This is a genomic window from Acetivibrio sp. MSJd-27 (genome assembly GCF_018918095.1).
Classification (GTDB): Bacteria; Bacillota; Clostridia; order UMGS1840; family HGM11507; genus HGM11507.
The window spans coordinates 1-57,671 of the sequence record NZ_JAHLPV010000008.1; the positions used below are offsets into that span (position 1 = coordinate 1).

At 45.5% G+C, this 57,671-nt stretch carries 47 protein-coding genes, 1 tRNA gene, 1 other RNA gene and 1 other annotated feature (1 of these 50 running past the window's edge); of the genes, 31 read left to right on the plus strand and 18 right to left on the minus strand.

Annotated elements, in window-relative coordinates:
- Both KQI32_RS04420 and KQI32_RS04425 read right to left on the minus strand, forming a co-directional pair.
- Window positions 1-269: transposase (locus KQI32_RS04420; protein WP_216423449.1), on the minus strand; the 269-nt coding region annotated here is incomplete at its 3' end.
- A 128-nt stretch (window positions 270-397) separates the two neighbouring features.
- A complete protein-coding gene (locus tag KQI32_RS04425; RefSeq protein ID WP_177691487.1) occupies window positions 398-2,464 on the minus strand; it encodes a YcdB/YcdC domain-containing protein in 2,067 nt (688 codons plus the stop codon).
- Between the two features lie 204 nt (window positions 2,465-2,668).
- On the opposite strand from KQI32_RS04425, the gene KQI32_RS04430 reads away from it, so the two are divergent.
- Window positions 2,669-3,439, plus strand: coding sequence for a S9 family peptidase (locus KQI32_RS04430; RefSeq protein WP_177691486.1), 771 nt, complete (start codon window positions 2,669-2,671; stop codon window positions 3,437-3,439).
- A 5-nt stretch (window positions 3,440-3,444) separates the two neighbouring features.
- Here KQI32_RS04430 and KQI32_RS04435 read toward each other — a convergent pair whose 3' ends face one another.
- Window positions 3,445-4,296: a helix-turn-helix domain-containing protein gene (locus KQI32_RS04435; protein ID WP_216424135.1), complete on the minus strand. Its 852-nt coding sequence runs from the start codon at window positions 4,294-4,296 to the stop codon at window positions 3,445-3,447.
- A gap of 113 nt (window positions 4,297-4,409) precedes the next feature.
- Between KQI32_RS04435 and KQI32_RS04440 the strand changes: the two genes are divergently transcribed.
- From KQI32_RS04440 to KQI32_RS04460, 5 genes are all read left to right on the plus strand, one after another.
- A complete protein-coding gene (locus KQI32_RS04440) occupies window positions 4,410-5,156 on the plus strand; it encodes an amidohydrolase family protein (protein ID WP_216424136.1) in 747 nt (248 codons plus the stop codon).
- Complete coding sequence (locus KQI32_RS04445; RefSeq protein WP_216424137.1) at window positions 5,153-5,914, plus strand: amidohydrolase family protein; 762 nt, start codon at window positions 5,153-5,155, stop codon at window positions 5,912-5,914. Before KQI32_RS04440 ends, KQI32_RS04445 begins: the two co-directional genes overlap by 4 nt.
- 50 nt (window positions 5,915-5,964) lie before the next feature.
- Window positions 5,965-6,510, plus strand: a complete 546-nt coding sequence (locus tag KQI32_RS04450) for a D-lyxose/D-mannose family sugar isomerase (protein WP_177691482.1) — start codon at window positions 5,965-5,967, stop codon at window positions 6,508-6,510.
- An 82-nt stretch (window positions 6,511-6,592) separates the two neighbouring features.
- Window positions 6,593-9,616, plus strand: coding sequence for a glycoside hydrolase family 38 C-terminal domain-containing protein (locus KQI32_RS04455; RefSeq protein WP_216424138.1), 3,024 nt, complete (start codon window positions 6,593-6,595; stop codon window positions 9,614-9,616).
- Between the two features lie 43 nt (window positions 9,617-9,659).
- Entirely contained in the window at window positions 9,660-10,628 is a 969-nt protein-coding gene (locus tag KQI32_RS04460) for a carbohydrate kinase (RefSeq protein WP_253291060.1), read from the plus strand.
- On the opposite strand, the gene KQI32_RS04465 is transcribed toward KQI32_RS04460, so the two are convergent.
- Window positions 10,619-11,944: a HAMP domain-containing sensor histidine kinase gene (locus KQI32_RS04465; protein ID WP_216424140.1), complete on the minus strand. Its 1,326-nt coding sequence runs from the start codon at window positions 11,942-11,944 to the stop codon at window positions 10,619-10,621. The genes KQI32_RS04460 and KQI32_RS04465 overlap by 10 nt on opposite strands.
- A complete protein-coding gene (locus KQI32_RS04470) occupies window positions 11,937-12,632 on the minus strand; it encodes a response regulator transcription factor (RefSeq protein WP_216424141.1) in 696 nt (231 codons plus the stop codon). The genes KQI32_RS04465 and KQI32_RS04470 overlap by 8 nt, the downstream gene beginning before the upstream one ends.
- Before the next feature lie 184 nt (window positions 12,633-12,816).
- Here KQI32_RS04470 and KQI32_RS04475 point away from each other — a divergent pair, with 184 nt between their 5' ends.
- The 4 genes from KQI32_RS04475 (at window position 12,817) to KQI32_RS04490 (ending at window position 16,321) form a co-directional block, all read left to right on the plus strand.
- Window positions 12,817-13,905 carry a glycosyltransferase gene (locus tag KQI32_RS04475; protein WP_216424142.1) on the plus strand — a complete coding sequence of 363 codons (1,089 nt, stop codon included), beginning with the start codon at window positions 12,817-12,819 and terminating at the stop codon, window positions 13,903-13,905.
- Entirely contained in the window at window positions 13,902-14,615 is a 714-nt protein-coding gene (locus KQI32_RS04480; RefSeq protein ID WP_216424143.1) for a polysaccharide deacetylase family protein, read from the plus strand. The genes KQI32_RS04475 and KQI32_RS04480 overlap by 4 nt, the downstream gene beginning before the upstream one ends.
- Window positions 14,602-15,672, plus strand: a complete 1,071-nt coding sequence (locus tag KQI32_RS04485; protein WP_216424144.1) for a lysylphosphatidylglycerol synthase transmembrane domain-containing protein — start codon at window positions 14,602-14,604, stop codon at window positions 15,670-15,672. The genes KQI32_RS04480 and KQI32_RS04485 overlap by 14 nt, the downstream gene beginning before the upstream one ends.
- 286 nt (window positions 15,673-15,958) lie before the next feature.
- The gene (locus KQI32_RS04490; protein ID WP_216424145.1) at window positions 15,959-16,321 is read left to right on the plus strand and encodes a DUF805 domain-containing protein; all 363 of its coding nucleotides are present in this window, start codon (window positions 15,959-15,961) and stop codon (window positions 16,319-16,321) included.
- A gap of 107 nt (window positions 16,322-16,428) precedes the next feature.
- Here the strand turns inward: KQI32_RS04490 and KQI32_RS04495 are convergent, their stop codons facing one another.
- The 9 genes from KQI32_RS04495 to KQI32_RS04535 form a co-directional block, all read right to left on the minus strand.
- On the minus strand, window positions 16,429-16,788 hold the full coding sequence (locus KQI32_RS04495) for a zinc ribbon domain-containing protein (RefSeq protein ID WP_177691473.1): 360 nt from the start codon (window positions 16,786-16,788) through the stop codon (window positions 16,429-16,431).
- Window positions 16,789-17,199: 411 nt separating this feature from the next.
- Window positions 17,200-18,102, minus strand: a complete 903-nt coding sequence (locus KQI32_RS04500) for a uridine kinase (RefSeq protein ID WP_216424146.1) — start codon at window positions 18,100-18,102, stop codon at window positions 17,200-17,202.
- 19 nt (window positions 18,103-18,121) lie between these two features.
- Window positions 18,122-19,552 carry a coproporphyrinogen dehydrogenase HemZ gene (gene hemZ / locus KQI32_RS04505; protein ID WP_216424147.1) on the minus strand — a complete coding sequence of 477 codons (1,431 nt, stop codon included), beginning with the start codon at window positions 19,550-19,552 and terminating at the stop codon, window positions 18,122-18,124.
- Window positions 19,553-20,197 (minus strand): MBL fold metallo-hydrolase, encoded by a 645-nt coding sequence (locus KQI32_RS04510; RefSeq protein ID WP_216424148.1) that lies wholly within the window; start codon window positions 20,195-20,197, stop codon window positions 19,553-19,555.
- Window positions 20,198-20,278: 81 nt separating this feature from the next.
- Window positions 20,279-20,815, minus strand: coding sequence for a DUF4364 family protein (locus KQI32_RS04515; RefSeq protein WP_216424149.1), 537 nt, complete (start codon window positions 20,813-20,815; stop codon window positions 20,279-20,281).
- Between the two features lie 163 nt (window positions 20,816-20,978).
- Window positions 20,979-21,515, minus strand: a complete 537-nt coding sequence (locus tag KQI32_RS04520) for a spore maturation protein (protein WP_253291062.1) — start codon at window positions 21,513-21,515, stop codon at window positions 20,979-20,981.
- A complete protein-coding gene (locus tag KQI32_RS04525; RefSeq protein WP_216424150.1) occupies window positions 21,503-22,102 on the minus strand; it encodes a nucleoside recognition domain-containing protein in 600 nt (199 codons plus the stop codon). Before KQI32_RS04525 ends, KQI32_RS04520 begins: the two co-directional genes overlap by 13 nt.
- 61 nt (window positions 22,103-22,163) lie before the next feature.
- On the minus strand, window positions 22,164-23,105 hold the full coding sequence (locus KQI32_RS04530; protein WP_216424151.1) for a site-2 protease family protein: 942 nt from the start codon (window positions 23,103-23,105) through the stop codon (window positions 22,164-22,166).
- The gene (locus KQI32_RS04535) at window positions 23,102-23,740 is read right to left on the minus strand and encodes a M23 family metallopeptidase (RefSeq protein WP_177691087.1); all 639 of its coding nucleotides are present in this window, start codon (window positions 23,738-23,740) and stop codon (window positions 23,102-23,104) included. Before KQI32_RS04535 ends, KQI32_RS04530 begins: the two co-directional genes overlap by 4 nt.
- A gap of 419 nt (window positions 23,741-24,159) precedes the next feature.
- Between KQI32_RS04535 and smc the strand changes: the two genes are divergently transcribed.
- The 8 genes from smc to KQI32_RS04570 all read left to right on the plus strand — a co-directional run bounded on the left by smc (window position 24,160) and on the right by KQI32_RS04570 (window position 36,252).
- Window positions 24,160-27,729, plus strand: a complete 3,570-nt coding sequence (gene smc, locus KQI32_RS04540) for a chromosome segregation protein SMC (RefSeq protein ID WP_216424152.1) — start codon at window positions 24,160-24,162, stop codon at window positions 27,727-27,729.
- A gap of 225 nt (window positions 27,730-27,954) precedes the next feature.
- Window positions 27,955-28,863 (plus strand): signal recognition particle-docking protein FtsY, encoded by a 909-nt coding sequence (gene ftsY, locus KQI32_RS04545; RefSeq protein WP_216424153.1) that lies wholly within the window; start codon window positions 27,955-27,957, stop codon window positions 28,861-28,863.
- Between the two features lie 45 nt (window positions 28,864-28,908).
- Window positions 28,909-31,632, plus strand: a complete 2,724-nt coding sequence (locus tag KQI32_RS04550) for a UPF0182 family protein (RefSeq protein ID WP_216424154.1) — start codon at window positions 28,909-28,911, stop codon at window positions 31,630-31,632.
- A gap of 222 nt (window positions 31,633-31,854) precedes the next feature.
- Window positions 31,855-32,505 carry a pentapeptide repeat-containing protein gene (locus KQI32_RS04555; RefSeq protein ID WP_216424155.1) on the plus strand — a complete coding sequence of 217 codons (651 nt, stop codon included), beginning with the start codon at window positions 31,855-31,857 and terminating at the stop codon, window positions 32,503-32,505.
- 14 nt (window positions 32,506-32,519) lie between these two features.
- Window positions 32,520-32,741 carry a hypothetical protein gene (locus KQI32_RS13350; RefSeq protein ID WP_253291063.1) on the plus strand — a complete coding sequence of 74 codons (222 nt, stop codon included), beginning with the start codon at window positions 32,520-32,522 and terminating at the stop codon, window positions 32,739-32,741.
- On the plus strand, window positions 32,695-33,933 hold the full coding sequence (locus KQI32_RS04560) for an MBOAT family O-acyltransferase (RefSeq protein ID WP_308167037.1): 1,239 nt from the start codon (window positions 32,695-32,697) through the stop codon (window positions 33,931-33,933). Before KQI32_RS13350 ends, KQI32_RS04560 begins: the two co-directional genes overlap by 47 nt.
- Before the next feature lie 11 nt (window positions 33,934-33,944).
- Window positions 33,945-35,015, plus strand: a complete 1,071-nt coding sequence (locus KQI32_RS04565) for a hypothetical protein (protein ID WP_177691075.1) — start codon at window positions 33,945-33,947, stop codon at window positions 35,013-35,015.
- A 13-nt stretch (window positions 35,016-35,028) separates the two neighbouring features.
- Window positions 35,029-36,252: a polysaccharide deacetylase family protein gene (locus KQI32_RS04570; protein WP_177691073.1), complete on the plus strand. Its 1,224-nt coding sequence runs from the start codon at window positions 35,029-35,031 to the stop codon at window positions 36,250-36,252.
- Window positions 36,253-36,358: 106 nt separating this feature from the next.
- Here the strand turns inward: KQI32_RS04570 and KQI32_RS04575 are convergent.
- The 3 genes from KQI32_RS04575 to KQI32_RS04585 form a co-directional block, all read right to left on the minus strand.
- Window positions 36,359-36,434, minus strand: a tRNA-Thr gene (locus tag KQI32_RS04575).
- A gap of 461 nt (window positions 36,435-36,895) precedes the next feature.
- Window positions 36,896-37,165, minus strand: coding sequence for a hypothetical protein (locus KQI32_RS04580; RefSeq protein WP_216424157.1), 270 nt, complete (start codon window positions 37,163-37,165; stop codon window positions 36,896-36,898).
- 220 nt (window positions 37,166-37,385) lie between these two features.
- The gene (locus KQI32_RS04585; RefSeq protein WP_216424158.1) at window positions 37,386-39,719 is read right to left on the minus strand and encodes a SpoIIE family protein phosphatase; all 2,334 of its coding nucleotides are present in this window, start codon (window positions 39,717-39,719) and stop codon (window positions 37,386-37,388) included.
- A gap of 396 nt (window positions 39,720-40,115) precedes the next feature.
- Window positions 40,116-40,350, plus strand: a binding site (T-box leader).
- Window positions 40,351-40,412: 62 nt separating this feature from the next.
- Between KQI32_RS04585 and KQI32_RS04590 the strand changes: the two genes are divergently transcribed.
- The 6 genes from KQI32_RS04590 (at window position 40,413) to KQI32_RS04615 (ending at window position 48,116) form a co-directional block, all read left to right on the plus strand.
- On the plus strand, window positions 40,413-41,795 hold the full coding sequence (locus KQI32_RS04590) for an alpha-isopropylmalate synthase regulatory domain-containing protein (RefSeq protein ID WP_216424159.1): 1,383 nt from the start codon (window positions 40,413-40,415) through the stop codon (window positions 41,793-41,795).
- A gap of 1 nt (window position 41,796) precedes the next feature.
- On the plus strand, window positions 41,797-44,247 hold the full coding sequence (locus tag KQI32_RS04595; protein ID WP_216424160.1) for an AMP-binding protein: 2,451 nt from the start codon (window positions 41,797-41,799) through the stop codon (window positions 44,245-44,247).
- Between the two features lie 145 nt (window positions 44,248-44,392).
- A complete protein-coding gene (locus KQI32_RS04600; RefSeq protein WP_216424161.1) occupies window positions 44,393-45,208 on the plus strand; it encodes a Cof-type HAD-IIB family hydrolase in 816 nt (271 codons plus the stop codon).
- Window positions 45,205-46,470 (plus strand): GTPase HflX, encoded by a 1,266-nt coding sequence (gene hflX / locus KQI32_RS04605; protein WP_216424162.1) that lies wholly within the window; start codon window positions 45,205-45,207, stop codon window positions 46,468-46,470. The genes KQI32_RS04600 and hflX overlap by 4 nt, the downstream gene beginning before the upstream one ends.
- Window positions 46,467-47,090 carry a YigZ family protein gene (locus KQI32_RS04610; protein ID WP_216424163.1) on the plus strand — a complete coding sequence of 208 codons (624 nt, stop codon included), beginning with the start codon at window positions 46,467-46,469 and terminating at the stop codon, window positions 47,088-47,090. Before hflX ends, KQI32_RS04610 begins: the two co-directional genes overlap by 4 nt.
- 759 nt (window positions 47,091-47,849) lie before the next feature.
- Window positions 47,850-48,116 (plus strand): hypothetical protein, encoded by a 267-nt coding sequence (locus tag KQI32_RS04615; protein ID WP_177690333.1) that lies wholly within the window; start codon window positions 47,850-47,852, stop codon window positions 48,114-48,116.
- A 104-nt stretch (window positions 48,117-48,220) separates the two neighbouring features.
- On the opposite strand, the gene KQI32_RS04620 is transcribed toward KQI32_RS04615, so the two are convergent.
- Entirely contained in the window at window positions 48,221-49,594 is a 1,374-nt protein-coding gene (locus KQI32_RS04620) for a polysaccharide deacetylase family protein (RefSeq protein ID WP_216424164.1), read from the minus strand.
- Between the two features lie 256 nt (window positions 49,595-49,850).
- On the opposite strand from KQI32_RS04620, the gene ffs reads away from it, so the two are divergent.
- From ffs to KQI32_RS04655, 7 genes are all read left to right on the plus strand, one after another.
- An RNA gene (ffs, locus tag KQI32_RS04625) (signal recognition particle sRNA large type) lies at window positions 49,851-50,115 on the plus strand.
- Window positions 50,116-50,378: 263 nt separating this feature from the next.
- Window positions 50,379-52,442 carry a DNA polymerase III subunit gamma/tau gene (dnaX, locus tag KQI32_RS04630; protein WP_216424165.1) on the plus strand — a complete coding sequence of 688 codons (2,064 nt, stop codon included), beginning with the start codon at window positions 50,379-50,381 and terminating at the stop codon, window positions 52,440-52,442.
- Window positions 52,443-52,458: 16 nt separating this feature from the next.
- Window positions 52,459-52,809 (plus strand): YbaB/EbfC family nucleoid-associated protein, encoded by a 351-nt coding sequence (locus tag KQI32_RS04635; RefSeq protein WP_216424166.1) that lies wholly within the window; start codon window positions 52,459-52,461, stop codon window positions 52,807-52,809.
- 12 nt (window positions 52,810-52,821) lie between these two features.
- Window positions 52,822-53,421, plus strand: coding sequence for a recombination mediator RecR (recR, locus tag KQI32_RS04640; protein WP_216424167.1), 600 nt, complete (start codon window positions 52,822-52,824; stop codon window positions 53,419-53,421).
- Between the two features lie 11 nt (window positions 53,422-53,432).
- Window positions 53,433-54,416 carry a DnaD domain protein gene (locus tag KQI32_RS04645; RefSeq protein WP_216424168.1) on the plus strand — a complete coding sequence of 328 codons (984 nt, stop codon included), beginning with the start codon at window positions 53,433-53,435 and terminating at the stop codon, window positions 54,414-54,416.
- 11 nt (window positions 54,417-54,427) lie between these two features.
- On the plus strand, window positions 54,428-55,417 hold the full coding sequence (locus KQI32_RS04650; RefSeq protein WP_177690346.1) for an ATP-binding protein: 990 nt from the start codon (window positions 54,428-54,430) through the stop codon (window positions 55,415-55,417).
- A 100-nt stretch (window positions 55,418-55,517) separates the two neighbouring features.
- Window positions 55,518-57,671, plus strand: the 5' portion of a protein-coding gene (locus KQI32_RS04655) for an S-layer homology domain-containing protein (protein ID WP_177690348.1). Its footprint extends 741 nt past the window's final position; the window shows 2,154 of its 2,895 coding nt (coding positions 1-2,154); the start codon lies at window positions 55,518-55,520; its stop codon lies off the right edge, out of view.

Consider the following 57,671-nt stretch of genomic DNA (forward strand, 5'->3'; position numbering starts at 1 on the left):
TATGCGATGTTCATGCCAATCTCCTGCATGGTACGGCGCAGCGAGGGGATGCCGTACAGGTGCTGGATGAACACAATTTTGAACAATACCACCGGGTCAATGCTGGGACGGCCGTTGTCACGGCTGTAAAGCGCATCCACCAAGTCGTACAGATGCGTAAAATCCACCGCGCTGTCAATCTGCCGCAGCAGATGCTCCGATGGAACCAGCTCCTCCAAACATAGGATTTCTACTACATTTCTGCGCAATTCCTGCTCTTTTGCTAGCACACGCCGTCCCTCCCCAGTCTTTTCTTATCTTTATTTTACCACACATACGCAAAAAAGCCCAGTGTATACTGGACTTTTTCGACAGGCTGAAGGGGCGGAAAATTTTATTTTCCGCCCCTTGTGACTGATTAAAAACGAAATTTGTTGTTTTTCAGTGTGTTGTACAGGATCACGGCTGTTTCCGCACGGGTGAGCTGCCCCTCCGCGTTGAAGCTGCCAGATGCGTCCCCCTTCATAATGTCCAGAATATAGCAGATCATGATGTAGGGTTTGTTTGCCTCGTCGGCCTGGTCGGTGAAAAGGTATTGGAAAGCTTCCGGTTTGACTGCCAACTCATCATATCCGAGAAGCTTGACAATGTATTTTGCCGCTGTCTGGCGGTCTATGGGATTATCCCTGTTTCCGCCGGCCAGAATGTCCTCTTTCTTCCCGTTTTCCAACAGGTTGCGGATCGGATATGGGATGCCTGCCGTGCTGCCGGCCAGAAAATCGATAAATTCGCTCTCCGTCACTTTTTCATCCGGCTGAAACAGATCTTCTTTTATCATATAGATGCCATTGTAAGCCAGCGTATCCACGATATCCTTTACCCAATGCCCTTCCAGATCGGTATAGCTTGGGATACTGTCCTGCTGGATTGGTTCGCCTCTGTAATCGACAGGAACAAGCGTTTTTCCATCCAGTACCGGCATAGCGTTTGCCAAAAAATCGTATGCCAGCACAATGTTGGTTTTTCCTTCCCTCGTCACCGGAATATAGCAGACTCCAAAACCGGCATTTTTTTCAAAGGCATCAAAAACCGGAGCGGTGTTTGCATCAATCGGTCCATAGGCGTCCGTGTTCTCAAACAGTTCTGTAAATTTGGTATCCTTATAGTATACCAGATGGTAAGATTCCACTTTGCCGTCCTTTCCCACCGTCACACTCAGGCTTTGATCCTCGACCGGAATATTGTCATGGTACCGGTTTAACAGGATCACATAGCCGTTTTCCGTCTCGCGGGTGCGCTCGGAATTGAGCTGGTATTGACCGGAAATCTCCCCGGCATTGCTCTGAAAGATTGCGGCGGCTTTTTGCTGAGCCTGCTCCATAGAAATGGATGGGTTTTTCTTCTCCGCGTCATTGTAATTGGAGAAGGAGGAAACCAAGCCGTTTTTCGCGTCAATGGAGGCATAGGCATAGCCATTTTCGGAATCCTTCAGGTTCAGATGCCACACATAATCGGTTTCGCTGAGGTAGCTGCGGTTCAAATAAGCGGAATTCAGGGTGAACTGCTTGCCAAATAATTGCTGAACCGTATTGAAAGCCTGCTGCTGCGTCATCAGATCCTGCGTCTTTGCGATCTCGGCCAGCTCTGCTTCGCTCAGGGAAGCGGATTCCTGACTGCTGCCGCCGCCTTTGATGGCGTCATTCATGGAATGATGGGTATTCTCTGAAGTGATGTCAATGACTTTCCCCGTAACTGCGTTCAACGCATAAGCGCTCTGTTTCGGCGCGGTATAAACCGGATAGCCTTTGACGGTTTTCTTTTCATAGTCCACATAGGTGCGGTAGGTCAACCGGAAACCGATCTCCTTGCGGTAAGCCTCCTGCGCGGCTTCTTTGGAGATGACGTTTTCCGTGCTCTGGAAATGGTCTTCCCGATAGCTTCTGCTGACATCCATCTGAGAAATTTGCCGGTCGGATTTGTTCACGATAACCGTGGCGTTGGAACCCTTCACCGGGATTTCATTCACCTTTTCTTCAAAAGTTACCAGAAAGGCATCCATCTGGGAGAGGACAGAAACGGAAAAGAAGCGCTCTCTTGTGGTGGTGTTTGCACGGTAGAGAAATTCCGCTGCAAGGGTTTCCGCCTCTTCCCGGGTAAAGTCCGCCGGAAGAAGCTGGGCGGAGCCTGCGGAGGTCTTTTGATAGCTGGTGATTTCACCCTTTTCGTCCGCCACAGCCGATATCGTCCTATCCGGCTGGTCTTTTTGGCTCCATCTGAGGCGCCAGCTGCGGCCTCCCAGTTCATCGGAATTGACCGAATAGACAAATTCTGTGTAGGTATCCGGAATGTCAATTTTTGATTTTACGGCCAGAATAACCGCTTTGAGCTCTTCCCCCGTTCCATCGTCCGCCAGGACGGGAATAACCGTTAAGCTCAACGCCGTGATCACGGCAAGAAGCATTGCCAAAGTTTTTTTACCACACATAAAATAAGCTCCTTCCATTAAAATTTATATATTAGACGTTTTCAGATAGGAAAAAGTTTCCTCCATTTAAAAAATTTTTCTTTTCTGTCTGCCAGATTGAAAGATGTCGATTTTGTCCTGTTATCTCCCGTTTTGTTCTATTTACAAAATGCCGCCGGAGTGCTACAATATTTTGTAATATACAGCAAAAAAGGAGAGGATATTATGAAGGAATTGAACATTTTATCATCGGTTGACCGGACGCAACAGCCTTCCCTGTTCTTTCAGGCGGACGGGCAGGAAGAACGTCCTTTACTGGTAGGTCTTCACACCTGGAGCTATGACCGGTTCAATCAAGTGGAAAATATGCTTCCCTATGCGCAGAAGCTCAACTGGAATCTGCTTTTGCCCGAATTCCGGGGCGCCAACATAGAAAACAATCCAAACTGCAGGGAAGCCTGCGGTTCCCGTGCCGCCCGGCAGGATATCCTGGATGCAATTGCCTATGTGACCGAGCATTATCCGATTGACACGGACAATATTTTTCTGCTGGGTTTGAGCGGAGGTGGCCATATGGCTCTGTTGACAGCCGCTCTTGCGCCAAAACTGTTCAAAGCGGCTGCTTCCTTTGTCCCCATCACCGATCTGGAGGCATGGTTTTATGAGAAGAAGGATACTGTCTATGCGCCGGCTATTGCGGCTTGCTGTGGAGGTCTGCCGGAAGGGCCGCATCTGGAGGAATACAGAGACCGCTCTCCCATCCATTATGTGGATGAGCTTTCCAAGGCAAATTTAAAGCTGTTCCACGGAAAGTTTGATGATGTCGTTCCGGTTGCCCACAGCATCCGGCTATATCTTGAAATCATCAACCAGTATCCGGATTCCCGTACTTTTCTGGATATTTTCGACGGTGGCCATCAGATTCATATGGAAAGTGCTGTCAACTGGTTTCTGTCCCAGATGGGCGAAAATCATCTGAACCGGATAACGGGATAAAAAGCTTAATTCTTTCCGTTTCCCTTTTGGAATCTTGCCCGGAATCCAGCGGGAGAGATACCGTATTCCCTTTTGAACACGGTATAGAACCATCCCACGTTTTGAAAACCGCTGTCATAGCACAGATCCAAAATGGGAATGTCACTGTTCATCAGCATGTTTGCGATATAGTTGATCCGCAGTCCGTTGATAAATTGGGATAATGTAACATGATAGTACTTCTTGACACTTCTGGCTACGTGCTCTCTGGAGCGTCCGCTTAAGGCAATCATTTTGTCAATCCCCGCCGAAAACATTTTCGGGTGGTTCATCTCGGCACAGAGACTTTCCAGCCATGCCGGAATCGCGGACGGCTGCTGGGTCTGGCCGGAAAAATATTTTGCAAAGATATCCACCAGGAGGATCCGCATCCGCAGTTTTTGCTGTTCTTTGTTCTGCCATTGAAGGGTGTTGAGACTGTCAAGCTTTGACAGCAAAACATCCTTTTCTTTTTCCTGCAGCAGAACCGCCGGCGGCATAGGATTGTTTAATAGAACGCCGGAGGGAAAGCCCTCCGATAAATAGGTAAAAAGAAGTTCGATTGTCTCCCGGGTAAAGGTCAGGTTGATGAAGGAGAAGTTTTTCTCCGAAAGGTAAGTGTGTGTATCCTCCGGCCGGACAAAGATCAGAGAATTTTTTTGCAGGCTTTGCCGTTTGCCATTCACCAAGTGCACCGCACTTCCGGAGATCATCAGAAAAATTTCGTAATAATCATGATAGTGTAATTGAAAGTCTTCGGTGCTGCTGTAATTGTAACGGCAGGTGTAACCGGAATCTTGATTTACATAAAGCGAGGCAGGATAGAAGTAGGTTTTCATGGCGTTCCCCTCTTCATTGTCACAATAATGTAAATATTATATCATAGGAACGGAAGAAAATCCAGTCTGCTCTTTGATAAGATAAAAAGCAGAAAAGATATGGAGATGATACAATGATAATAGACGTTCATGCGCATATAACTTCTTTAAGCGATAAAAAAGAAATGCTGAAAACCGTGCATCAATATAAGATAGACCGGGTGTATCTCTCGGATGTCAGCGACGGCGGATATTACCCAACGGAAGGACAGATTGCTTTCTGTAATAAAGTCACTTCAGACTTTTGCAAAGAGCACAGTGATATCTTTCGGTATATGTGTTATGTGAATCCCTGCCATCAAAACGCCGCAGAGGTAATACGGAGAGCTGTGGAGGACGATCATGCAAAAGGGATCAAGCTATGGGTGGCGACCAAATGCAATTCTCCTTTCGTGGACGCGGTCATGGAGGAAGCAATCCGTTACCGGATTCCGGTTTTGATTCATACATTCCACAAACACGACGGGACACAGCTTGCCGACGAATCCACGGGATACGATGTGGCGGCTTTGGCCGGACGGTACCCCGAGGTTTCCCTGATTATGGCGCATCTGGGAGGAGACGCTTACCACGGAGTCAAACCGATTCGGGATCTGAAAAATGTATGGACTGATATTTCTGGCACCATCTACCGTAACGGGGAGCTGGAGTATACGGTACAAATGCTGGGGGAGGACAGAGTGCTTTTCGGAACGGATGCACAGGGAGCACCCTATCCGCTTAATATTGGTATCGTGCAGGAGGCTGACATCACAGAGGAAACAAGGAAAAAAATATTTTATAAAAATGCGCTTGCGGTATTCGGAGGGGAAGAGAAATGATTGTAGACGTCAATTGTTACTGCGGACATTGGCCTTTCCGCAGAATAAAGAATGAAACGCTGGAGGGACTGCTGAAATCTTCAGAGAAAACCGGCATTGATAAGATGATTGTCTCTTCGCTGAACTCCATTTTTTATGAGGATTGTTATGAGGGGGATGCGCAGATATATGAAGCAGCCTCAGGAAAGGTTTTTCAAGCACTGACAGTCAATCCGGAATTTCCAACGTTTGCGGATGATATCAGGCGAGGAATAGAAGCGTTTTCAATCAAAGCGGTGAGAATTTTTCCCGGATATCACAACTATGAGCTCGACGATCCATGCGTCAAAGAATTGTTTGAGATTTTGGCAAAATATAAGCTTCCTCTGCTTTTAACCTATCAGATGGAGGATAGAAGGACAATACATATGTACATGCCGAAACAGTTGGAAAATGATAAGCTGCTCCATATGCTTCAGTTTAATGAAAAAATACCGGTTGTGATAACAAATATGCATGTCGGACAGTGGATTCCCTTTTCAAAATACTGTGAACAGTACGGCAATGTGTATTTTGATACTTCCGGTATCCGATACGGGCAGACGGATATCATCACAAAAGCGCTGGAGATTATTCCGGATAACAACATCCTATATGGATCCAATTTCCCGTTAAATTACCGTACCAGTACTCTAAACTATTTCAGAATGGATCCGATAGAATCTACAGCAAGGGAAAATATTTTGTATAAAAACGCCCAGCGGCTATTTGGAATATAGTACTTCGACGGGTATCATTTCATAGGATAGAGAAAAAGGAGATGTTGATTATGCTGACAAAAAAAGATTATGAAATTTACAGCAAAAAAGCAGTGGAATTTTTAGAGAAAGCACATATCGCCGTCACAGAGAAGGAAAAGGCAAGGATTGAGGTGGCGGAGTACGATCTGGGATGCATAGACAAGATAGGCCTGGAGCTGGTGGTCTATGTGAACACTGAGCGCTGCTGTGCCAAGGAACTGGTGCTGCTGCCTTTCCAGACCTGTCCGGAGCACAGGCATCCGGAGGTGAACGGAGAGACCGGTAAGGAGGAAACCTTCCGCTGCCGTTACGGGACCGTTTATCTGTATGTGGAAGGAGAGAACAGCGGCAAACCGGCGGCACAAATCCCGGCCGGTATGGAGGGTTATTTTACTTGTCGGAAAGAGATTGTCTTAAAACCAGGAGAACAGTATACGATTCAGCCGAATACCCTTCACTGGTTCCAGGCAGGGAAAGAAGGGGCGGTTGTCTCTGAATTTTCTACCAAGAGCAGAGATGAATACGATATCTATACGGATCCCCGCATCGATCCTGCGGGAAAAAGACAGGTGTGACAAGGGAGAGGCTTACAATCGAAGGGTTCTCCCGGTTATATGACATAAAAAAGACGAAATTTGACAGAAAGCAGGGATGCTTATGAATTTTATCACGGACAGGGCAAAAAGATATCTTGAAGTCATTCAGAGCACGATTCGCACGGAGGCATATTTTCCGGATCATATTATGTTCTCAGAGGGAAAAGAAAAACCTTTTGAATGGAGAAAATTTGAAGACGAGCAATGGGGCGGGTATGATAAATGGGCATGGTTTCGAACGAAATTTGAACTTCCGGAACATTATGAAGGAAAGACAGTGGTATTGCAGCTTGTCACAGGCGATGAAAATGCATGGAACGTGGATAACCCGCAGTTTACCGTATATATAAACGGAAGAGCGGTTCAGGCTTTCGACACCAATCATACGATCCTGTATCTCACCGATCGGGCGGAGAAAAAGCAGAAATTCGACATAGAATATTTCGGATATTCTTCCAGAACCGAGCACAAAATGACTTTTAAGCCTGTGCTGTATGTCCATAACAGGGAAGCGCAAAGAATTTATTATAATCTTGAAACGGCGATGCTTGCAGCCGATATGTACGAGAAAAATATAGGTTATCGGGCGGAGATTGAAAATTATTTGACTGAGGCGATGAACCTGCTCGATCTTCGCTGTCCGATGAGTGAAGACTATTTTAAATCCATTGAAGCGGCAAACAAATACCTGGAAGAGGAATTCTATGAAAAGTTCTGTGAAAACAAGGGACCCATCATCAATTGTATCGGTCATACCCATATTGATGTCGCATGGCTCTGGACGACGGAACAGACAAGGCAAAAGGCGGTAAGAAGCTTTGCAACCGCTCTGATGCTTATGGAAAGGTATCCCGAATTCCGGTTTTCCTCCAGTCAGCCTCAGCTGTACCAGTATGTGAAGGAGGAAGAGCCGGAACTTTATGAACGCATAAAGGAACGTGTCCGGGAAGGACGGTGGGAAGTGGAAGGCGCCATGTGGCTGGAAGCCGACTGTAACCTGATAAGCGGAGAGAGCTTTATCCGTCAATTGCTGCACGGAAAAAGATTCATAAAACAAGAATTTGGAAAGGACAGTAAGGTTCTCTTCCTGCCCGATGTGTTTGGCTATTCTTCCGCTCTTCCTCAGATTCTTCAGAAATCCGGCGTGGATGCGTTTGTAACCTCCAAAATAAGCTGGAATGAATGCAATGCGATCCCATACCAGACCTTTCAGTGGCAGGGAATTGACGGGACCGAGATCTTCACTCAATTTATCTGGGGAGGAAGTGCAGGCGCAAAGCTTGGCGACAAGGATAGCTATCATTCCACTTACAACGGTCGCGTGCTTCCAAACGCATTTGCGTATTCCTGGGAGCATTATGATCAAAAGAATATCAACAACGAGATCATGACAACAATCGGCTACGGCGACGGAGGCGGTGGCGTTACCGAGGAGATGCTGGAAAGATACCGGAGACTTTGCAAAGGAATTCCCGGAACGCCGACTGCAAGGATGTCCGGAATCGGAGAAACGATAAGCAGGATAAAGAAAAACGTGGAGGGCAAAAGGATCCCCAAATGGGTTGGAGAGCTGTATCTTGAGATGCACCGGGGAACCTATACAAGCATAGCGAAAAACAAAAAATACAACCGCATCTGTGAATTTTTGCTGCAGCATACGGAAACCGTGTCTCTGATGAATCATATTTTGCTGGGGGGATCTTACCCCAAGGAGGAACTGTATCATTCGTGGGAGACGGTTCTCCGAAATCAGTTTCATGATATTATTCCCGGCTCATCCATCAAAGAGGTTTACGATACCACTGATATAGAGTATGCGAAACTGGTCAGGGAAAACGAAACGCTTTCCGATCATGCGCTGAGGGAGATTGCTTCGTCGGTCGGTCAAAAGGGAGTGCTTGTCTATAATCCGACCGGCATGGACCGTTCCGATATCGTGGAATACAATGGAAAACGTTACTTTGTAGAGAATGTTCCTGCTTACGGCTGGATCGTTTCAGACAAATTCGAGGAAGAAAAGCCGGAAAGTGACTTGATTGCCTCCGTCCATCATTTGGAAAATAAGTTTTTTGCGGTTGACATTGACTCGGAGGGCTGTCTCACAAGAATCTATGATAAAATAAACGAGCGTGAGGTCTTGAAGCCGGGAGAGCGCGGAAACGTTATCCAAGCTTACGACGATCATCCGCGAGTGTATGACAATTGGGAAATCAGCAACTATTACACCGAGAAAATGTGGGAGGTGAATGATGTTGTCTCTGTGGAGGTGGAAGAGGTCACATCCCTTCTTGCAAGCTTGCGAATTTCAAAGAAATTTTTAAATTCTACCATTGTCCAGAAGGTGATCATTTACAGAGATATTCCAAGGATTGATTTTGATACCGAGATTCACTGGAAGGAACATCATATTCTATTGAAAGCTGCTTTTCCGGTTGATATTCTTTCGGATAAGGCGTCATATGAGATTCAGTACGGATCAATCGAACGTCCGACACATACAAATACATCATGGGATGAGGCAAAATTTGAGGTCTGTGCGCAGAAGTGGGCAGATTTATCCGAAGACGGATACGGCGCAGCTGTTTTGAATGACTGTAAATACGGTTATGATATTCACGACGGTGTTATGAAGATAACCTTGCTTAAATCGGGTACTTATCCCAATCCGGAAGCGGATACGGGCAAGCACGTTTTCCGGTACAGCTTTATGCCGCACAGTGGAGGATGGCGTGAGGGCGGCGTTGTGAGGGAAGGATATGCCGTCAATTGTCCTCTGAAAACCTTTGAGGCGGCGGGCGGTGGTATTCTTCCGGAGAAATTCAGCCTGGTCACCTCCTCGGCGGAAAATGTGATCGTATCCGCAGTGAAGTATGCCTGTGACAGCGATGATATTATTTTGAGGGTGTATGAGGCGTATGGCAGAAGAACAAAGGTAAAACTTCAAATGGGAATCGATATCAAAGAAGTTTATGATAGTAACTTTATCGAGACGGAAAACTATGATGAGATGGAAAAAAGAGAAAATTCATTTGAATTTATCATAAAACCGTATGAAATTAAAACATTCCGAATATCGAAAAAGTGATTCTTTTCGTTACGGTTCAATAGAAGGGACAGGAGGAATTCCTTTGAAAAAATATGATGTAACCGCTTTGGGAGAAATTTTGATTGATTTTACCGCTGCTGGAAAATCAGATGCCGGAATGCGGCTGTTTGAACAGAATCCGGGAGGAGCACCGGCCAATGTGCTGACTGCTGTCTCCAAGCTGGGCGGAGAGACCGCTTTTATCGGAAAAATCGGGCGGGATATGCACGGCGCTTTTTTAAGAGAAACGCTGAAAAAGCACCGCATTGACACCCGCGCGCTGATTGAAACAGGGGACGCGTTCACCACGCTGGCCTTTGTGGAATTAGCGGAAAACGGGGAGAGAAGCTTTTCCTTTGCGAGAAAACCCGGAGCGGATACCACGCTCACGGAAACCGAGGTGGACTTTGAATTGATCGGAGACAGCCGTATTTTTCACGTCGGTTCCTTGTCTCTGACAGATGAACCGGCCAGACAGGCTACCATGTCTGCCCTGAAATATGCCTCCCGGCACGGTGTTATTGTCTCCTACGATCCCAACTACCGCGCTCCCCTTTGGAATAGCAGGGAAGAAGCGGTTCATGAAATGCGCTCGGTACTTCCCTATGCGGATGTGATCAAAATTTCAGAGGAAGAGATTTCCTTGCTGACTGAAAAAAAGACAGCGGAGGAAGCGGCGGAAGAACTGCAAAGCGGCGGAATACCGTGTGTTATTGTTACACTTGGCAGCAAGGGTGCTCTGGTGGCAGTGAAAACAGGGCAGATCGATGCAGAGGCTTTTCCTGCAAAAACAGTGGATACAACTGGAGCCGGGGACGCTTTCATGGGCGGATTTCTGTATATGCTGGCGAAGAGCGGGAAAAAACCCGGAGATCTCAGTTCGGATGACGCCAAAGCGTTTACTCGCTTTGCCAATGCGGCGGCCTCTCTGTGTGTGGAAAAGCGGGGCGCAATCAACGCTATGCCTGCTCTTTTGGAGGTGCAGGGGAGATTAGGAAAATCTTATTCATAATAAATTGCTTTGACAGAAACGGTTGCAGTGAAATCCGTTTCTGTTTTTTCTATCAGCAGTTTACCGCTGTGCCGTTTCAGGATATCTTCGCAGGTTCGGATGCCGATGGAGAAGCTTTCTCGTTTCTTTTTTTCTTCTTTTATTTTATTGTGTTGGGTGATAACCAGTTTCCCTTTGTCCAGGCAAGCAGTGATATCTACATAATATTGGGGATCTGCATACTTCAATACGTTAGAACTGAGATTGTCAAAAATACGGTGAAAATGGGTGACATCTACGCTGAGAATATAGGGAATGGCAATGTCGTTGAAACAGCTGACTTTGAATCCTTTGTCCTCCAGAAGATATACCATTTCCGACAGCAGCTGGGAAATCAGCTCATTCCCGCTTACTCTTTCATAATGAAAAGGAATGTTTTCGTTGGAGGCAATGGAGTGCTCAAACAGATTGTCTGTCAGGCTTTTGATCAGATAGGCATTCTGCCGGGCATTTTTAATGTACTGTGTTCGCTCCTCCTCGTTTTTAAACTTTTTATCCTCCAGCAAATCCAGATAGCAGACAACAGAAGTCAGCGGCGTACGAATGTCGTGGGAGATGGCAGAAACGATATCATAATTTTGCTGCTTGACCTCTGCCTCCCATTTCAGACGTTCCCACATCGCCTGACTCATATCGTTAATGCTGATTGCAAGGGATGAAAGCTCGTCGTCCCCTATGACCGGGATACGGTATTCCAGGCTGCCGCTTTCAATGATTTTGATGCCCTCTTCAATCCGGCTGATATACCGGACTTTTTTCTTCATCATGTTGATAAACAGAAGCAAAAACAGCAGGAAAGCGAAAGAATAACAGCAGGTTTTAAACAAAGTGCGGTAATGAAGCCCTCCAAAATAAGCGGTGATAACTAAAACAGCAGGCTTGTCGGCAAAATTTATCTCATAGGAAAATTGATAGGACTCTAGCTTTTGTTCCGAGATATCATTGATAAACAGAGACTGTTTGGAAAAAAGACTGTCGTAGATTACCCTATTTTCATCGTAAATGCGAATGAAAGCATACCAGTTTTGCTTATTCCATTCGTCCAACTGCCCCTGATCCTCTGAGGAAACGTTGTTTTCGCTGATAAAATATTGTAAGCTTTCCACCATGGAATTCAGTTCCCGATTAAAAAAACGACTGCTGTGAGCGCTTTTGAAAACAATGAACTGTGCCCCGAAATAGAAGAATACGCTTGCTGCAACAGAAACTGCAAGGGATATAAAAATGTATTTGGTCATGCTTCGTTCCAACTTGGAGAAAAAAATTTTTTTAGTCAATGAAATACCCCTTTCCCCAGGCAGTTTTGATATACTGCGGATTCTGCGGGTTCTTCTCCAGCTTTTTTCTCAGATTCCGAATATGAACCATGACGGTGTTATTAGCGGAGTAAAAGTAGGGTTCCTCCCAGATGCTTTCAAAAAGATTTTGGGCGGAAAACACTTTTTTTCGGTGGCTCAGCATCAGTGCCAGGATTTTATATTCGATGTCGGTGAGATTGATCTCTTTCTCCCCAATCTTGACAGACTGTTTATCTGTATCCACCCGAATATCGCCGCAGGTCAGTTCATTTTCCTGTTTCTCCGTTTTTCCTTTATAGACATAATAACGCCGCAAGAGTGATTTGACACGGGAGATTAGCTCCGCATAGGAAAAGGGCTTGGAAAGATAGTCGTCGCCTCCGGCGGAAAAACCCATTGTCTTGTCGGAGTCCTGTGTTTTCGCCGTTAAAAAGAGAATAGGGGCAGTCGTCTTTTCCCGCAGTTCCAGACATGTGCGGAAGCCGGACTTCGCAGGCATCACTACATCCAGAATATATAGATCGATGCTGTCGTCTGCCAGTTCAACTGCCTTCTGTCCGTCCTCCGCCTTGATCACCTCAAACCCTTCGCTGGTCAAAAGGATTTCAACAATATCCCGGATCTCAGCATTGTCGTCTGCAATCAGAATTTTTTTCGGTTTGTCCATACTATCCACTCTTTTCCTTTTGTTTCGTATGTACTATTATAACCTATTATACAAAATGTGTAAACCATATGGCATTCAATTTCCTGCTTCAGTATGCTTAAGAATTCTTAAGAATTATATCCACTTATTTTTCAGATTTTTCCGGTACAATAAAATCGGAAAACGAAAGATGAGGAGGAGTTTTATGAATGTTTTGATATTGACCGGAAGATTTGGCATGGGGCATTATTCTGTGGCATCTAGCTTGGCAAATGATATCCAAAAGAGTTTTGACGGCGTTCATATCACTGTCCAGGACATCTTTGAATACAGTCTCCGGAATCATTGCAATACACTTTACGGCGCTTATTCTTTTATGATAAATAAGGGCAGCAGGCTTTATGGTATGATGTACAAATGCACGGAAAACAGCCGGATAAACACGAAGCTTCCGTTTCATAACTATTTTTTCAGCGCGTTCCGTCAACTAATAAGCGCGGTGAAACCGGATATTATCATTTCCACCCTGCCCTTCTGTTCCCATATGGTTTCCCAGTATAAGAAAAAATACGTTTGCTCGGTTCCGCTGATCACCTGTATTACTGATGTCAGCAGTCACAGCGAGTGGATTCATCCCAATACGGACATCTATCTTGTCGCATCGTCGTCCATCCGGCTGGCCTTGATTCGCAAAGGGGTAAAGGAGAGCAGTATTTATGTGAATGGAATCCCTGTGAAAGAGCAGTTTAAACAGATCTGCCGGCCGCAGGAATCCAATGAGAAGAATTTATTGATTATGGGCGGGGGATTCGGTCTTCTCCCGAAGAAAAAAAGTTTTTATGAGAAGATAAACCGGTTGGAAGGGGTAAAAACCACCGTCATCACCGGAAATAATAAAGAGCTGTTTCATAAGCTATACGCAAAATATGAGAATATCGAAGTGATCGGGTTTACCGATCAGGTGTACCGCTATATGCATAAGGCGGATCTCATTATATCGAAGCCGGGCGGTATTACCCTGTTTGAAACCATCTTTTCCGAACTGCCCATTCTTGCTTTTAAACCAGATTTGCCCCAGGAATTAAAAAATGCAGTGTTCATCAAAAACAACCGGATTGGGGAAGTCCTTTCCCAAAATGAGAAGAATTATATTGATGAAATCGTGGACTTGCTCTATGATGACAAAAAGCTGTTTGAATTGAAAAAGAATATGCGTGCAATCAAAAACAGCATCGACACCAATGCGATTGAAAAGGCACTTTCTTCCATGCAGAGAAGGGGGGCATACGCATGATTTTTGTCTGGAGCCTTTTGGCGGGGGTCATACTGTTTTCCGTCTATGCTGTCATACCAACCTATTATAATAAAAAAATAAATCCAAATATTATCCGGCATGCACAGGGAAAGGATACCATCATGCTCACTTTTGACGATGGGCCGGACGAGCGTTACACTGGAAAATTGCTGGATATTTTGAAAGAAAACGGCATAAAGGCCACTTTCTTTGTGGTGGCGGACAATGTGAGGAAATATCCCCAGATGGTTGACCGCATGATGGCAGAGGGACATTGCATCGGTATTCACTCTTATTGTCATAAAAATGCCTGGTTAAAAACACCCCGGGAGGAAAAACGGGATTTTGAGAATTCGATTGATCTTCTGGAAAGCTATAATTGGAAGACCCCTTTTTACCGTCCGCCTTGGGGACATACCAACCTGCTGAGCATGTATTACGCAAAGAAGCATGGTTTTCAGGTGATGCTTTGGAGTGTCATGGCACAGGACTGGAGCAGCAAAAGTTCGAAGGAAACCATCATAAAAAAGCTTTTGGAGAGAACCAGAGAACACTCTATCATATGCCTGCATGACGCAGGTGAGAATTCGGGAGGGGCGAAGGATGCGCCGCTCAATACCATTGAGGCGCTCAAAACAGTGATTCCTATTTTAAAGCAGAAAGGATACCGATTTGTCACACCGGAGGTAGCGCAGTATGAAGCAGTCTAAAAAAAGTTATGTAATCGGTGCAGCATTTCTGTTGTTATTGATGGCGGGTACTTTTTATTTCATTTTAAAGGACTGCGATTTTGATGCACTGATACAGGTTGTTAAAGATGTAAATCCAGTATTTTTGATCGGCGGATTGTTGTGTGTGCTTTTGTTTATCTCCTGTGAGGGGCTGAATATTTCTATGCTGATGAAGTCTATGGGACAGAATATCAGCGTTGTCAACAGCATTAAGTTTGCCTTTGTGGGGTTTTATTTCAGTGCGATCACTCCTTCCGCCTCCGGAGGACAACCGATGCAGATCTATTTTATGCAGCGGGAAAAGCATCCGGTTTCTTTGACCACGTTATGCTTTCTACTGATCGGAGCGGTGTACCAGATTGTCATGCTGTGCTTTGGAGGACTGATGTTTCTGCTGAAATCATCTTTTCTAAGTGCCAATATGCGAGGCATTCATATTCTGCTTTTTTATGGAATGGCAGTGAATCTGATACTGATCTCCTTGATTTTTCTGGTGATTTTTTCACCGGGGATTATCCGCAGGACTGCGGGCTTTTTTGTCAGACTGCTGTCAAGAATGAAAATGATCAAGGAAGAAGAACGTGCCTTACAGGCGGTCGAGCATTCGATTGAGGAATACAAGCAGGGAGCCCAGCATATCAAAAAAAATCCCAAAACCTTGGGAAAGGTGTTTTTGGTAACTGCTGTCCAGCTGACGGCTTTTTACAGTGTTCCGTTTTTTGTTTATCATGCAATGGGGCTGAGCGGGTACGGGTATCTTGAAATGATTGCAACGGAATGTATTCTTATGATCTCTGTTTCGTCTCTGCCGCTTCCGGGAGCGGTTGGAGCAAGTGAAGCCAGTTTTCTCACCATTTTCTCCATCTTTTTCGGAGGAAATGTTGTTCCGGCTATGCTGCTGAGCCGTGGGATTAGCTTTTATTCATATCTGGTAATCAGCGGTGTTGTGACAATCGTTTCCTATGTGCGTGTATCACGGAAAAGACAGAGAAAGATGCCCATATCAGGCGGGGTGGCGCTCTCTTTTGAAAAATAGTGTTTGAATTGAACGAAAAGCAAGTGATCTTGTAGTGAGAAGCAAGATCACTTGCTTTTTAATAACATAGGAAATTGCGCGGAATCGTGCGCAATTGCATGTTTCAAAAAACAGCGTGCGAAGCGCAGCTGCGTTTTTCGGAAAGAAAAACTTTTTTATAGTAGTACAATCTTCTGCTGAATCGTCGTTGTTTCGCGCGACCATTTCCTTTATCGAAAAATGTTGAATAATTTGAGATATTATTGTATAATATGTATGGAATTAAAAAATAAAAGGAGGGTTTTTTATGCAATGGTATTTAAATTGCTGGAAGAAGTATGTTGATTTCAACGGGAGATCCAGGCGAAAGGAATATTGGATGTTTGTGCTGTTTAATATTCTGGCTTCTATCGTTGTATCTATCGTAGGAAGCCTTTTGCTTCGGAAAAATGGCGTTATCCTTTCCGGTTTGTACAATCTGGCTGTCTTTCTTCCTTCTTTGGCAGTGTTGATTAGGAGACTGCATGATATTGGGAAGAAATGGTATTGGATTTTTATCAGCTTGATTCCCCTTGCCGGACCAATCTGGATGCTTGTCCTTCTTTGCACAGAGGGGGAAGGGGATAATGAATTTGGTCCCGATCCCAAAGCGGAAACAACAGAGGCATAAAGATAGGTTAGCCCAGGACAGTACCGGACTCATTCAGCCAAAGAACCCCAGTTTTCTTTTTTGAAAACTGGGGTTCTTTTACAAAATGACATTGTTTTTGTCCGAATCTATTCCATTTTTTCCCCGCAGGAGATGCAATAGTTCGCTTCCAGCGCGTTCTCTTTTCCGCATTTGGCACATTTCTTCACGTTTTTCGTCTTGGCAATTTGATCGTTCAAAAGGGCAAGTGCAGCATTTTTATTGTCCATATCACGGCAGTAAATCAGATATTCTTCGTTGACTTCAACACCGGCCTTGTAATCGCTATATAACTTTTCGCCCAGCTGTTTTGCCAGTTCATCTATCTGAGATTCCACCTCATTTACGGAAAAACGCAGTTTTGTTGCCTCTAACAGTTCATTGGATTTTGCCACAGCCTTTTCTGTGGTTTTCTTTACATTACCTTTGACACTTTCAAACCAATCCATAATGGATCCTCCTCCGTCATAAAAATATCTTTTCTATTTGATTTTATGATACCATAAAAGCAACGCTTTTCGTGGTATCATTGTCCATAGGCTTCGGTTGTACGGACTTGTTCCGGACGAGAAGCCCGGACATCCCTGTATAATATGCCCTGTGCATATTATACCACAACAACGAAGGCGGCGAAATGTCGCCACAGTATTGTGATTCAATCGTTCTCCAAACCTCTTAACATTTTCAATGTTCTAGAGGTTTGTGAGGTTATCTAAAATGCAACAATGAAGATGGCAGTTTGTCATCGGAATATTGCATTTCAATGTTCTCCGAAGCTCTTGGCATTTTTAATGCCTTAGAGGTTCGTGAGGTTATTATACCACACTAGGATTTTCTTTTCAATATACTGACATCTAAATTCACATTACATCCAACTTAAGAAATTCATTTAAGATTGATGTTTTTGGAATCAGCTCAGTGGGGATTGGGTCAAACTGTTCCAGAATGTGAATCAGGCGGTTTGTTTTTCTGCTTTTGTCCTTCATGGAACAGAGCAGTTCCAAACCCTGTTCTCTTAAGACACAGGGCTCATAAAACAAAAAGGTGTCAATCAGAAAATCGGCTTTTCTGAGATAGGAGTATCGTTTTTCACCGGCGCGTACACTGGGCCACATCTGAAACGTGATCTCCGGCGGTGCGGAGCGGTAATAATTATCCCGGATCATGCGCCTAAGAAAGCGGAAGTCATTTCGGTTGTATGGCTTACCGTTCGGGTTAAAAACCTGTCCGTAAGGTGAGACATAAACTTTTATAGAATCGTTCTTTGGTGTCAGACCGCAGATTTTATCATTCAACGCGTGAAGTCCTTCCACAATATAAATGGTGTTTTCTTTGGGTTTTACCGTGGTGTGGTTGTCTACAACCTGCCGTTTTTCAAAGTCAAAATAGGGCAGGGACAGAGGCTCCTTTGCCTGAATTTGACGGATCGTTCTCTGATATTTGCTGATATCAATGGTCTTGATGGTTTCAAAATCCTTTGTGCCGTCTTTTTTGGGCTTCATCGTATCCTGAGGATAGAAAAAATTATCAAGGGATATGGGAACCAGTTCTTTGTCCTGTATATAGTGAAACAGAGTGTTGGCAAAGGTTGTTTTTCCGGAGGAAGTTGGCCCGCTGATATAGACAAAATGCAGATTTTTTTCACGGATGCGTTCCGACAGACGGAAGACTTCTTTTCGAAAATCCTCTTCGCACTGGGCGATAAACCGTTCCGGTGCTTTTGCCATATCATTGATGGTTTCAATGCTCATACCTCTTGCCATGGGATCACCTCTCTAATGCTTAAATTTCCTTCTTTCTGTTTAGGATGATATTCTTTTGCCTTAAATATTCCTCCGCGAGCTTTGGATTTGGAATTCTGGTGATTTTTTTTGTTCGGGGATCCACTAATTTTGTGATTCCACCGCCGCCGGCCGCCAGAGTGGTCTGCAGTTCCTCCATCATATAGACGTTATAAATGCTTTCATATCCCGGCTTGCTGTATCCCACGTTTTCCAGATTATCTAAAATATTTTTCTGGCGGTATAGGTAATAGGGCTCATATCCATTTTCTTTCAGCTCGGAGGATGCCAGTGAAAGCATTTTGGAAACCAAGCTTTCTTCATTGGATACATCCGCATGCTCCTGATTCAGCCTGGAAGCCCTTTTTAATGCCAGTGTATGAACCGTGATGTTCTCAGGTTCCAATTTTATGATTTGTTCCATTGTTGTTTTAAAATCTTCCAGATTTTCGCCGGGAAGACCGGCAATCAAATCTGTGTTTACCGCGTGAAATCCAACTTTGCGCGCTAGGCTGTAAGCGCTGAAGAACTGTTCCACCGAATGGGCACGTCCGATTTTTTTTAAAGTCTCACTGTTTAGTGTCTGCGGATTGATGCTGACGCGGTCTACGCCGTATTCTTTCAGCAGAAGGAGTTTCTCCTCCGTGATGGTGTCCGGCCGTCCGGCTTCCACGGTAAATTCCCGCACTTTGGACAAATCCATATGAGTGCGCAGCGCTTCCAGAATACCTTGCAGCTGTCGGGCGGTTAGTGTGGTGGGCGTTCCGCCCCCGAAATAGATGGAATCGATCACAAAACCATTTCGTTCGATTGCGCCGCCGGTTTCCGCAATTTCCTCCGCCAGCTGTTTCAGAAAGGAGGATAAAATTTTCTCATCCGTATAGGTTTTTGAGATAAAGGAGCAGTAAGCGCACCGGGTAGGGCAGAAGGGAATGCCTATGTATAGAGAACAGCCGTTTGGAAGCTGATTTTTCTGAACGTTCAGCTCCTTTTCCGCGGCTTGGAGCATTAGGACTGTCTTTTCCGAACTGACCAGAAGTTCTTCCTGAAAAATTTTGCTTACCTGTCTGCCGGAAAGCCCTTCCCGCAGCATTCTGGCCGCAGTTTTGGCAGGTCGTACACCGGTTAAAATGCCCCAGGGGAGGCGGGGGGAATCGAACTGCTGTACCGCATTGAGAAAAGAGCGCGCGATTACATAGGGATCTTTGCGGAGAAAATAGGTGTCTTCCTGCATGGAGAATCTTCCAACCGCTTTCTGACCGTGCAGAAGGATCCAAGTTTCCGCTGTCTTTCCATCCCATTTGCTGATGATTTTGTCCTCTTTTTCCCCATCATGAAAAAATAACTGTGCTCCGAAAAACACAGCTTTTATAATATGTTCCAGATTATATTTGCGCTCATGCCCCTGCATGATAACCGAAAATTCCATCATCTAGCGCTCCGATCTGTCTATGTAATGATATACTTCATTGTTTTTCTTTTCAAATCCAATGGTTGTCTCCTGTCCATGCCCGGGATACACCATAATGTCATCGCTGAGAAGAAACAACTTATTGAGAATGGAATCCACCTCGCTGGCCAGATTGCCGGAGGGAAGATCGCACCGGCCGATGCCCAGATAAAACAGAGTATCGCCGGAAATCAATAAATTCTCACCTAGGAGGCAGATGCTTCCAATGGTATGGCCTGGTGTTTCAATCACTTTCAGGTTTGCCTGACCGACTGGGATCCAATCTCCATCTTTTAATAGAATGTCTGCCTGTACTGGCTTAATGGATTTGTTTCCATATGCTGTGAGGTTTTTGTACGGATCGTTGACAAGATCTTTTTCCAGATGACACAGACAAAGTTGTGCATCGGGGAAAGCAGCTTGTACGTCGTGAAGTGCCATGATGTGATCATAGTGACCGTGGGTTAGAACGATACGGGAAACAGAGAATCCCCGCTCTTTTACTACGCGGACGATCCGGTCTGCGTCCTCCCCGGGATCGATGATGATTCCGCACTTTTCGTTTTCGTCATAAAGAATATAACAATTTGTCTGTAAAGGACCGACGGGCAGTCTTTCTATTTTCATATGTTTTTCCTCGTTTGTCATTTCAGTTAAGCATAGAGCATCAAACGCAATATGGGTTCCATGTTCTAATCATTCTATATTCTATATATTCCGCATGATCTCCTCTGCAATTTTTTGATAGAGACCTTGGGGATTTTTTTCAAACATTTCTTTTGTCCGGATGGCAAGATCCCGGCTTCCTACATTTAGTCCGAGCTGAAACAGCGGAACACCTTTTTCCGTGATCTCCATACGGACGGCAAATTCCCCATTGTCCAAAACCGTGTAATCCGCTTTGACAATGCTGGTGGGTTCGGCTACCTTTTGGCTGGTATTCACGGCAAAGATAATCTTTTCTTTCAGCGAATACGGGATCTTATTTTCAAAAAAACCAATCACCTGGGCTCCTGCAGGAGTAATTTCATAATACTCTTTTTTGGCTTCTTTGGTCAGTTTAATTTTCTTATCCTTTACCAGTTCATAAAGATTTTGCTGCAGGGCAAAATAATCGATGGAGAGTTCCTTTAAGATGATTTCGGTAAGGTCAGAATTGGTTGCGGGTTTATGATAGGTATCCAATGCAAATAGGATAATCAGTTTAATGTTTGCATCATCAGATAATAATTTTTTATAGCCCATATTCCGCCTCCTTCTGCCATTCATTTCCGTCAAAGATACACTTTTGTTTTTCTGTCTTTTTATCTTGTATGAAAAATGGTGCCGCACTCTCTGCTAACAGTTTACCACAAAATATCATTCTTTTCAATTGTCCCGTCAAAAATTCATTCAAAAACATGGAAAATCAGCCCATTCCAACAAACACACGGGTCACGAAAACACTTGCCAGAATTCCGGCGGCATCCGCCAGCAGAGCCGCTTTCACAGCATAACGGGTATCGGTCACCTGCACCGCGCCGAAATAGACGGCAATGGTATAAAAGGTTGTTTCGGTGGAGCCTGCCATAACGGAGGCCACATTGCCAATGAGGCTGTCCGGTCCGTAAGTTTTCAGAATATCCGCCAGCATGGCGATTCCGCCGCTTCCGGAAATAGGGCGGAGCAGTGCCAGGGGCATTGTCTCGGTTGGAATACCCAGAAAAGCTGTGACGGGAGAGATGAGATTGCAAAGGAAATCCAGAAGTCCGGAACCGCGAAGCATGGCGATGGCAATCATCAACCCTACCACCGGCGGCAGAATGTTGACAATGGTGGTCATGCTGTCCTTTGCCCCGTCCAGGAATGCTTGATAGGCGTCCGTCTTTTTGCAGAAAGCTCCCAGCAGGAAAAGCAGGATCAGGCAGGGAAGCAACCATTCGGATATCGTTTTTACTGTCTGCATGTCAGAATTCGTTCCTCCCTTGCCCGAAAGAATTTTGCCGCCAGAATCCCCACCAAAAGACCAGTTAAGCTGCTAATCCACATGGGAAATACAATAAAAAAGGGGTTTCCGGATCCGTAATTCATCCGCAGGGACAGAATCGTGGAGGGGATCAGCTGAATCGATGAGGTGTTTAGGATTACGAACAGGCACATTGCATGGCTGGCTGTATTCCGGTTATGATTTTGCTTTTTGAGTTTCTCCATGGCTGAAATGCCTAGAGGGGTGGCGGCATTTCCCATACCCAGCAGGTTGGCGGTTATATTTAATGTCATGGCACCGAATGCCTCCGAGTCAGGAGGAACATCCCGAAACAGCCTGCCTAGAACCGGCTGAAGTATCCTTGCGATGATTTTTGTTATTCCGGCTCGGTCGGCAATCTTTAAAATGCCGTTGAAAAAGCACATGATGCCAAGCAGGGTGATCAGTAGCTGGATAGTGTCGCTGCAGGAGGCAATGCCTGCGGCGACCGTTTCCGCATATGTGCCGTTAAAAAAACTGTATAGGATAGAGGCCGCCATCATGGTGAGCCATATTTTGTTCAGCATATAGAGCCTCCTTTCAACCGTGAATTTACAGAGGAGAGTTTCCATGTCTTCCTCTGCGTGTTCATCCTTTCCTCTTTGAGAGGAAAATCTTATCGTGCTCGGCTATCGAATGCTGTGCTCTATGCTTCATCACAAGTTCTTTCATTTTTATGTTTGATCCCTTGCGGATGATGCCGTCAATCAGTTCTCCCTCCGTGAGGGTACCCATGATTTGGATTCCGTCCAAAACGGTAATCAGATAATACCGGTTATGGCAGAAATGATTCAGAATCTTGCGGGCGCTCAGCTCCTTATTTACGGCAATGCTGGAAATCGGCATGCTTTCAATCACTTTCTGACGCTTTTTATAGTCCGCGATCTCCCGCATCAGATACAAGCGCAGATTGTTTTTTTCCATGAACAGGTTGCCGTATAAAAAGCATCCGATCAAACACATGGAAAAATTGAATCGAGTTGCAAAGAATAGCCAGATGCCGCAGACAATCAATAGAAGAGACAATACCTTTGTCAATTTTTCGCAAAAATAATAAGCTTTGATATAGCCGATAAACTTGCTTAAAAAAGCCCGCAAAACCCGGCCGCCGTCCAATGGAACTGCGGGGAGCAGGTTTACAAGAGCGCAGCTTATATTCGCATAATACAAGAAGGATAACTCCTGGTTCCATATCCCGCTGACACTCCTGAAAAGCAAAAACGCCAGCGCCAGCCCCAGATTGCACAGAGGACCTGCCAGCGCCATAATGATCTCGTCATCCGGGTTTTGAATCAGTTCGTTTTGAAGTCGAATGTTAATACCAAAAGGTTCCACCGAAATCGAATGAATTTTGATTTCCCTTTTCCACAGCGCGACAAGATGGGCAAGTTCATGGCAGAGCATCAGAAAAAACATCATCAGATACTGTCTGAAAAAGCCGCACCAGAGCGCAAAGAGAATCACCGGAAGAAGAAATGGGTTGATGTGGAACCGTCCCCGCTCCCACCGTTCATAAAACGGATTTTTCATTTGATCAGGTAAGGCTGGGGATCTACCGGCGTACCATCCACTCTGATTTCAAAATGAAGATGAGGACCAGTACTTTTTCCGGTATTTCCGGACAGAGCAATCTCCTCGCCTTGCTGTATCTGTGCGTTTGCTTCCTTGAGCGTTTCGCTCAGATGTCCATAGAAAGTGGCGTATCCGTTTTCATGGGTGACAAGCATGCATTTGCCGTAAGTCTCGTCTTCCTTAATTTCGGTCACCGTTCCGGCGAGCGGGGCGTGCACCTTGGTACCCTCCTTTGCGTCAATATCCATTCCGGTGTGCAGGGAATTCTCATTTGTGATGGGGTTCATCCGTTCCCCATACGGAGACATGACAGCGCCATCCAAGGGCATGTGAAAGACCGGAGCTCCCAGCGTATAGGAGGCGATCACATGCTTCATATCCGCATAGAGCCCTTTGAAGTCCGTAGTGGTTCCGAGAACCGACTGAACGGTTGTCTGCACGCCGTTATCCGGCATAAATTTTAGAACTGCCACACAGCCAACCAGCAGAACAGCCAGAATCAGTTTCAAGTTTATGTGAGGCAGTTCCTGCTCTCCGGAAGATTGGCGGTATCTTCTCTGAGCCCGTGCTCTGCTGAATCCCTCGTTTCTCATAATGTGTTTCTCCTTTTCTGTTTAAGCAGTCGGATAGACAGCCCTTCTCTATTTCATTTATATGTCTTGTTTCCGGAATTATGTCTTGCTATTTTTCATGGAATTTAATATAATATAAGCATTAGAGAGTTGAGGCCAATATGCTTTGCACTTGTTAAAATCCCGCCTTTTTGGATTGTCGGTCTTGCAAGGCGTCAGCCTTGCTGCACCCTTACGCACCAAAAAGACAAAATTTTTCCTGTGTGCAGAGTTGCTGAGTTTCCACAGAGCAAATTTTTTCGTAAGGCAAGGAAAAAGCGCGGGGAATACTAGCCGTATGCACAAGCATTTTGACGCAGAATTGCGGAAAATTTGCCTGTGTAAACCATATTGGGCTCAACTCTCTAATGCTCGAGTTCGTATCCTCTGGAGGAAATGAAATGCGTTTAAAATCAATCGAAATTACTGGGTTTAAATCTTTCCCGGACAAAATAGAATTGGAGTTTCCGAAAGGCATCACCTGTGTCGTGGGTCCAAATGGCAGCGGAAAGAGCAATATTTCAGACGCAATCCGCTGGGTTATGGGGGAACAGAGCGTAAAAATGCTTCGCGGCGGCAAGATGGAGGATGTCATTTTTTCGGGTACCCAGAAGCGAAAACCGTTAGGGTTTTGTGAGGTTGGCATTCTGGTTGACAATGCGGATAAAACTCTCCCCATAGATTTTGACGAAATTCTGGTAACCCGCCGGCTGTTCCGTTCGGGGGAAAGTGAATACTATATCAATAAATCCGGATGCCGTCTCAAGGATATCCAAGAGCTTTTCATGGATACCGGCTTGGGAAAGGATGGCTATTCGCTGGTAGGGCAGGGCAGAATCGATGGGATCATAAACGGTAAGCCTTCCGAGCGCCGCACTTTCTTTGAGGAGGCCTGCGGCATCTCCAAATACCGACACAGGAAGGACGAGGCGGAGCGGAAGCTTGCGAATACCAACGATAATATTCTCCGTGTAGAGGATATCATCATTGAGCTGGAGAGCCAGCTAGGGCCTTTGAAACTGCAGAGTGAAAAGGCAAAGAAATATCTGGTGTACCGGGATGAACTGAAGGTTCTGGAGGTCAATGTGTGGCTTGACACCATCGAGAAGCATCGCTCCTCTCTGCGGGAGCTGAATGAGAATTTTCAGAACTGCAAAAAAGAGCTGGAGACCGCAAAGGCTGATCTGGAAAAGACGGACAGCCGCATCGAAACACTGCTGGCGGAATCCAAAAACCTGCAGGAGGATACCGACCAGTTAAGCCAGCAGTATCATACGGAAGAATACAATACAAAAACCTATGAAAACCAGATTGAAATTTTCAAGAACAATATCATGCACAACAATGAGAATATCCGCCGGATGGAGCGGGAAAAGCATGAGATGGAGAAAAAAATCGGCAGTTTTCATACGTATATTGAAGAGATCAGCCGGAAGATTGAGGAGATCGAAAGAAACCGCGAGGAGAAGCAGAAGGCGATTGAAGGGCTTCAGGCGGAATTTTCCAAGCTGGCGGATTCCATCGCCACCCACAACAGCTTTATCGATTCTTTGAAAGGTAAGCTAACCGAACAGAACAATACGGTTTCTACACTGAATGCAAAAAAAGCGGCCTGCGAATCCCTTATGGATAATCTAGAAAGCCGGAGAAGAGCGATCGAAGAGGAAATGAGGGAAAAGCAAGCTTCCGTCAAGGGGCTGGAAGCGGAGATTGCAAACTATCAGAAGGAATTGAATCAGCTGGAAGCGGAAGAAGCGAGAATGTCGGGAGAGATTGAACGGCTGCTTCGGAAGGAAAAGGAAGCGGAACAGCGGTTTGAAGAGAGCAGTGCTGCTTTTCAGAAAGCGAGAAGCGATTATATGGCAGATAAAAACCGCCTTGGCATGCTCCGGGACATGGAGAATGATTTTTCCGGCTATCCGCGTAGCGTCAAGGACGTTTTGACCGCTCACAAAAACGGAGAATTGTCCGGGCTTTCTGTTTTCGGCACAGTGGCCAGTGTCATTGAAACGAGAAAAGAATACGCTCTTGCCATTGACGCAGCGCTTGCCGCCGCCACCCAGTTTGTGATTGTGGGGGAGGAAAAGGACGCCAAATATGCAATTCAGTATCTGAAAAAAACAAAATCCGGCAAGGCGACCTTTTTACCGATTCGTACCGTGAAATCTCAGAAGCCGCTCAACGGCGATATCCGAAAGGAAAAGGGTTTTGTGGGAATTGCGTCCGAGCTGGTGGATTTTGAACATCAGTTTGCCGGGATCATTGAAAATTTGCTGATTCGTGTCGCCGTGTTTGACAACATGGACAACGCCATAATGGCCGCCCGCCATTTTCAGCACAGCTTTAAGATTGTCACTCTGACAGGAGAAGTGCTGAATGCGGGAGGCTCAATTACTGGGGGAGGCTTTAAGAACAATACCGGGGCAATCTCCAGAAATGCGGAGTTAAATGAGCTCGCCGAAAAGATGAAGGCATGGCGGACTCGCCTTGACAAAGCGGAGAGAGAACTTTCCGAAAAGAAGAACGAGATTGCCTTCGCTCGGGAAGAGGCTGAGCAGGAAAAGCAGAAAAAACAGCAGGTGAATACACAGAAAATTGATATTCTCTCCAAAATCCGCCTGAACGGACAGTTGATTGAAACACGGAAGAAGGACAGTTCGGTGCTGGAGGAGGAGCGCAGGGAACTTTCTGTCAAGCTGGGACAGAACGAGGGAAATCTGCAAAGCTTTGCGGACCAGATGGCTTCCCTGCAGCAGTCCATTTCCGAATTGGAGGAAAAAATTCTTCATAACAATCAGGACTATGAAAAGATTATTCGGGCAAAAGAGGAGTATAACGGGCGGATTGCGGATGAAAAGATGGCGCTGGGATATCTGGAAAAGGATCTGAGCACCGAGAAGGATAAGCTGATTTCCTTAAACAATGAAATAGGCGGCCAGAATGACGCTTTGTCTGCCAAAGAGGCTGAGATTGAGGAGGCAAAGGCAAAAAATGAGGATCTGCAGGACGAGATCGACTTCAAGTATCAGCAGATCTCCCAGCTGAAGGACAACATCACCGAGTATCAAAAGAAGATGGAACAGAACAAACAGAGAAAGGCGGAATGCGAGGAAGCCCTGTTAAAGAGCCAGAACGGATCCAAAGAGCTGCGTGATAAACTCATTGCACTGCAGGAGGAATATTCCCGCCTGGAATCCAGAACAACCAAAGCGGAAACCGAGCTGGAATATATCATCAACAATCTGTGGGATTCTTATGAGCTGACGGTGACTACTGCCACGGAGCTGAAAAAGGATATCGGTTCCATCTCGGCGGCGAATAAATCCATCAATGAGCTGAAAAATAAAATCAAGGATTTGGGCAATATCAATATCGATGCCATTGAAGAGTATAAAAATGTCAGCGAGCGGTATGAGTTTCTAACGACTCAGAAAGATGATCTGCTGGAGGCAAAGAGCAACCTGGAACAGATCATCACAGAGATGCTCAAGCTGATGAAAACGATATTCGGAACGCAGTTTGAAAAGATCAGCATAGCTTTTAACGAGACATTCCAGGAGCTGTTCGGGGGAGGAAAAGCGGATCTTCGTTTATCGGATCCTGCTGATATTCTGGAGAGCGGCATTGAGATCGAGGTACAGCCTCCCGGGAAAAAGCTGACGAATATCAGCCTTTTCTCCGGTGGAGAAAAGGCTTTCACAGCCATTGCGCTGCTGTTTGCCATTTTGAAGGTAAAACCCACTCCCTTCTGCCTGTTTGACGAGATTGAGGCGGCGCTGGACGATGTGAATGTATACCGCTATGCGGATTACCTGAAAAAATATAAAGAAGAAACGCAGTTTATTGTCATCTCCCACAGGCGGGGTACCATGGAAGCGGCGGACACCTTATATGGTGTCACCATGCAGGAGAAAGGTGTCTCCAAGCTGCTGAGCCTGGACATTGACGAAGTGGAAGAAATGACGAAATAACCTCGCTTTGCAAAAGCTTTTCATAAAATCTTGTTATAACTGCGGGCAAGATGTGCCCCGCCTCTTAAGGCGGCGGGTTCCATATCCGCAATCAGCGAGAGTAAAATCTTCCGCTGATTGCGGCACTGCTATGCAGTGCCCTTGCCCTCGTTGAATGACGGGGCAAGCCCTTATTGAAAACAGAATGGATTTATTTAATCTATATGAGAGAAAGGATTCATATACATGGCTTTTTTTGATAAACTGAAACAGGGACTGCAGAAGACCCGTAATGTAATTAAAGACAGAATCGACGATGTGTTCTCCGCTTTTCAGTCGGTGGATGAAGAGCTTTTTGAGGAGCTGGAGGAAGTTTTAATTTCTGCTGACGTCGGTGTGGAAGCCTCTCTTGAAATCATTGAACAGCTTCGTCAAAATATCAAAGAAAAGAAAATCAATGATGCGGAGGAGGCCAAACAGGAACTTTTCCGGGTGATCAAAGAAATTCTGGAAGAAAACGACACCGAACTGAAGCTTTCTACCTCACCCTCCATTATACTGGTGGTAGGGGTAAACGGCGTCGGGAAGACCACTTCCATCGGGAAGTTGGCCAACCAGTTAAAGCAGGAGGGAAAATCCGTTATGATGGCGGCGGGGGACACCTTCCGCGCTGCTGCCAGCGAACAGCTTTCCATCTGGGCGGACCGCACCGGAGTTCCGCTTGTAAAGCATCAGGAGGGCGCGGATCCGGCCGCTGTGATTTATGACGCTATCACTTCCGCCAAAGCAAAGCACATCGATGTCCTGATCTGTGACACCGCAGGGCGTTTACACAACAAGAAAAACTTGATGGACGAACTGAATAAAATGTTCCGTGTCATTCAGAGGGAACTGCCGGATGCGGACTTGGAGGTTCTTCTGGCACTGGATGCCACCACAGGACAAAATGCGGTCATCCAGGCGGAGGAATTTACCAAACAGACGAACGTGACCGGCATTATTCTCACCAAGTTGGACGGCACGGCCAAGGGCGGTATTGTGATCGCCATCTGTAAAAAGAAATCCATCCCGGTCAAATTCATCGGTGTGGGGGAAGGACTGGATGATTTCAAAAAGTTTGACGCGGATGAATTTGCAACGGCATTGTTGTATTAAAATCGTCTCACAGACATTTACTTTGTCTGAACAGGAGGTATCCGAATGAGCAAAATTGCAAAAAGATTACTGATCATCTTTCTTGCGGCAATTATTCTGATTGGGCTGCTGGTAGCAGTCAATATCTATTTTACGTACATCCAATACAAGGAGATCGGGGAAAACTATACGCAGGTATATCTCACGAATTTGCAGGCGAAATTGATCGCCCAGGCAGTGAGTTTCCTGTTTGTTTTTCTGATTTTTTTGGTCAGTCTGCTGTTTGTGCGGAAAAATTTGTTAAAGCTGGATGATACCTTTGGCTTCTTAAGAAGCAATCTGCTGATTTTTATTTTTACCTTTTTGTTGTCACTGATTGCCAGCAGTATCATTCAGTCAACGGTATACGAGAGGCTTCTGCAGTTTTTGAATCCGACCATGATGTCGCAGGGCGATCCCATTTTCAACAAGGATATCGGTTATTACCTGTTTCAGAGGCCGTTTCTGATTTCCCTGTGTGACAGTTGCTTTGCCCTGATGATTTTTATCACAGTTGCGGTTCTCATCGCCTATATCATTCTCTATGCCAAGCTGGGACTTTTGAACATCTCGGAGATCTTTAAGGTGCGGGGAATTGTCATCCACAATGTGGTCAATATTGCTGTTCTGATTCTGATCAAAGCGATCAGTTATACCTTCAAGGCGGAAAGCATTCTGTATTCCGAGAGCGGCGCGGTTTACGGCGCGGGATATACGGACATCACGGTGTGGATGAATTATTACAGGATTATCCCTTTTCTGCTGCTGACTATCGTACTTTTGACCATGATATTCCTCTACCGGGGAAAATATAAGTGGAGCATTGGCACAATTCTCGTCTATCCTGTGACCTATCTTGCGTTTTTCGTATTTTCTTTGGGGCTGCAAACCTTCTATGTCAAGCCGGAGGAGGTTAACCGGGAAGCACCCTACATTGCAAACACCATCAACCTTACCCGGCAGGCATATGGCCTTGACAATATTGAACAGAAGGAATTTAACATACAGTATAACCTGACGGCAAATGATCTGGAAGCCAATAAGACAACCCTGTCCAATATCCGTATCATTGACTATCCGTCCACCCTCAAAGCAGTGAATCAGCTTCAGGGAATCCGCAATTATTATTCTTTCAATGACATTGACATTGTAAAATATGATATTGAAGGAAAACCGGCGGCGATTGCACTTGCTCCCCGTGAATTTAATAAGGAAAAACTGGATACAACAACGACGAACTTTATCAATGAGAGACTCCGGTTTACCCATGGTTTCGGCGCTGTGGGGATTCCGGTAAACCAGGTGACCAAAGAGGGACAGCCCGCTTTCTTTATCAAGGATATTCCGCCTCAGTCGACCCAGGGATTTCCGGAAATTACACAGCCCAGGGTTTATTTTGGGGAGAGCACCAACGACTATGTTGTGGTAAATTCCGGCTATAAAGAGTTGGATTATTCCCAGGGGCAGGAGGATGCGGAGTTTTCATACGACGGCCAGGCCGGCATTTCGATGAATCTGTTCAACAAAGTACTGTTCTCCGTGTATAATACAGATTTTCAGATGCTGATTTCCAGTTTCATTGACGAGAACAGTAAAATTCTTATCAACCGCAATGTTTTGGAGAGGGTGAGCAAGGTTGCTCCCTTCCTTGAGGTAGACAACGATCCCTATATGGTGATCAATGAGGAAGGCAAACTGAAATGGGTGGTCAACTGCTATACCACCAGTTCCGAGTTTCCCTATTCTCAGCCAGTCAGCTTTAATGGGCGGCCGATCAATTATATCCGAGATTCCGTCAAGGCTGTCGTCGACGCTTATGACGGCACGGTAGATTTCTATATCACAGATCCGAACGATCCCATTGTACAGACCTATAAAAAAATTTATCCCAGATTCTTCAATGAAAACCCGCTGCCGGCGGATATCGCATCTCATCTGCAGTATCCGGAAAAAATGTTTAAGGTGCAGTCCACTGTATTCAAAAAGTACCACACAACAAATACGGATACGTTCTATAACAGAACAGATGTTTGGGAATATTGCAAGGAAAAAGTGCAGGGAGAGGCAAAGCCGGTGGAGCCCTATTACAGCTTAATGCCTCTGTTCGGAGAAAAGGAAGAATTGATTTTGATGATTCCCTATACACTGTCCAACAAGGACAATCTGGTGGCATGGCTGGCTGTCAGCTGTGACGCACAGAATTATGGAAAGATGGCACTGTACACCTTCCCGAAGGGGGAAAATGTATACGGCACCATGCAGATTGCCAACCGGATTGACAGCGATCCCAATATATCAAAGGAGATGACGCTGTGGAGCCAGGGAGGTTCCTCTGTGACCCGCGGCAATATGCTGGTGGTTCCGGTAAAGAATTCGCTTTTGTACGTTCAGCCGGTGTATATCTCCTCCAGCAATGATTCCTCTATCCCCGAGCTGAAACGAGTGATTGTGGCCTACGGGGACAAGATTGTCATGGAAGCTACGCTGGAAGACTGCCTAATGAAGCTGTTTAACTATAAGCTGGAATCCGACCTCCAGGGCGAAGCCAGCACAGCACCAAGCGTTGTGGAACCTCCGGAATCCGGGCAGGAGAATCCGACAGTCACTCCCGCGGTGGTGCCGAATGAATCGGAACAGAAGGTTGTGGAACTTTATGACAGAATGAAGGCTGCTCTGAGTAAATCTGACTGGACGGAATTCGGGCGTTCTATGGAAGAACTGGAAAAAGAGATCAATAAGCTGAGAAAATAACCTTGCAGCAATTTTCCTTATGAACGAATACCGTTACTGAAAACAACGGGCGTCCGCAGAAGGGCGCCTGTTGTTATAATCCGGAGAATTACGGCGAAATGAGTTGAAATTACTTTGAGAAAAATAATACACGGAATGAAGTCGTGATTTCACAGATTTAAAAAAATAGTGTGCGTGATTGGCTTTTTTCAGAATGAAAAATTTTTAAAGGGAGAGGATTGCATGAAAGTGATACCGCCCCGTATCCAGGAGGCCTCCTGCGAAACGGTTTCTCTAAGCAAGGCTGTTCTGGACGCGGTTTGCCAGGGAAGGGACATTGAGAATTCCCGTTTTTCTCAACAGAAACTGGAAGAGATAGAAGCTCCGGCAGCCGATTGGAAGGGCTGTATTTTTGAGAATATCGTGCTTCGAGGCTGTCATTTTTCCAGCGGAAGTTTTCAGGACTGTATCTTTGCGCACTGTGATCTCTCCAATGTCAATCTGAGTGACGGCTCCTTACAGCGCGTGATGTTTGAAAACTGTAAACTGACCGGCTTGAATCTGTTTGAAAGCCATCTGATTGACGTAACCGTGTGCCATAGCAACGGAAAGTATGTGAATTTTTCCGGAGGAAAGCTGAAAAACGTTTGGTTTGACGACTGCGATTTGTCTGGCGCGGTGTTTGATTCCTGTGAATTAAAAAAGGCGGAATTTACTGATACACGGCTGATTGGCGCGGATTTTTTACATACAAAGTTAAACGGCGTTGATTTAACGACCTGTGAGATTGATGGGATCTCCCTCTCCGGCAGCTATGAGCTCAAAGGGGCAGTCGTCACACCTTATCAGGCCTGTGAACTGGCAAGGTTTTTGGGAGTGAATATTAAGGGATAAAGAGAAGTACATGTATGATTGAAGGGGTTATGGGATATTATGGTTTTCAGTTCGCCGATTTTTCTATTCTTTTTTCTGCCCATTTGTTTGTGGGTCTATTTTTTGACGCCAAAGCGGCTAAAGAATCTGGTATTGTTAATTGCCAGTTTGTTTTTCTATGCCTGGGGCGAGCCGTTTTTTATTTTGCTGATGCTGGCGTCGATCCTGCTGAATTATATGTTTGCTTTTCTGATTGACCGGCATTCCGGCAAACTATGGCTGGCGATTGGCGTCAGCTGTAATCTTTTGTTTCTGATTTTCTTTAAATATTTTAATATGCTGGTGCAGACCGCCAATCATTTCTTTGCAGTCGAAAGTGTTCTGCCGGAAGGGCTGAAAAATATTGCTTTGCCCATCGGAATCTCTTTTTATACCTTCCAGATCATGTCCTATATTATTGACGTGTATCGAAAAAATGTGCCGGTTCAGAAAAATATCCTGAAGCTGGCATTGTATATCTCCCTGTTTCCACAGCTGATCGCCGGCCCCATCGTGCGTTATACGGATGTTGTGGAGCAGATTGACAGCCGTAAAACGGATGCCGGCAAAATCTGTGAGGGGATTTCCCGTTTTATTGTGGGACTGTCCAAAAAAGTTTTGATTTCCAACACCGTTGCCCAGACAGCGGATTTGATGTTTCACACGGATTCCGCCGCTTTGGAATTTTGGGGCGCATGGCTTGGAATTATCTGCTATACCCTCCAAATCTATTTTGATTTTTCCGGTTATTCCGATATGGCGATTGGCCTGGGAAAGATGTTCGGGTTTGATTTTTTGGAAAACTTCAATTATCCCTATATCTCCAAATCCATTCAGGAATTCTGGCGCAGATGGCATATCAGTCTTTCCTCCTGGTTCCGGGATTATCTGTATATCCCCCTTGGAGGAAACCGAAAGGGCAAAACACGGACTTATCTGAACAACGGCATTGTATTTCTGCTGTGCGGGCTTTGGCACGGCGCAAGCTGGACCTTTGCCTTCTGGGGACTGTATCACGGCTTTTTTCTGATTCTGGAAAAAATGTTTCTGGGCAGATACCTGGAAAAAGTATGGACGCCCTTTCAGCACCTGTATGCCCTGCTGGTGGTTATGGCAGGCTGGGTATTCTTTCGGGCGGATACCTTTTGCGGCGCTGTGCAGTATCTCAAAGCGATGGCGGGGATGAATGGATTTGGCAGCGTTGATCCGCTGCATCTGAGTTTTTATCTGTTCGCTGTTCTTTTGATTGCGGCGGTGGCCTCCGCTCCGGTGCTGCCGAAAATCAAGGAGCGTTTTCATGGCTGGAAAAGAGGAACAGCTGAATTTTTGACGCTTAGCGTGCTCTTTCTGCTGTGTTCGGCCTTTCTGGCAGGTAATGAGTACAACCCGTTTATCTATTTCCGTTTTTAGGGGGTGAGGGTATGAAAAAAATTCAAATAGCCATTATAGCGCTGTTTCTTTTGGTAATCTCTGTCCCTCTTCTTGGAATGGAGACCGGTCTATATACCGCGAAAAATGAGGAAAACCGTACGCTGGCGCCAAAGGCGCCGGTTACGGATGCCAAGGGCTACGAGGCGTATTTCAATGATCATTTCGGTTTCCGGCAGGAACTGGTCTCCCTTTGCAGTCTGTGGAAGAGCATGACTGGAAATCATCTGATTTCCAAAGAAGTTCTGAAGGGGAGAGAGGGGTGGCTGTTCTACACCACCGATAATGCGGATTTCGATCCGATTGCGACCTATCAGGGAAAAAATTTATATGATGAGACAAGATTGCAAACCATCTGTGAAAATCTGCAAAAAATCACGGATGGTTTGAAAGAGAGAAACATCCGGTTTTTGGTTGTAATCCCTCCCAACAAATGCACCGTCTATCCGGAATATCTCCCGGAGGCGGCGAATAAACCAGGGGAGCAAACCAGATTGGATCAGATAAAAAATTATCTGAAGAACAACAGCACCGTCGATTTGTTAGATCTTCGTCCGCTGTTTGCGCAAAAGAAACAGGATGCTACCCTTTACTATAAAACAGACACGCATTGGAATGAATACGGCGCCTTTTTTGCTGCGCAGGAAATTCTCTCCCATTTGGGATTGACAGGGGACAGCTTGGAGGATTATACTGTGGAAAAGAGCCGGATTGACGGAAAGGATTTGGCAAGGATGTCCGCCCTAAGCCATGTGATGAAGGATGATATGGTTTCCGTTCGTCCATCCGGCGGATTTCAGGCATATGAGACAGCGGGAGAGCTGGATACCGATAAGATTGGCGTCTATGAGCGGGAGATCCAGGCTCCTTCCATGATGATATATCGGGATTCCTTTACCGTGGCAATGTTTCCTTTTCTGGCGGAGCATTTTCAAAAGAGCGTCAGCAACTGGACCTTCCATATCAAAAAATCGGATCTTGAGGAATACCAGCCTGACATTGTCATTCTGGAAATTTTGGAGAGGAATATACCTTTTCTGGAAACAATGACGCTGGAAGAGTAAAAAGGGGGATAACATGAAACGAATGATTCGGAAAATCATCAGCGCGGCTTTGGTCTGCACTCTTATGGGGGTGCAGGCTTATGCCTATACCAACGATGAGTGGATGCATGTGGAAAACTACGAAGGGCGTCAAAATTGGCAGATTGACCGCGGGGAGTTCTGTGAATATCTGGTCAAGCTCTATGATTATGTGACCTGGGGCAAACCGGAACCGATTGAAAATCCCTTCTGGGATTTGGAGGAGGCGCAGCACCCATATGCCCTGGGAGCTTACTCTCTTGGCTTTGTAAAAGGCACGGATTCCACCACCTTCAGTCCCAAAAACCTGGTGAACCGCGCGGAGGCCTCGGTTATGCTTCTGCGTGTGATAAAAAAGATGTATCCGCAGCTGGACACTTCCGGCGGCGAGGGCATCGTTTTTCCGGACGGCGCTCCGGATTGGGCGCTGGAAGCGCTGCAGTTTATGTTTTCCCGCGGTTTTACCGGCGGGCATAACGGAGAATACGAGAAAATTGGCGCGTATGATCCGTTAACGCTGAGAGAAGCAGTTGCCATGGTGGATAAAGTGATGCGTACTTCTCAGTATCCGGTTGTTCATCCAACCTTTGACGGAGTGAAAAAAGTTTATCTTACATTTGACGACGCTCCCTCTCAAAATACGGTTTCGATTCTGAACACCTTGCGGGACTATGAAGCGCCAGCCACCTTCTTTGTTACCGGAAAGGCAGATGCCTCCATTCTGCTGCGCATGCGGGATGAGGGTCATGCCATCGGCAACCATACGCTGAGCCATGACTACGCCAGAATCTATAAAAGTTCCCAGGCTTTCTGGAATGATTTTGATGCGGAAGGCCGGTATCTTCAGGGTGTTCTGGGGTATCTGCCCACGCTGATTCGCTTTCCGGGCGGCTCCAACAATACGGTCAGTTACAACTACGGTGGAAGAAGCGTGATGAAAACGATCTGTTATCAGGCGAAACAATACGGATACCTTTATTTTGACTGGAATGTATCCTCTGGGGATGCGGATAAGACAACCGTTCCCAAGGATACCATTGTGCGCAATGTGCTGAACGGCTGTAAAAACAAGACGGATGCGGTGGTGCTGATGCACCAGTCCTCCTATAAAACCACGACAGCACAGGCTTTGCCTGAGATTATCCGGGGACTTAAGGATATGGGCTTTGTATTTGTAAGGCTGAACGAAGATTCAGTGCGTCCTCAGTTTTTGAGATAGAGCAAAACGAAGCGCAGGAAACAAAAATTTTGTGTGTTTGTAAACCTCAAAAAAGGGAAAGATTCCAATAAAAAAGACATTTGCTTATAACAAATGTCTTTTTTATTGGAGCTACCGATCCGATTCGAACGGACGACCTGCTCATTACGAGTGAGCTGCTCTACCTGCTGAGCCACGGTAGCAGATATAAATCGTGTATAACCTCACCAAAAATGTCTTTCGCTTCTATAAGCGATCCATTTTCTGGCTTGCCTTGTCCAACAAAGGAGATTGCCCTGTCATGAAATCATTCAGCGGAGAGTTGTACTTTCCCGAAAGAGGAAGTGTTCTCCAACCGCCTGCAGAGGCGTGTAACTTCTTGTTTTTCAATGTAATTAATACGCCATTGCTTATATTATACTACAATCCTTGTGAAAAGTAAATATAAAAATGAATATTTTTTCGTTACAAAATGCAAAGATTTTCACGAGAGAGATATTTAAGAGACTCGCGGTATTTACAAATGTGTTACCGGAAGCGGAGATTGCAAAAAGACCGCTGTATATTGATACAGCGGCCTTTTTGCTGAAAAATTTAAAAAATGAAGGAATACAGTATGAAAGGAAATGGATGAGGCTGAATGGCGGTAGGAAAGGGCAGTATGCTAAAGCAGTTTTACAAGAAGCAGGGCGATGGAGGCTAGCATGCCAAGACTGATAAATAGGGGAATCCAGTTTAGCTTCTTTTTTTGGCGGTGATAAGTGGATTTTTGGATTCCGTCAAACCGCTTACCGTACTCATAGACAATTTTTTCAGCCTCTTTCAGAGCCTTCCCCCGCTCTTTGGCGCTGCCATCCTTTAGAATGAGAATGGCCTCTTCAATATAGTCAGATTTCACATTTTTCAGAATGACGACTTCTCTGTTACGATTCATTTTTCTACCTCCGTATCATCTCTATTACTAGGATGGACAGAGGCTGGAATTTTATACATCAATTACGTAAAATATCCTGAAAAATTTTAAAGCATATAGCGCAGTATACGAACCCGTTTTTTGAATGCTTTTCCGTTTGATATCGCCAAACACCTCGTATTTGAGTGACAATCCGTCAGGATTTCCTGTGTAAACCATATGGAGTTCGACTCTTGAATGCTTATGCATTCATCATCACTTCAGAAACCATGACGGTCATATCATCTTTGGCGTTTTTGGAACTTTGAGCGATCTTCAATATAATTTCCGAAATATCTTCGGGTGTGGAGAGATTTACCGCGTTTAGTGCGTCAATCACCCAGTGTTCCTTGTTTACTGCGTCACAGATCCCGTCGCTGACCATGATAATCATGTCACCCTCCCGCAGTTTCAGCTGCTTTGCCTGTTCGCTGCCGCTGTTTATGATTCCGGCAGGGAGGTTGTCCACTGAAATGACCTCGCAGCTTCCATCCCTACGACGGATATAAGTGGGAGCGGCGCCTTTTTTCATGAATTCCGCCGTGCCGTTTTTCAGGTCAATTAGACCGAAATCAATCGTGGAGAAATAATCCGTTTCGGTTTTGATCAGCATGGAGGTATTTATCAGCTTCAAGGTTGCATCTTTGGAAAATCCGGTTTTTAAAAACTGCTCCAAAAGCTTGACTGTGGCGGAGGAGTAAGCGTTTGCTTTGTCCCCGCTTCCGCTTCCGTCGCAGAGCGCTAAAAAGAAATTCCCGTTGTCAAGATTTTTGCAGCAATAGCTGTCGCCGCTCTTCTCATTTCCATCCTTGTTCGATTGGCGCACGTGGGTGCTCAGATGAAATATTTCGCATTCCTTAAACAGCAAAACGCATTCCTTGTGCGAGCATTTTCCTTTATCCTTGTAAAATGGAATGTGAAACATATCTTTGAGTACCTTTGAGATGAGCTCAAAGCAGGGCGTTTCCTCCTGGCAGGGATAGAGACGTATTTCCACCTCATACTGGTTGTTAAAATTTTTGATCACATTGACCTTTTTGACATCAATGCTGTTTCGCTCCAGTTCAGAGGAGAGCTCCAGAGTCAGCTGGGCATCGAAATAGGGATTGGAGAGAATCTCCTCTTTTAAGTTTCCTACGATGTTTGAAATTTCAATAAATTGATCCCGGTAAATAGAGGTGTTTTCCATCATTTTATTTTGCCAGATGGTGTTCACCCGGTAAATTTCATACAGGTTGGTCAGGGAGTGGAGCACCTCGTCCGCTTTCACACATTTTTTGGAGAAATAAGGCGGGAAATCCTCGATTCCAGCGCTTCCGGTTTCCTCAATCTTTTTGGCCGCCTTGAACATGGCGTCCATGGTTTCGGTGTAATCCTTCTGCCAGCAGTAACTGCGCAGTGCACATTTCTTGCAGACCTTGTCTGCAACCGCGTCGAACAGAGCGCCCATATCGTTTAAGTTGGCGGGCTTTGTCTTGTTCATGGCGGACAGAATGGTATCAGAAAGCTTGCGGAAGGCCAGTCCAAGCCTGTCCAGCTTGACTGTGGCAATGTCTTTTATGATGGCGGCCTTGTCATATTCCGGAGAGGCGTTCTGAACATTCTTGAACATGCGATCAAAGAACTTGTCCGGAATCAGTACAAACAAAACCGAGGCGATGGCGATTTCGGGAAAGCCGATTACCATCAGACGTTCTTCCACCAGAAAGATAGAGGTGATGATATTGCCGATGGTAAAGCCCAAAATGCAGGTTAGTTTACCGTATTTGGAAAAGATGGAACAGCAAAGTCCGTTTAGCACATAGGTTGCTAGAAAAATTCCCATATTATTGCTGGATATGCCGGTCGCCAGTCCCATCAGAACAGCTGCCTGGGACGCCATTCCGAAATTTCCGAACATGGAGAACAGCAAGACCGCCAGCACGCCTATCACATTTTTTATGTAGATGGAGAATGGAAAAGCCAGATTTCCGATACCTGCGATGGCACAGGTTACCATGATAGCCGCCGCCGCCGTGTCCTCAGAGGTGAAAAAGCGTTTTTTGGACAGGGTAGTGAATACTGGCATTCCTTTTTTATAGATCAGATAGAAAACCGCAGAAATAAACGCTTCAAAAACGGTCAGCAGGATATCATACGGGGTAAAGTTGGTAAACATGATGAAGATCCAGCTGAACAGGAAGGAAACCGCAAAAATCAGATACGGCCTGTATTTACGCTTTTCCAGTTTCGGAAAGGTCATGGAGATGAACTTGTCCACCAGCACGGCACAGAAAATCATCAGAGCATATTTAAAGCAATTAATCTCCGGTGTTAATAAAAGTCCGGTAATGGCTCCTGCAAAGATAAATAAATTGGACTGACAGGCCAGCACAAAGGGGAGAATCAGCGGCGATAGGCCGCCAAGACAGTTGAAACGCGCAATAAGGACCGATAGGCCGGCTAATAGGATGATGTTTTGATACTTCCTGATCCCGGCAGTCAGTTTCAGCTTTGGGGCTTCGCCCGCAGTCAGAACATTTTCCATTAATTCCATGGTGATTTCACCCATCCTCTCGTTTTAATGTTACTTTCCTATTATAATCATTTCTTGAAGATATTTTTGTCATAATATGGTGATGAAATGAAAAATATTCAGCCCTTTTTCAACAAAAAAGAAGAAGAAAGCAGACAAAAGTACAGAATGGAAAAGATATTGCGATACAAAGAATATTTCTGTTTGTTTTTGTATAGCGATTCACTTCTTCTGAAAAAAGATGCAAACGCTGTCATGGCCGAAAAGCGTTCAAAAAACGGGTTCGCATACTGTGCTCTAAAAATGCCAATAGGTTTCATTACAACACTGCGGCGATATTCCGCAGCCTTCGTTGTTTTGGCAAAATAAAATCAGAAAAAGCTATTGACAAATCAAAAAAATATGTTAAAATAATGAGCAAATGCATTGAAGATATTAAACGTCAGCATTTCGTTTTTTCAGAGAGCCGCTGGATGGTGTGAAGCGGCAGGCGAAGTTTTCGTTGTCTCGTATCAGAGCAGGATTTCTGAACGCTCAGTAAGAAATCCCGGGAGATCCCGTAACAGATCAAGGGCTTGATGGAGTCCAATGAGTGGTTTCCCAATGGGAAACAATGCCGGGTGGTACCGTGGTCGATTTGATCATCCCGCAGAGATTTTGTAAATCTCTGCGGGATTTTTTTCTAAGAGTTCAAAAAACAGAAAGGATCTTGTCATGAAAAAAATAATTGTTTCAGATGTTTCGCTGAGAGTATTTACCGAGCAAAAAAAATCGCTTTCCTTTCGGGAGAAACTAAACGCGGCTCAATGGCTAGATGGAGCGGGTATTGACACGATAGAACTGCCTGCGGTTGTGAATGAAAAAGAGGACACGGTGATTTTTCGCACCATTGCCGGAGCACTGAAAAAGGCACGGATTTGCATTTTTGCCGGAGACAGTCTGGAAAGCCTTGAAGCGGCCTGGCGGTGTATAAAGGAAGCTGCAGATCCATGCATTCAGATTGTTCTTCCCACCTCCACTGTGCAGATGGAGTATCTTTATCACCTGAAAGCGCCGAAGATGCTGGAAAAGCTGGCGCTTCTCTGCAAACACGCTTCCGCGCTTTGCCCGTGCGTGGAGTTTGTGGCGCAGGACGCCTCCAGAGCGGAGGAGAACTTTGTTGCAGAGTGCTGTAAAACCGCTCAGGAAAACGGCGCTTCTGCTGTTACCGTCTGTGATGACAGTGGTATTTGTTTTCCGGAGGATTTTGCCGCTATGGTAAAAGAAATCAAAGCTGTCTGCAGCTTAAAGGTATTCGTGCAGCCTTCCGACGCGCTGAAGCTGGCAGCCGCCTGTGCCGTGGAAGCGGTTAAGGCGGGCGCTGATGGAATTAAGACAGCAGCTTATGGGGATTACCTCAGGGCGGATGTTCTTGCAGATATTTTCCGGGCGAAGGGGAACAGTCTTTCTGTGACATCAGGATTGGATATCACCGGTATTCACAATATCATTGCAAAGATTGACGGCACGGAAACCAATGCACCGACAGCGGAGTCCACTGAGATTCGGGAAGCGGATTCCATCCAGCTGGATGGCAGCTGTACCGTTGCCGATGTATCTGCTGTGGTTCGGGAACTGGGCTATGAGCTTTCCGACGAGGACAATGGCAAGGTTTTTGAGGAATTTAAAAGGGTGATTGCAAAGAAAGAGATGATCGGCGCACGGGAGCTGGAAGCTATCGTTGCCAGCGCCGCCATGCAGGTGCCTTCCACCTTCCATGTGGTGAGCTATGTGGTCAACAGCGGCAACATCATCGAGGCAACCGCCAATGTCACTTTGGAAAAGAACGGCGAAAAGCTGAGTGGTGTGAGCACCGGGGATGGCCCCATTGATGCTGCGTTCCATGCGATCGAGCAGATTGTCGGTTATCACTATGAATTGGATGATTTCCAGGTGCAGGCGGTAACCAAGGGAAGGGAAGCCGTGGGATCCTCTCTGATCCGCCTGCGTGCGGATGGCAAACTTTTTTCCGGAAACGGTGTCTCCACTGATGTCGTTGGTGCATGCATCCGGGCTTACATCAACGCACTCAACAAGATTGTATATGAGGAGAACTGATATGAAATTTGCTTTTTCCACAAAAAATGTACCGGCCGAATCTTATATTCAGCTCTGCAATCTGACGGCGGAATACGGCTTCGACGGATTTGAATTATACGATCCGGTGGAGGAGAAGGATGCCCATGAAGACAGCATTCTTCGTTCTGCAATGAATGCATCCGCAAAGCGCAAGCTGGTGAATCGGCATATCGAGGTAGCCTTCCTAACCTGTGCGGAGGAGATTTCGGAAGCGGCGGATCCGGAATTGATAAAGAAATGTGTTGAATTGGCCGTGCGGGCTTCCGCCGGCGGTATTATCCTGTGTTTCCGGTCAATCCCTGCGGAAAATACGCTGAAGCAGATTCTGGCGCCCGCTGTTGCGGCGGCGGAGGAAAACGGTGTTTTCATTCTTCTGGAAACCTCGGGAGTGCTGGCTGATACCAAAAAGGTTCTGGAGGTCGTCAGCATTTTTGAATCCGCCAGCATCCATGTCTGCTGGAATATTCGGGAGACTTTCTTCACCGCGGGAGAAGAAGCGGATACCACCATTCAGAATCTGGGCGCCTATATCAGTTATGTTCGCGTCGGAGACCGTCTGGAGGGGAAAGACGTCCTGCTTGGAGATGGGGAGCTTCCGGTTGCCGATTTTATGAATGCGCTGAAATCTCTGAATTACGAGGGGTATCTGTGTGTGGATTGGAACGAGGAAATCACTTCTCCGGATATCGTGCTGACACATTTTATAAGTTATCTGTCGGGCAAGCTTCCGGCGGCTGAAAAACCGCGGGAAATTTATTATAACCGTTCCCATACCGGCACGTTTCCATGGAAACGATATGACGTGGTGGATCTCACCTTCTCCCAGGTTCTGGATGAGATGGTGAGCCGGTATCCAGATCAGTACGCATTTAAATACACAACTTTGGATTATACCAGAACCTATGCACAATTCCGAGAGGATGTGGATCAGGCGGCCGCGGCCCTCATTTCTTTGGGCGTGAAGCCGGGGCATCATGTGGCTATCTGGGCCACAAATATTCCCCAATGGTTTATCACTTTCTGGGCCACTGTCAAGATAGGGGCTGTTCTGGTCACGGTCAACACGGCCTATAAAATTCATGAGGCCGAATATCTGCTCCGTCAGTCGGACACGCATACTCTGGTCATGATTGAAAACTGTCGGGATTCCGATTACAAGGCGATTGTGGAAGAGCTTTGCCCGGAACTGAAAAACATCAATCCCGGCGAGCCGCTTTATGCCAAAAATCTTCCCTTTTTACGCAATGTGATCACCGTTGGGTTTCATATGGACGGCTGTCTGGAATGGAATGAATTTGCGGAAAGAGAAAATTTGATTCCGCGGGAGGAAGTGCGCCGCAGGGCTGCCTGCGTTCGTCCTGGTGATGTCTGCAACATGCAGTATACCTCCGGAACGACCGGATTTCCCAAGGGAGTGATGCTGACTCACAGCAATATTATTAATAACGGCAAGATCATCGGGGACCGCATGGATATCTCCACAGCGGACCGGATGATGATTCAGGTGCCTATGTTCCACTGTTTTGGAATGGTGCTCTCCATGACGAATTGCATGACACACGGCGCGACGGTGAGCCCAATGCCGTATTTTTCACCGAAATCTTCCCTTGCCTGTATCAACGATGAACGGATCACCTGCTTCAACGGTGTTCCGACCATGTTCATCGCAATGTTCAACCATGAGAATTTCGCCAAGACGGACTTCTCCTATATGCGCACCGGCATTATGGCAGGCGCCAACTGTCCTCCGGATTTGATGCGCCGTGCCGCCGCCGAGATGAATATGACGGAGATTCTCAGCGTATACGGTCAGACCGAGGCTTCCCCGGGCTGTACGATGGGGGAAGTGAACGAGAGTCTGGATCTCCGTGTGGAAACCGTTGGAAGTGCGTTCCCCGGTGTAGAATGTAAAATCATTGATCCGGAAACCGGAGAGGACTTGCCGGACGGAGAGAACGGAGAGTTTGTCGCCCGCGGTTTTAATATTATGAAAGGGTATTATAAAATGCCCAGGGCGACCGAGGAAGCCATTGACGCCGACGGATGGCTGCACAGCGGAGATATCTGCTGCCGTACACCGGAGGGATACTATAAGGTGACCGGACGTCTGAAGGATATGATCATACGGGGCGGTGAGAATCTCTATCCCCGTGAGATTGAGGAGTTCTATCTCACCCATCCCAAAATCCGGGATGTACAAGTGGTCGGCGTTCCGGACAGCCGCTATGGAGAGGAGGCCTGCGCCTGGATTATTCTCCATGCCGGGGAAAGTTCCGATGAAAACGAAATGCGGGAATACGGAGCCTCCCATATGGCGATGCATAAGGTTCCGCGCTATTTCCTCTTTACCAAGGAGTTCCCTATGAACGCCGCCGGAAAAATTCTGAAGTACAAAATGAAGGAAGAATCGGTGGGAAAATTGGGTCTTTGACGAATAAGCCTGCAGCTCTGAAAGGAGTCTGCAGGCTTTTTATGTATTGGGAAAATATCGTATCCAAAAAAGAAAGTTGAAATTCATCCGGTGAAATGTTAGAATAAATCTTGAATGCAATGAAAGAAAGTGATGAGACAAACGGATGAATCAATTCAAAGGAATTACCATTATCAGCGATATGGACGGCACATTGTTAAACGATAAAAAGAAAATCGGTGCCGAAAACCGGGAGGCGATCTCCTATTTTATCGAAAACGGCGGAAATTTTTCCATCGCGTCAGGACGGATTTTTTCCCGACTTCAGATGTATCATAAGGTGATACAGGTGACATTGCCCGTCATTACCATGAACGGGATGATGATTCAGGATTTTTCTACCGGCAGTGTTTTGTACAGCGAACAGCTGGATCCGAGTGCGAAGGAATACACGAGGGCTATTTTTGAGAAATATCCTCATTTGGGACTGGAGATTTACACGGACGATACCGTTCATTTCATCCATCGGAACCGCCATATTGACAAGCATATCTCAGACGAGGGATTCCATCTGGATATTTGTACTCTGGATGAAGTGAACGGCGAGTGGAGAAAGGTGTTGTTCGGCTGTGACGAGAACCTTCTTGAGACGATTGAACGAGAGTTTGCCTATATGAAAGAAAAGGTTCACTTCACGAAAAGCGACGCGCATTTTTATGAGATTCTTGCCAAGGGTGCCAATAAGGGAAGCGCCCTTTGGAATCTGATCGAGCAGACGGGAATCGATCCGTCTCGGGTGATTGCAGTGGGGGACAATATCAATGACCTGGAGTTTATCGAGGCGGCTGGCGCCGGGATTGCGGTGGGCAATGCCTGTGAGGAAGTGAAAGCACACAGCCGGTTTGTACTCAGCCAAAACAATAATCAGGCGCCGATGAGAGAGCTTATCGGCAAGCTGGAAAACGGAGAAATTGTGATATGACAGAAGGAATCAACGAGAAGATCAAAGAAGTTGCGGTCATTGCCGGTGCGTCCCTGGGAAAGGGGACGCTGGATGACACGGATGAATATTCCTTAAAGGAACTGTGCGAGCTTGCCAAGACAGCGGGCGCTGAGGTGGCGGGTGTGATGATGCAGAATGTGAAGGCCTATGATCCGCGCACCTACATCGGCAGCGGAAAAGTGCAGGAACTCAGAGAATTTATAGAGAACAACGGCGTGACGGTTGCCGTCTTTGACGATGAGCTGTCCGGCTCTGTCACCAGAAATCTGGAGAGCGAGCTGGGGGTCAAGGTCATTGACCGCAGCCGCTTGATTTTAGACATTTTTGCGGGGCGCGCCACTTCCCGGGAGGGGAAATGCCAGGTGGAGCTGGCTCAGCTTCGTTATCTGCTGCCCCGGCTGTCCGGCATCGGATCCGATCTGTCCCGTCTGGGCGGCGGAATCGGCACAAGAGGCCCCGGGGAGACCAAACTGGAAAGCGACCGCCGTCATGTGCGCCGCCGGATTGAGCACTTGCAGACGGAACTTAAGGAGATTGAAAAACACCGGAAAAATATCCGCAAAAAGCGGAGGAAGGAAGAGATCCCGGTGGTTGCGCTGGTAGGCTATACCAACGCGGGAAAATCCTCTCTGATGAACGCTCTTACGGAGGCGGACACCTATGTGGAAAACCAGCTGTTTGCCACACTGGATCCCCTGATGCGCAGAATGCAGGTCAGCGACACGCTGGAGATTGTGCTGAGCGATACGGTTGGTTTTATCCGCAAGCTTCCCCATCATCTGGTGGAGGCTTTCAAGTCCACCTTGGAGGAAACGCTGTATGCAGACCTGATCCTGCATGTGGTGGATGGGGCCGGCACGGAAATCGAAAGCCAGATGAAGGTTGTAAACCAGATCTTAAACGATCTGGGGGCACAGGATAAACCGATGATCACCGTATTTAACAAATGTGATATTGCTTCGGCACCGCTTGTCCGCTGTGAGGGAGATACGATCAGTGTCAGTGCCAAGACGGGAGAGAATCTCCCTCTTCTTCTGGATAAAATCGATCAGAAACTGAGCGGGAGCAAAGTTCTGGTATCCCTCCTGATTCCATACAGTGAAGGGAAGCTTCTAGGCTTTTTGTATCAGAACGGTACCGTGATGAGCGAGGAAAATGTTGCCGAGGGAACAAAAATCCGTGTTGTGCTGGAGGAGGAACACCTTCACCGGGTACGGGAATTTATGGAGCAGGCGCTATGAATGGATATTATACAGCCGCAAAGCAGGCGGAAGCCGAGATTGTGGAGAAAAAATCCCGCTTCATCGGTTATATCAAGCCGGTGAGTACGGAAGCGGAAGCATTGGAATTTTTGAATCAGATTCGGAAAAAGCATTGGGACGCCACCCACAATGTCTATGCCTATGTCATACGGGAGAACAGCGTCAGCCGTTTTTCCGATGACGGGGAACCTGCCAAAACCGCGGGGGCCCCTGTTCTGGATGTCATTCAGAAGGAAGGGCTGACCGATGTCATCGTCGTGGTCACCCGATATTTCGGGGGTACCCTTCTAGGGACAGGCGGACTTGTCAAGGCATACTCCAAGTCTGCCAAAGCCGCCATGGACGCGGCGGGAAAGGCGAAACGGATCCTATGTACGGCATTTTTTTTGGGTATGTCCTATCCGATGTGGAATAAGCTTGAAAAGGAGCTTGATGGCTGTGTTGTGCGGGATATTCAGTATTCCGACGAGGTGAACGTAAGCCTTCTCACGCCGTCGGAGGAATATGAAGCTCTCTGCCGGCGGCTGACAGATCTGTCTGCCGGAGAGGTGGAGCCGGTGACTGCCGGGGAAGAATTTGCTGCTTTTCCGGAGAGATAGGCTTTTGAATGCATGAAACAAAAATATAAATTGAAATAATAAAGCAACGTCAAAGATTTCTTTGGCGTTGCTTGTTTTTTCAACCGGAGAGATTCGAAAAGGCTGAAATTATCTTGCAGGTGAAATTCCTTTGAAAAATTCAGAGTAATCAACTCCGAAAACTTTTTGCAGACCGACTAAATTATTTGCAAAAAGATTACCTATCAGTGAGTAGAAATATTAAAATATTTTTAAAATTTAGATTTTGCTTATAGGTGTAAGCCAAATAATTTTGAATTTATGGTATAATGATAATGCATAAGTAGGGGGTGTATATCTAAATTAGCTGTTCAATTAAGCAGTAATTCAATGAGGTCTGAATGTCCAAAGGAGTTAAGCGTTTTTAGTTAACTGTTATAAGATTTTTTCGCCGAGATATCCTCCACAGACAATGGATTTGTAGGGAAGGGGCTTGCCCCTTCCGAAAGCAATCTGAAGGTTTCCTATATGCAGTTAACAGTCATGAATGTTACTTGAAGAGAAAATTTTGCACTTTGTACAGTGCACTATACTCTAATGATGCCAGACGGGGAATCAGCCGATTGGAATCCGACCTCAAATAAAAACAGGAGAAGCAACGCCCCGACAAGCCGTTTGCTCCTCCCTCCATCGCAACCAACTGTCTTATAGACAAGGCTGCACAAATATTATACACTGTGTATCCTTTTCTTTCAAGCGGTTGGTACAAATTTATGCGTATCACGCGGAAAGGAACCAAAAATGGATATCAAACAAGCATTGTATGAATGGATTGACGAGCTCTTTGAGCAGGCGAGAAGCAGCTTTGGACAGACAGAGCTGCACGCCGCGGTCAGAATGCCTTTGGATGAACTAGTGCTTCCCATACTCGGAGAGGTGGAACAGGCTGTCATACAAAAGTATCTGGCCGCCTGGCAGAGTTATTATTTTGCGGAAGAAAAATTTCTGTTTCAGCAGGGAGTGAAGCACGGGATCACGTTGATAAAAGGGCTGGAATCTATTTCTTAAAGACCGCTGCCGTAAAATAGAGTGAAAAGGGTGTGCCGCAATGTTATTTTTTATTGCGGCACACCCATGTTGAAAGCTTCTTTCGGAGAGCATTTTTGAGAATATTAAGGAATATTTTTCAGAAACCCTGAAACCGGCACCAATTCCTCGATCATCCGGATTTCATATCCCTGATTCATCAGATGCTGCATGACTTTTGGCAGATATTCTACAGTCAGTTTTTTATCGTGCATCAGAATCAAGGCGGTATTATGGCGGTTGATCTGCGGTATGATAGAATTTAATACTTGGGCGGCGGTTGTCCCCGCTTTCAGCGAATCCTGGGAATCAATATTCCAGTCATATATTTTATATCCCGCATGAAACAGCTTTTGATACTGCGGCATTGTCAAAGTACCTGCGCTTCCATAGGGAGTACGGATGATGGAGGTGCGCTGTCCGGTGATTTTTTCTAATACCGCGTTGGCCTGTTCCATCTCATTCAGAGGTCCGCTGTCCCCGCCGTAAAATTTCTTGTACTCGTGGGTGTAGCCGTGGAGGGCAGGGGTGTGTCCCCGCGCAACCAGTTCTTTTACAAGCTCAGGATTCCTGTCCATATTGGGTCCGAGCATGAAGAAGGTTCCGCGGGCGCCGTAGCTTTCCAGAATATCCATAATTTTTTTTGTGTAGATGGAAGGACCGTCGTCAAAGGTTAAATAAGCAATTTTTTTTCCTCCTGTCTCCGGGAGATTACGGACAACAATATCCGCTGTTTGTGTCAGTGTGCTGTATCCGTTCTCTATTTTAGCGGTTACCGAATAGGCTCCTTCCGGAAATGCCCAGGCAGGAACGCCGTCGCGAAGGGGAAGAATCTCATAATAAGGGCTGCCATCTTTGGACCAGGTAACCTTTAAATCTTCGTTGACCGGGTATTCCAGCTTTAGCTTGTCGGAGAGTTTTTCTCCCTCTTTCAGATAGAGCTTTGTTTTATCAAATTTGAACGCAATCTCTTTTTCCGATTCAGCTATCTTCCAAGACGCAGGATTTGCAAAGTTAATATGAAAAGAATTGCTCTTTTTATCATAAGAATAATTCACGCCAAAATAGTCCAGAATAGGATTGAGCGGGAAAACAACCGGGTTCTGCAGATTCAAATTTTCCGTTTTATCCCCATAGTGGATGGTATTATTGCGGAAATCAATTTTGACAGACTGTGTCTGCGTCGACAGAGCGAGAATATCCTCTTCATGCCGAATCCGCATATCGCCGTCAAAGGAAAAAAGTTCGGCCAGCTGTTCTTCCGACATGGACAATATTTTTTTCTGAAGCGCGGGCGCCTGCTGGCTGTATTCTTTTAATACGCCGTTTATGTAGATGTCCGGATAGGAATGATTATCCGGTGCGGCGATTGTAAGCGGGATGATATAGGCGAGGGAAAACAGAAGCAGAAAAACACCGATCACCTCAAGCCTTTTTTTCCAATTTCCATTGCGTTTCATGTTCAACAACTCCTCCTTAAACCATTATAATATAAATGCGTAAAAAATGCATTAATTATAGCAAAAAAAATATTTCCAAAAGAACATTGTCTCAGTTTGTTGTTATTTCATAATGTTTTTTCATACTGTAAAAATTTTCTTTCAAATCTTAGGATTTTTTTTTGCAAATCAGTTGAATTAAAGTGGAAAATGTATTATAATTAAAATCCAATGCAATAAATTTGATATCGATCCGCGAAAGCGGTTGATATACCATCCGCACTAACCGGGGAGTTAGCGGTGCCCTGTACCTGCAATCCGCTATAGCAGGGGTGAATGCTTCCGCGCGGCTGTCGTTCTGTATAGCTGGTGTTTGTAAGTGGTGATGAGATTTTGGTCCTGTGCAACGTTTGGCTGTGAACCTCGTCAGGTCGGGAACGAAGCAGCGATAAGCAGTTTTTTGCGTGTGCCGCGGGGTTGCTGAAGTTGAGCTAACTGCAAAAGTGCCGTGTATAGACGGCTGTCAATCGGAAGCTGTGCGGTTTTTTTATAATCTAGGAATTTACGGCAAAATAGGTTAAAATTTATTTTGGGCAAAACAACATAACAGGAAGCCGTAATTTATTAGATTTCAAAAAGTTTAGGAATGGTTTTATAGATAGTTTGTCCGCAAATGGACCAATTTTTATTGGTCTTTTTTCACTTAAATTCCTAATTATTAGATGTGTTGGAGAAAGAAAAAGTTATCCGATTTGTATAGAAAATGAAAGATAAATTTGAAATTTTGAAAAGATGGTGATGGAACATGTATCAGGCATTGTACCGCAAATGGCGTCCGCAGACCTTTTCGGATGTGATTGGCCAGGAGCATATCGTTGATACACTCAAAAATCAAATTATACATAACCGAATCTCACATGCATATCTGTTCTGCGGTTCCAGGGGAACAGGCAAGACGACGACGGCAAAGATTTTTTCACGGGCCGTCAATTGCCTTCATCCAGTAGACGGCAATCCTTGCAACGAGTGTGATGCCTGTCTTGGAATCTTGAACGGAAGCAATATTGACGTGGTGGAGATTGACGCCGCTTCCAACAATAAAGTGGACAATATTCGGGAGATTCGTGATGAAGTCATCTATCCTCCGGCGGATGTAAAATATAAAGTCTATATCATAGACGAGGCGCATATGCTGACCACCAGCGCCTTCAATGCCTTGCTCAAAACATTGGAGGAACCTCCGGCGTATGTGATTTTTATTTTGGCAACAACAGAGTTTCATAAGATACCGGCTACGATTCTGTCCCGATGCCAGAAATTTGATTTTAAACGGATTACATATAGAGACACGGCCAAGCGGGTACAGCAGGTTGTGGAGAAGGATGGGCTGAAGGTTTCTTCAGAGGGGATCAAATTATTGGCCAAGGCTGCGGACGGTTCGATCCGCGACGCTCTGAGCATTCTTGACCAGTGTGTCAGCGCGGGAAAAGATGAGATCGGTTTTGAGGATATTGCCAACATATTGGGCGCTTCCGATCCCGTTTTTGTTTCAAAGCTGGGGAATGCCGTGATAGAGGAGAATATCTCTTCCGCATTGCTGATGGTAAATGAGGCGGTTTATAACGGAACGGATATCCTGAAACTGAGTGATGATTTAATCGAATATTTCCGTAATTTGATGATTGTGAAAACCACGAAAAAGCCCTTGGATGTATTAGATGTGTCGGAGGAAACGGTTGCGGAGTTGGAACAGATTGCAAAACGAATTCCTTTAAACCGGATTTTGCATATTATTGAAGTTCTTTTTGACACGATGAGCTATGCAAAATTTATCACCAATCCGAAAATTGCACTGGAAACCGCAATGCTGAAAATTGCGGCGAAAGAAACCGATCGGGATATGGATGCGATATTGAATCGAATCGAACTTTTGGAGCAGAAAGCCATGCAGGTTCCTGTCATGGAGGCTGTCAACCTATCTCAGCAATTTCCGGACACAGCGGAACGAATGGAAAATAGCTCTCAGACATTTGTGGAAGAACCGATGTTTGCCGCTGAAGACAGCGAAGAAAATGTTTTACAGGAACAAGTTGAGGTTTCGCCGAAAGAAAATCAGAAAATGGACGAACCGGAATCTATCCTATTTGACGAAGGAATTCCGGTCGAAGAACTGTTGGAACAGGCAGATGAGCTTGCGCAGGAGGCCAATGAACCGGATCCGGGAGAGGAACCGAAAGAAATTCCTGCTCCAGACACATATGCTATTTCGGAAGAAGAGCAGGATATTTCCGCTAAACCAGCGGATTTGCTGTCAGATGATGTCGGAATGATGGAAGAAGCTTTTGACGGTTTTGTTCCAATGGAGGAGGAAGATTTGGCGGAAGCTTTTGACGGTTTTGTTCCAATGGAGGAGGAAGATTTGGCGGAAGCTTTCCAAAGTTTTGCGGAGGAGGCCGCTTCGGCAGAGAAAGAGGAGCCTGTTTCGGAGGAATCGGAAGATAGGAAAGTTTCTTCTCAGGATGTGGACCGAATCGTTGAGGGCTTTGCGGAGATTATCAATGACGCTGCGGCAGATGCGGATTTTGCATTTCGAGGGATTATGGAGCGGGCAGAGATTCAAAAATCTTCCGAAACTGGGAATAAGATTTCGATCCTTTTCCGGCAAAATTCTCTTTACCATATTGCAAAAATGAGCAAATATGATAAAATAATTGTACAATCCGTAAAACGGCTTTTTGGCTTGGATATTTCTGTGGAACTGGAAGAGAAGCAGCAGAAAAAAGAGGAACCTGCCAACAAAGGGAACCCGCTGGATGATGTGATTCAAAAAATTCAGGAAGATGATGAGATAAGATTTCATTTGGAGTAGAAAGGAATGTGAAGAGATGGCAAGACAGAAATTTCCCATGGGCGGCATGGGCGGAATGAATATGAACAATATGATCAAACAGGCGCAGAAAATGCAGGAGGATTTATTGAAGGCACAGGAATCCTTTGATGCGGAAGTGATGGATGTTACCAGTGGAGGCGGTGCCGTGAAGCTGAAAATCAGCGGAAAAAATGAGATACAGGAGCTGAAACTCGATCCGGAGGTTGTCGATCCGGAAGATGTTGAAATGTTGGAGGACTTGATTGTGGCTGCCGTCAATGAGGGCATTAAGACGGTGGAGAAAGCAAAACAGGAAAAGATGGGAAAGGTTACCGGCAATTTGGGCGGTATGCCCGGCCTGTTTTAAGGAAAAAAGCGTATGAGTTATTTTGTCGCACCGCTGGCAAGCTTGATTGAAGAATTTAATAAACTGCCGGGGATTGGCAAGAAAACAGCGCAGAGACTGGCGTTTTATGTGATATCCAGGGATAAAGGATATGCGGAGGATTTTGCCAAGGCGCTTATGGATGCAAAAGAAAAGATAAAATACTGCACCCAATGTTTCCACATCACCGATAAAGAACGTTGCGATATCTGCGGGAATCCTAACAGGGACCCGTCAGTTATCTGTGTAGTCGAGAGTCCGAAGGATGTTCTGGCAATGGAAAACACCAAAGAATACCATGGCGTTTACCATGTGCTGCACGGAGCAATATCGCCGTTAAATGAAATCGGACCGGATGATATCCGAATAAAAGAGCTGATAGAACGGGTTGCAAAGGGCGGAATCAAAGAAGTCATTCTCGCCACCAATGCCAATGTGGAAGGGGAAACAACAGCTCTTTATATTGCGAAAATGCTCAAGCCCTTTTGTGAGAAAATTACCCGCCTGGCGAACGGCCTTCCGGTGGGTGCGGATATTGAGTATGCAGATGAAGTGACGCTGGTGCGGGCTTTGGAAGGCAGATATGGGATATAGGAGTGTTGAACATGACGGACGGGACGCGGGTCATAAAAAAGCGGACCAGAAAATATATAAAGATACCATACGACTTTTTCGAAAGGCATTTGCCTCTGGCAAATGCCAATTATTTAAAAATTTATTTATATGCTTACTATGCGGCAACCAATGACGAGTCTGAACTGAACAGTGAGATTATTATGGAAAAACTGGGTGTCAGCAGAGAGGAAATCGAGGCAGCCTGGCAGTATTTCAGCAAGGCGGGATTGATCAGCATTGAAGAGAATTCCATTGAATTTTTGGATCTGGAAACCGTTTATAAAAATGGGAGAAATGCTTCGCCGCATCCAGCTTCCGCCGTACCGAAAAAGAAGGCGGACGCGGTACGTTTTCTTGCGGGAAATACAGAATTCAAGAAACAGATATCCTATATTGAAATGCAGATAGGCAGCGAGATATCCCACAAAGATCTGGAGGAACTGTATGATCTGTTTGTGGAAAACCGGGTACCCTTTGATGTTGTGGCAGCTGCCGCCGGCCATTGCGTATCCAGAGGAATTAAAAATATTTCCTATATTTCAAAGGTAGCTTTTGAATGGTTTTCTCAAGGGTTGACTGATTATGAAAAAATTGAGGAATATCTCTGGAACAAGGAACAGCATATACCGCAGATGGCTGAGACGGATAAATACACAGAACTTAGGGAACTGTTTCTGTTAAACAGAGATTTCTATGACATAGAGAAGAAGTATATTGATTCCTGGATCGGTGAATATGGTGCCACAAAAGAGAAAATCAAGGATGCGATTGACAAGACGATCCTTAATACGGGAAAAATCAACTTTCCTTATATTGATAAGGTAATCAAGACAAACGCAGCCGGGACTTATCAAAAACCCCTCTCCACGGTTTCTTATGGAAAGAAAACAGCGTTTCATAATTACAACCAGTCTGGCTTTGACTACGATAAAATCAGTGAGGCATTGCGGGCAAAACAGACCCGTGAAAAATAGGGGAGGCAGAGATGGGATACAGTAAGGATATTTACCGCCTGGCCTATGAGCAGCTGGAACAGAAAAGAGAGCGCAACAAACAGGAACTGGAGCGGCGGAAACAAGAGATAGAACAAAAGATTCCCGAGTACAGGACGGCAAGACTTCAGCTTTTTTCTCTGATTGAAGAAGGGGTGAGAATGGTATCGGAAAAGAGAGGACACCTCACCGGAACAGAAATCAAAGAGATGGCGAATAGCCTTGAATGCAAAAAAAGAGACTTGCTTGTCCAAAATGGATATCCAGCTAACTATCTGGATGATATTTATGATTGCAGTGTGTGCCGTGATACCGGCTTTGTCATGGATAGAATGTGTACCTGTCTAGATAAAATTTTGCGGGATACCGCCTACAATCAAAGCAGTATTAAGTATATTCTGGATGTGCAGGACATATCGGATTTCCGTCTGGACTATTATGACAGCTATGAAAAGAACGGCTATCCAAGTTCCCGCAGCAACATGGAGCGCATCTTGGCGGTCTCCAAACAATTTATTGAATGTTTTGATCAGCCTGCGGAAAAGAGTTTGCTTTTTTCTGGAAGCACAGGGCTTGGCAAGACGTTTCTCTCCAGCTGTGTTGCACGGGAGATTCTGGGACGGGAGCACAGTGTGTTCTATCAGACGGCTGCAAAAATTATTGATATCATAGAGGATTATAAATTTTACCGTAAGGAAGCCAAATACGATATTGAAAACGCTATGGAGAACATCTATCAGTCCGATTTACTGATTATCGATGATTTGGGCACAGAAGCCAGAACAACATACAGTATCTCTGCTATTTTTGAAATTGTGAATACCCGGCTTTTGAACCATAAAAAGATGATTATCAATTCCAATTTAGGGCTCAGAGACATGGAACAGATTTATACGACCCGCCTTACTTCCAGATTTATCGGCTCTTTTCATCTCTGTGAATTCTATGGCGAGGATATCCGCTTGTTAAAAGCGCTGAAATAAAGAGGGAATTTCTAGTAAAAACTGTTTGGACTATTGATTTTATAAGCGTTGTGTGTTAAGATAACTATGTGGTTGTGTAAAAACAAAGGAGGAAAAATACATGAAAATTTTCAAAAAGCTTACAGTACTTACACTGGCAATTGCAATGCTGTTTTCCATGAACGTGTTTGCGCTGCAATTCCCTGATGTGGCAGCTGATGATAAGAATCAGGAATCCATTGATGTGTTATCATCCCTGGGAATTATCAAAGGCTATGACGACGGTCAGTTTAAGCCGGACAAGACGGTAACCAGAGCGGAAATCACTTCCCTGATTGTCAGAATGTTGGGGTTAAGCTCTATCAATAGCTCTGTTGTGGACTCGCCTTATATCGATGTCCCGGGAGATCACTGGGCTATCTCCGATATTAAAACCGCTACAAATCTGGGGATTATCAAAGGGCACGGAGACGGCAATTTCGGACCTGAAGATGATGTTACTTATGAACAGGCTGTAAAAATGGCCGTTGCAATGCTGGGGTATGAACCTTTGGCAGTCAGCAAAGGCGGATGGCCGAATGGTTACATGCAGCAGGCAAGAGATCTGAACATGCTGAAAAACAGTGAGATGGCGCAGGAATCTCCGGCACCTAGAAAAATCATTGCTCAGATTCTCTACAATTCTCTGGAGATCGATCTGATGGAAAAGACCACGGTTTCCGGATCGGATGAACCTCTCTATGAGATCAAAAAAGGAAAAAACGTTTTAAATTATTATCTGAAAATGACCAAACATGAAGGCGTTGTCATTGCAAACAGCATCAGCCGCTTGGATGGAACCGAGAGCGCCCTTTTGGACGATGAGATTGAAATTTCCACAAAATCTTCCGGAAATGTGAAGATTCAGGTTGACAAGCTGACTGGCATTAAGGATATGCTGGGTATCAACGTCTATGCATATACCAAACAGGATGATACAAAGACACATAATGTGCTTTGCCATTATATGACAAAGTCCAAAATTAAGACAACTGAAATTTCCACTTCCGATGTGACCATCACTGGTTTCACATCTTCTGCAATCACCTATGAAAAGGAAAATGATTCCAAAGAGTATAAAATCACGCTTGCTTCCAATCCGATTATGATTTATAACGGCAAGTATATCAATTTCAACTATGCACTTAACAATGATCTTGCAATTCCGACCATCGGTAAAATAACAGTAACGGATTCCGGTGATGGAAACAGCCTGATCAATGTGCAGAGTTACCAGAACTATGTCGTAAAGAATACCGACTCCAGCACCAATGAGATTTTTACTCAGCTTCCGGTTGGACCAGATAAGGTCAGCACTCTGAAAGTTCCGCTAGATGAGGAATTTGATTGGGATGTTAAAATTCTGAAGGACAATGCAAACGCGTCTTTCAGCGCAATCAAGGCAAACAGTGTCCTGACGGTTCTGCAGAGCGATGAATCACAGGTGGGCAAAAAGATCATGACAATCTACTTGACCGATACCAAAAAGACAGGAAAGATTTCTCAGGAAGACGGCGATAATCTGTATATTGACGGAAAAGCATATAAAGTCTCTCCCTCCCTGAAAGGTACCGATATTGCGGATAAAATCAAATATGACGCTTCCGGTACGTTCTATCTGGACTATTTTGGAAATATCGCATACGCAGACTTTAACGCGGCTACCGCTTCCGACCGTTACGGGTATATCACCAGCTGCGGTGTGATCAATGACACTGCCGGTGAGATTGAAGCGGGTGCAAAAATTTATGACTACACGACCAAGACACATAAAAAGCTGACCTTTAACACCCGTGTAAAAGTTGACGGAAAATCTTATTCCGATCACAATGAGATTCTTACCTATCTGGAAGATGTTGCTTCCACTTTGGTCAACAAGGATGAAAGCGATAATTCCACTTATTCACAGCCTGTTAAATTTGTTCTGAACGCCAATAACAAAGTTACGGAAATTGATACTGTCAAAAAAGGTGAGAATGAGACGAGTAACTTTGTTCCGGATCCGAGCTATAGTTTTGGCAGTGCCACATACAATTCTACCAATAAATACTTTAAACAGGGTACGAAAACCGTTGCGAAAATAGACAGCAAGACCATTGTGTTCTCTGTACCTACTGACAGAACACAGGAAAGTGAATACGGAATCAAGACATACAGCTATTTCAAAAACAATACTCCTTATAACTTTGAAGTGTTCGAGGTAGATGAAAACGGTATCGCAAAGGTATTGGTGCTA

Coding starts and splice junctions, on each gene's coding strand:
- KQI32_RS04510 (WP_216424148.1), bottom strand. CDS start 20,197: ATGAAAATAGAAAGACTGCCCGTCGGTCCTTTACAGACAAATTGTTAT.
- KQI32_RS04560 (WP_308167037.1), top strand. CDS start 32,695: ATGCTGGCGTCGATCCTGCTGAATTATATGTTTGCTTTTCTGATTGAC.
- hflX (WP_216424162.1), top strand. CDS start 45,205: ATGACAGAAGGAATCAACGAGAAGATCAAAGAAGTTGCGGTCATTGCC.
- KQI32_RS04525 (WP_216424150.1), bottom strand. CDS start 22,102: ATGCTGAACAAAATATGGCTCACCATGATGGCGGCCTCTATCCTATAC.
- KQI32_RS04515 (WP_216424149.1), bottom strand. CDS start 20,815: ATGGGCTATAAAAAATTATTATCTGATGATGCAAACATTAAACTGATT.
- KQI32_RS04600 (WP_216424161.1), top strand. CDS start 44,393: ATGAATCAATTCAAAGGAATTACCATTATCAGCGATATGGACGGCACA.
- KQI32_RS04500 (WP_216424146.1), bottom strand. CDS start 18,102: ATGGCAAGAGGTATGAGCATTGAAACCATCAATGATATGGCAAAAGCA.
- KQI32_RS04555 (WP_216424155.1), top strand. CDS start 31,855: ATGAAAGTGATACCGCCCCGTATCCAGGAGGCCTCCTGCGAAACGGTT.
- KQI32_RS04445 (WP_216424137.1), top strand. CDS start 5,153: ATGATTGTAGACGTCAATTGTTACTGCGGACATTGGCCTTTCCGCAGA.
- KQI32_RS04590 (WP_216424159.1), top strand. CDS start 40,413: ATGAAAAAAATAATTGTTTCAGATGTTTCGCTGAGAGTATTTACCGAG.
- KQI32_RS04645 (WP_216424168.1), top strand. CDS start 53,433: ATGACGGACGGGACGCGGGTCATAAAAAAGCGGACCAGAAAATATATA.
- KQI32_RS04440 (WP_216424136.1), top strand. CDS start 4,410: ATGATAATAGACGTTCATGCGCATATAACTTCTTTAAGCGATAAAAAA.
- KQI32_RS04595 (WP_216424160.1), top strand. CDS start 41,797: ATGAAATTTGCTTTTTCCACAAAAAATGTACCGGCCGAATCTTATATT.
- KQI32_RS04455 (WP_216424138.1), top strand. CDS start 6,593: ATGAATTTTATCACGGACAGGGCAAAAAGATATCTTGAAGTCATTCAG.
- KQI32_RS04425 (WP_177691487.1), bottom strand. CDS start 2,464: ATGTGTGGTAAAAAAACTTTGGCAATGCTTCTTGCCGTGATCACGGCG.
- smc (WP_216424152.1), top strand. CDS start 24,160: ATGCGTTTAAAATCAATCGAAATTACTGGGTTTAAATCTTTCCCGGAC.
- KQI32_RS04635 (WP_216424166.1), top strand. CDS start 52,459: ATGGCAAGACAGAAATTTCCCATGGGCGGCATGGGCGGAATGAATATG.
- KQI32_RS04585 (WP_216424158.1), bottom strand. CDS start 39,719: ATGGAATTAATGGAAAATGTTCTGACTGCGGGCGAAGCCCCAAAGCTG.
- KQI32_RS04535 (WP_177691087.1), bottom strand. CDS start 23,740: ATGAGAAACGAGGGATTCAGCAGAGCACGGGCTCAGAGAAGATACCGC.
- KQI32_RS04485 (WP_216424144.1), top strand. CDS start 14,602: ATGAAGCAGTCTAAAAAAAGTTATGTAATCGGTGCAGCATTTCTGTTG.
- KQI32_RS04480 (WP_216424143.1), top strand. CDS start 13,902: ATGATTTTTGTCTGGAGCCTTTTGGCGGGGGTCATACTGTTTTCCGTC.
- KQI32_RS04570 (WP_177691073.1), top strand. CDS start 35,029: ATGAAACGAATGATTCGGAAAATCATCAGCGCGGCTTTGGTCTGCACT.
- KQI32_RS04530 (WP_216424151.1), bottom strand. CDS start 23,105: ATGAAAAATCCGTTTTATGAACGGTGGGAGCGGGGACGGTTCCACATC.
- ftsY (WP_216424153.1), top strand. CDS start 27,955: ATGGCTTTTTTTGATAAACTGAAACAGGGACTGCAGAAGACCCGTAAT.
- KQI32_RS04650 (WP_177690346.1), top strand. CDS start 54,428: ATGGGATACAGTAAGGATATTTACCGCCTGGCCTATGAGCAGCTGGAA.
- recR (WP_216424167.1), top strand. CDS start 52,822: ATGAGTTATTTTGTCGCACCGCTGGCAAGCTTGATTGAAGAATTTAAT.
- KQI32_RS04580 (WP_216424157.1), bottom strand. CDS start 37,165: ATGAATCGTAACAGAGAAGTCGTCATTCTGAAAAATGTGAAATCTGAC.
- KQI32_RS04520 (WP_253291062.1), bottom strand. CDS start 21,515: ATGCAGACAGTAAAAACGATATCCGAATGGTTGCTTCCCTGCCTGATC.
- dnaX (WP_216424165.1), top strand. CDS start 50,379: ATGTATCAGGCATTGTACCGCAAATGGCGTCCGCAGACCTTTTCGGAT.
- KQI32_RS04610 (WP_216424163.1), top strand. CDS start 46,467: ATGAATGGATATTATACAGCCGCAAAGCAGGCGGAAGCCGAGATTGTG.
- KQI32_RS04470 (WP_216424141.1), bottom strand. CDS start 12,632: ATGGACAAACCGAAAAAAATTCTGATTGCAGACGACAATGCTGAGATC.
- KQI32_RS04495 (WP_177691473.1), bottom strand. CDS start 16,788: ATGGATTGGTTTGAAAGTGTCAAAGGTAATGTAAAGAAAACCACAGAA.
- KQI32_RS13350 (WP_253291063.1), top strand. CDS start 32,520: ATGATTGAAGGGGTTATGGGATATTATGGTTTTCAGTTCGCCGATTTT.
- hemZ (WP_216424147.1), bottom strand. CDS start 19,552: ATGATGGAATTTTCGGTTATCATGCAGGGGCATGAGCGCAAATATAAT.
- KQI32_RS04435 (WP_216424135.1), bottom strand. CDS start 4,296: ATGAAAACCTACTTCTATCCTGCCTCGCTTTATGTAAATCAAGATTCC.
- KQI32_RS04620 (WP_216424164.1), bottom strand. CDS start 49,594: ATGAAACGCAATGGAAATTGGAAAAAAAGGCTTGAGGTGATCGGTGTT.
- KQI32_RS04490 (WP_216424145.1), top strand. CDS start 15,959: ATGCAATGGTATTTAAATTGCTGGAAGAAGTATGTTGATTTCAACGGG.
- KQI32_RS04475 (WP_216424142.1), top strand. CDS start 12,817: ATGAATGTTTTGATATTGACCGGAAGATTTGGCATGGGGCATTATTCT.
- KQI32_RS04550 (WP_216424154.1), top strand. CDS start 28,909: ATGAGCAAAATTGCAAAAAGATTACTGATCATCTTTCTTGCGGCAATT.
- KQI32_RS04615 (WP_177690333.1), top strand. CDS start 47,850: ATGGATATCAAACAAGCATTGTATGAATGGATTGACGAGCTCTTTGAG.
- KQI32_RS04430 (WP_177691486.1), top strand. CDS start 2,669: ATGAAGGAATTGAACATTTTATCATCGGTTGACCGGACGCAACAGCCT.
- KQI32_RS04450 (WP_177691482.1), top strand. CDS start 5,965: ATGCTGACAAAAAAAGATTATGAAATTTACAGCAAAAAAGCAGTGGAA.
- KQI32_RS04565 (WP_177691075.1), top strand. CDS start 33,945: ATGAAAAAAATTCAAATAGCCATTATAGCGCTGTTTCTTTTGGTAATC.